The 50,947-nt window shown below is 66.3% G+C and carries 43 protein-coding genes; 23 read left to right on the plus strand and 20 right to left on the minus strand.

Annotated elements, in window-relative coordinates; genetic code table 11:
• From VGV37_RS19845 to VGV37_RS19880, 8 genes are all read left to right on the plus strand, one after another.
• Positions 1–517, plus strand: a 517-nt coding sequence (locus VGV37_RS19845; protein WP_326881482.1) for a DUF4865 family protein, incomplete at its 5' end; no start/stop codon positions are given.
• A 216-nt stretch (positions 518–733) separates the two neighbouring features.
• The gene (locus VGV37_RS19850; protein ID WP_326881483.1) at positions 734–2,215 is read left to right on the plus strand and encodes a hypothetical protein; all 1,482 of its coding nucleotides are present in this window, start codon (positions 734–736) and stop codon (positions 2,213–2,215) included.
• Positions 2,216–2,281: 66 nt separating this feature from the next.
• Positions 2,282–3,817 carry a hypothetical protein gene (locus tag VGV37_RS19855; RefSeq protein WP_326881484.1) on the plus strand — a complete coding sequence of 512 codons (1,536 nt, stop codon included), beginning with the start codon at positions 2,282–2,284 and terminating at the stop codon, positions 3,815–3,817.
• Between the two features lie 53 nt (positions 3,818–3,870).
• Positions 3,871–5,484 (plus strand): hypothetical protein, encoded by a 1,614-nt coding sequence (locus VGV37_RS19860; protein WP_326881485.1) that lies wholly within the window; start codon positions 3,871–3,873, stop codon positions 5,482–5,484.
• 96 nt (positions 5,485–5,580) lie between these two features.
• The gene (locus VGV37_RS19865; RefSeq protein WP_326881486.1) at positions 5,581–7,146 is read left to right on the plus strand and encodes a hypothetical protein; all 1,566 of its coding nucleotides are present in this window, start codon (positions 5,581–5,583) and stop codon (positions 7,144–7,146) included.
• 123 nt (positions 7,147–7,269) lie between these two features.
• A complete protein-coding gene (locus tag VGV37_RS19870) occupies positions 7,270–8,394 on the plus strand; it encodes a hypothetical protein (RefSeq protein ID WP_326881487.1) in 1,125 nt (374 codons plus the stop codon).
• A 37-nt stretch (positions 8,395–8,431) separates the two neighbouring features.
• Positions 8,432–9,652, plus strand: a complete 1,221-nt coding sequence (locus VGV37_RS19875) for a hypothetical protein (protein WP_326881488.1) — start codon at positions 8,432–8,434, stop codon at positions 9,650–9,652.
• A gap of 19 nt (positions 9,653–9,671) precedes the next feature.
• Positions 9,672–10,868: a hypothetical protein gene (locus VGV37_RS19880; RefSeq protein WP_326881489.1), complete on the plus strand. Its 1,197-nt coding sequence runs from the start codon at positions 9,672–9,674 to the stop codon at positions 10,866–10,868.
• Between the two features lie 5 nt (positions 10,869–10,873).
• Here VGV37_RS19880 and VGV37_RS19885 read toward each other — a convergent pair whose 3' ends face one another.
• Positions 10,874–12,331: an L-lactate permease gene (locus VGV37_RS19885; RefSeq protein ID WP_326881490.1), complete on the minus strand. Its 1,458-nt coding sequence runs from the start codon at positions 12,329–12,331 to the stop codon at positions 10,874–10,876.
• Positions 12,332–12,485: 154 nt separating this feature from the next.
• Here VGV37_RS19885 and VGV37_RS19890 point away from each other — a divergent pair, with 154 nt between their 5' ends.
• The 5 genes from VGV37_RS19890 (at position 12,486) to VGV37_RS19910 (ending at position 19,358) form a co-directional block, all read left to right on the plus strand.
• Complete coding sequence (locus VGV37_RS19890) at positions 12,486–13,106, plus strand: glutathione S-transferase family protein (RefSeq protein WP_326881491.1); 621 nt, start codon at positions 12,486–12,488, stop codon at positions 13,104–13,106.
• Positions 13,107–13,211: 105 nt separating this feature from the next.
• Complete coding sequence (locus tag VGV37_RS19895; protein WP_414638045.1) at positions 13,212–15,374, plus strand: RNA degradosome polyphosphate kinase; 2,163 nt, start codon at positions 13,212–13,214, stop codon at positions 15,372–15,374.
• A 7-nt stretch (positions 15,375–15,381) separates the two neighbouring features.
• Positions 15,382–16,935: a Ppx/GppA family phosphatase gene (locus VGV37_RS19900; protein ID WP_326881493.1), complete on the plus strand. Its 1,554-nt coding sequence runs from the start codon at positions 15,382–15,384 to the stop codon at positions 16,933–16,935.
• An 87-nt stretch (positions 16,936–17,022) separates the two neighbouring features.
• A complete protein-coding gene (locus VGV37_RS19905; protein WP_326881494.1) occupies positions 17,023–18,228 on the plus strand; it encodes a YjgN family protein in 1,206 nt (401 codons plus the stop codon).
• Positions 18,229–18,251: 23 nt separating this feature from the next.
• On the plus strand, positions 18,252–19,358 hold the full coding sequence (locus tag VGV37_RS19910; protein WP_326881495.1) for a M48 family metallopeptidase: 1,107 nt from the start codon (positions 18,252–18,254) through the stop codon (positions 19,356–19,358).
• Here VGV37_RS19910 and rnd read toward each other — a convergent pair.
• The 3 genes from rnd to VGV37_RS19925 all read right to left on the minus strand — a co-directional run bounded on the left by rnd (position 19,355) and on the right by VGV37_RS19925 (position 21,408).
• Positions 19,355–20,533, minus strand: a complete 1,179-nt coding sequence (rnd, locus tag VGV37_RS19915; RefSeq protein WP_326881524.1) for a ribonuclease D — start codon at positions 20,531–20,533, stop codon at positions 19,355–19,357. The two genes, VGV37_RS19910 and rnd, sit on opposite strands and share 4 nt — an antisense overlap.
• Before the next feature lie 123 nt (positions 20,534–20,656).
• Positions 20,657–21,133, minus strand: a complete 477-nt coding sequence (gene bfr, locus VGV37_RS19920; RefSeq protein ID WP_326881496.1) for a bacterioferritin — start codon at positions 21,131–21,133, stop codon at positions 20,657–20,659.
• Between the two features lie 83 nt (positions 21,134–21,216).
• Complete coding sequence (locus VGV37_RS19925) at positions 21,217–21,408, minus strand: (2Fe-2S)-binding protein (RefSeq protein WP_326881497.1); 192 nt, start codon at positions 21,406–21,408, stop codon at positions 21,217–21,219.
• A 330-nt stretch (positions 21,409–21,738) separates the two neighbouring features.
• Between VGV37_RS19925 and aspS the strand changes: the two genes are divergently transcribed.
• Entirely contained in the window at positions 21,739–23,532 is a 1,794-nt protein-coding gene (gene aspS, locus VGV37_RS19930; protein WP_326881498.1) for an aspartate--tRNA ligase, read from the plus strand.
• A gap of 139 nt (positions 23,533–23,671) precedes the next feature.
• Positions 23,672–24,475: a cell envelope integrity EipB family protein gene (locus tag VGV37_RS19935; protein ID WP_326881499.1), complete on the plus strand. Its 804-nt coding sequence runs from the start codon at positions 23,672–23,674 to the stop codon at positions 24,473–24,475.
• A gap of 1 nt (position 24,476) precedes the next feature.
• Here the strand turns inward: VGV37_RS19935 and VGV37_RS19940 are convergent, their stop codons facing one another.
• Positions 24,477–25,508, minus strand: a complete 1,032-nt coding sequence (locus VGV37_RS19940) for a YafY family protein (protein ID WP_326881500.1) — start codon at positions 25,506–25,508, stop codon at positions 24,477–24,479.
• A gap of 148 nt (positions 25,509–25,656) precedes the next feature.
• Here VGV37_RS19940 and VGV37_RS19945 point away from each other — a divergent pair, with 148 nt between their 5' ends.
• Both VGV37_RS19945 and VGV37_RS19950 read left to right on the plus strand, forming a co-directional pair.
• A complete protein-coding gene (locus VGV37_RS19945) occupies positions 25,657–26,034 on the plus strand; it encodes a VOC family protein (protein ID WP_326881501.1) in 378 nt (125 codons plus the stop codon).
• A gap of 3 nt (positions 26,035–26,037) precedes the next feature.
• Complete coding sequence (locus VGV37_RS19950) at positions 26,038–26,610, plus strand: putative glycolipid-binding domain-containing protein (RefSeq protein WP_326881502.1); 573 nt, start codon at positions 26,038–26,040, stop codon at positions 26,608–26,610.
• Here the strand turns inward: VGV37_RS19950 and VGV37_RS19955 are convergent.
• The 3 genes from VGV37_RS19955 to VGV37_RS19965 form a co-directional block, all read right to left on the minus strand.
• Positions 26,607–28,298 carry a methyl-accepting chemotaxis protein gene (locus tag VGV37_RS19955; protein WP_326881503.1) on the minus strand — a complete coding sequence of 564 codons (1,692 nt, stop codon included), beginning with the start codon at positions 28,296–28,298 and terminating at the stop codon, positions 26,607–26,609. The genes VGV37_RS19950 and VGV37_RS19955 overlap by 4 nt on opposite strands.
• Positions 28,299–28,418: 120 nt before the next feature.
• Positions 28,419–29,669, minus strand: coding sequence for an Hsp70 family protein (locus VGV37_RS19960; protein WP_326881504.1), 1,251 nt, complete (start codon positions 29,667–29,669; stop codon positions 28,419–28,421).
• Positions 29,670–29,745: 76 nt separating this feature from the next.
• Positions 29,746–30,657, minus strand: a complete 912-nt coding sequence (locus VGV37_RS19965; protein ID WP_326881505.1) for an ROK family protein — start codon at positions 30,655–30,657, stop codon at positions 29,746–29,748.
• A gap of 198 nt (positions 30,658–30,855) precedes the next feature.
• Here VGV37_RS19965 and VGV37_RS19970 point away from each other — a divergent pair, with 198 nt between their 5' ends.
• Genes VGV37_RS19970 through VGV37_RS19980 form a run of 3 tightly spaced genes read left to right on the plus strand, consistent with a single transcriptional unit; the run spans position 30,856 to position 33,374 of the window.
• The gene (locus tag VGV37_RS19970; protein ID WP_326881506.1) at positions 30,856–31,221 is read left to right on the plus strand and encodes a response regulator; all 366 of its coding nucleotides are present in this window, start codon (positions 30,856–30,858) and stop codon (positions 31,219–31,221) included.
• 10 nt (positions 31,222–31,231) lie between these two features.
• Complete coding sequence (locus VGV37_RS19975) at positions 31,232–32,650, plus strand: PleD family two-component system response regulator (protein WP_326881507.1); 1,419 nt, start codon at positions 31,232–31,234, stop codon at positions 32,648–32,650.
• 13 nt (positions 32,651–32,663) lie between these two features.
• On the plus strand, positions 32,664–33,374 hold the full coding sequence (locus VGV37_RS19980) for a hypothetical protein (protein ID WP_326881508.1): 711 nt from the start codon (positions 32,664–32,666) through the stop codon (positions 33,372–33,374).
• A 203-nt stretch (positions 33,375–33,577) separates the two neighbouring features.
• On the opposite strand, the gene rpmG is transcribed toward VGV37_RS19980, so the two are convergent.
• From rpmG to ruvX, 12 genes are all read right to left on the minus strand, one after another.
• The gene (gene rpmG, locus VGV37_RS19985) at positions 33,578–33,745 is read right to left on the minus strand and encodes a 50S ribosomal protein L33 (RefSeq protein ID WP_326881509.1); all 168 of its coding nucleotides are present in this window, start codon (positions 33,743–33,745) and stop codon (positions 33,578–33,580) included.
• Positions 33,746–33,821: 76 nt separating this feature from the next.
• Positions 33,822–35,444 carry a S41 family peptidase gene (locus VGV37_RS19990; RefSeq protein WP_326881510.1) on the minus strand — a complete coding sequence of 541 codons (1,623 nt, stop codon included), beginning with the start codon at positions 35,442–35,444 and terminating at the stop codon, positions 33,822–33,824.
• A 114-nt stretch (positions 35,445–35,558) separates the two neighbouring features.
• Positions 35,559–37,880, minus strand: a complete 2,322-nt coding sequence (gene rnr / locus VGV37_RS19995) for a ribonuclease R (RefSeq protein WP_326881511.1) — start codon at positions 37,878–37,880, stop codon at positions 35,559–35,561.
• On the minus strand, positions 37,880–40,582 hold the full coding sequence (topA, locus tag VGV37_RS20000) for a type I DNA topoisomerase (RefSeq protein WP_326881512.1): 2,703 nt from the start codon (positions 40,580–40,582) through the stop codon (positions 37,880–37,882). Before topA ends, rnr begins: the two co-directional genes overlap by 1 nt.
• 55 nt (positions 40,583–40,637) lie before the next feature.
• Positions 40,638–41,750, minus strand: a complete 1,113-nt coding sequence (gene dprA, locus VGV37_RS20005) for a DNA-processing protein DprA (protein WP_326881513.1) — start codon at positions 41,748–41,750, stop codon at positions 40,638–40,640.
• 69 nt (positions 41,751–41,819) lie between these two features.
• Positions 41,820–42,422 carry a glycerol-3-phosphate 1-O-acyltransferase PlsY gene (plsY, locus tag VGV37_RS20010; RefSeq protein WP_326881514.1) on the minus strand — a complete coding sequence of 201 codons (603 nt, stop codon included), beginning with the start codon at positions 42,420–42,422 and terminating at the stop codon, positions 41,820–41,822.
• 4 nt (positions 42,423–42,426) lie between these two features.
• On the minus strand, positions 42,427–43,719 hold the full coding sequence (locus VGV37_RS20015; protein ID WP_326881515.1) for a dihydroorotase: 1,293 nt from the start codon (positions 43,717–43,719) through the stop codon (positions 42,427–42,429).
• The gene (locus tag VGV37_RS20020) at positions 43,719–44,678 is read right to left on the minus strand and encodes an aspartate carbamoyltransferase catalytic subunit (RefSeq protein ID WP_326881516.1); all 960 of its coding nucleotides are present in this window, start codon (positions 44,676–44,678) and stop codon (positions 43,719–43,721) included. The genes VGV37_RS20015 and VGV37_RS20020 overlap by 1 nt, the downstream gene beginning before the upstream one ends.
• An 85-nt stretch (positions 44,679–44,763) precedes the next feature.
• Positions 44,764–46,461 (minus strand): methyl-accepting chemotaxis protein, encoded by a 1,698-nt coding sequence (locus tag VGV37_RS20025; RefSeq protein ID WP_326881517.1) that lies wholly within the window; start codon positions 46,459–46,461, stop codon positions 44,764–44,766.
• 164 nt (positions 46,462–46,625) lie between these two features.
• A complete protein-coding gene (locus tag VGV37_RS20030; protein WP_326881518.1) occupies positions 46,626–47,081 on the minus strand; it encodes a hypothetical protein in 456 nt (151 codons plus the stop codon).
• A gap of 84 nt (positions 47,082–47,165) precedes the next feature.
• Positions 47,166–47,768 (minus strand): hypothetical protein, encoded by a 603-nt coding sequence (locus VGV37_RS20035; RefSeq protein ID WP_326881519.1) that lies wholly within the window; start codon positions 47,766–47,768, stop codon positions 47,166–47,168.
• Positions 47,765–48,244, minus strand: a complete 480-nt coding sequence (gene ruvX / locus VGV37_RS20040; RefSeq protein ID WP_326881520.1) for a Holliday junction resolvase RuvX — start codon at positions 48,242–48,244, stop codon at positions 47,765–47,767. The genes VGV37_RS20035 and ruvX overlap by 4 nt, the downstream gene beginning before the upstream one ends.
• 130 nt (positions 48,245–48,374) lie before the next feature.
• Between ruvX and gatC the strand changes: the two genes are divergently transcribed.
• The 3 genes from gatC to gatB form a co-directional block, all read left to right on the plus strand.
• A complete protein-coding gene (gene gatC, locus VGV37_RS20045) occupies positions 48,375–48,662 on the plus strand; it encodes an Asp-tRNA(Asn)/Glu-tRNA(Gln) amidotransferase subunit GatC (protein WP_326881521.1) in 288 nt (95 codons plus the stop codon).
• A complete protein-coding gene (gatA, locus tag VGV37_RS20050; RefSeq protein WP_326881522.1) occupies positions 48,662–50,131 on the plus strand; it encodes an Asp-tRNA(Asn)/Glu-tRNA(Gln) amidotransferase subunit GatA in 1,470 nt (489 codons plus the stop codon). The genes gatC and gatA overlap by 1 nt, the downstream gene beginning before the upstream one ends.
• Positions 50,132–50,155: 24 nt before the next feature.
• Positions 50,156–50,947, plus strand: a 792-nt coding sequence (gene gatB / locus VGV37_RS20055; protein WP_414638048.1) for an Asp-tRNA(Asn)/Glu-tRNA(Gln) amidotransferase subunit GatB, incomplete at its 3' end; no start/stop codon positions are given.

Consider the following 50,947-nt stretch of genomic DNA (forward strand, 5'->3'; position numbering starts at 1 on the left):
CGTCGCGGCCAAGGCGCCGCTGCTCGACGATTTCCCGGGGCTGGGCCTCAAGGCCTATCTGCTGCGCGAGCGTGGGGTCGACGGCGCCGAGGTCAACCATTACGCGCCGTTCTACCTCTGGGCGTCGATCGCGGGGATGAACCGTTTCCTGTGGGGCGGCGGCGGATTCGCCAACATCGTCTCATTCATCGGCCGCCGGCCGGTGCTGCATTGGACCGGCGTCGCCTGCGAGCGCGGGCGGGCGGCGGCAACCGCCCCGACCATGGCGACGCGGGTGCTGCAGCCGATGCGCGACGGCGATCCGGCGCCGGCCGTCGAGCAGGCGCTGGACGAAATGCGGCAGCGGGCAGGGCATCCGGACGTCCATACCACGGCCCTGGCGGTCGATCCGCACAGTTGGGCGCTGGTGCATTTCACCCTCTGGCGCGAGCGCGTCGCCGCGGTGCGCGATCCCTGGTACCAGGTGCTGCATCTGTCCACGCCCCATCTGCACGAGATCGCGGGAACCGCTTTCTGAAGGGTTTCTCTTTCTGACCGGGGCGAGACGAGGATCGTTGCTATTTCAGGTTTGTAACATTAGGTTGCAGGGCGTTCACGTCCGGGACCTATCATGCATCTTCCGAAACTGGCTTCACTCTCGTTCGTCGGTCTGCTCCTGGCCGGTCCCGTCTTCGCCGACAGCGTCGTCACCGCGGTCCTGCCGACCAGCCGCTCGGCGGTCCTGGGGCAGGCCGTGACCGTGTTCGCGACGGCGATCAACAGTTCGGGCGCGGCCCTGACCAGTTGCAGCGTGGCGAGCAGCACGGACGATACCTCGGCGACGAGCATCACCTACGCATTGACTGATCCGACGACCAACGTGGTGACCAGCGGCTCGAACCCCGGTTTCAACCTGGCCGTCGGCGCGAGCCAGACCATGGTGCTGACGATCAATGGCAGCACCTCGGAACAGGCGGTCCAGGTTCGTCCGGTCGTGCAATGCTCGAATGGCGGAACCTCGGTGCTGTCGACCTCGATCGACGGGCTCAACACCGTGCTGTATTCGGCGAGCGCCCAGGCCACGCCGGACGTGATCGCGCTGGTGGCCTCGCCCAGCAACGATGGCGTGCTGCGTATCCAGGGCAACGGGGCCAACGCTTTCGCCGTCGCCGTGTCGAACGTCGGCGCCGCCGGTACGATCACCGCGAGCGTGGATACCGGCGACGCGGCACTGCCGCTCACGGCGTCGATCTGCCAGACCGGGACCAGCGGCCAGTGTGTTGGCGCTCCGGGCTCGACCGCAAGCCTGTCGCTCGCGGCCAGCGCCACGGCCACGTTCGGCGTGTTCGTGCAGGCGAACGGCCAGCTGCCGTTCGCGCCGGCCAGCGCCCGGATCTATGTGCGTTTCGCCGACTCCGGGCAGGTGGTGCGCGGCGCGACCAGCGTGGCCGTGACCAATGGCGCGACGCTGAACGCGGCCTTGCCCCAGGGCGGGATCTATCAGCTCAACTTCCCTGCGAGTTCAGTGTCGCAATCGGTGTCGATCCCGGCAAAGCGCACGATGGTCAAGGCAATGGCCGCTGACGCAGCGTCGGCCAATCCGGGCGTCCTGTTTTTGGCAGAGAACGGCGAAATGCGAGGGATCGATAGCTTCGGCAGCGTCGTGAGCGGCAACATCGCGACGGACGGAAATCTCATCCAGACGGGACAAACCTTCTATCTACCGAACCAATCGGCCGAAATTTCGCCGGAGGATTGGTCGGGCGCCATCAGCCAGCGCAACTGGCTGTCGGCCGAACTCGTTAACCCCGCGTTCTCGATCAACTCGTTGGGACCCAGATCCTTTTCCCTATCGGGCGGTTACGATGCAGCCGACTACGAGCGGACCTCCTCGCTCGCCAAAGTTGCCGGCGCTTGGAACATCAGGGACGGGGATGGAACACTCGTCGGCACCGCGAATTTCGCAGCCGATGGGACTTACTCCGGCACCCTCTCAGGCTGCTCTTTCAGTGGTCAAATCAGTCTCATCGATACGCGATACAGTCTCTATCATCTGACGATGCAGCAGGCGAGTTGCCCGGCGGCGGGCTTCAGTGCGCAAGAATTCGCGGGCTTGGCCGCACTCGGCGACGGCCAAGCAACCGATGACACGATGCTTTTCATTGGTTCGTTAGACGGCGATAATTTCGGACCCTCAATTCGCGCATCCACCTTCGTGCCGTTTTCGCGCAACTAGAGCGTGCACGCCGCTTCTTGGCAGAGATCACTTGAACGACGATATTCCGGCATCTCAGGATCTAAGATGAACCTTTCGAAACTGGCTTCGCTTTCGTTCGTCGGCCTTTTCCTGGCCGGTCCCTCGCTTGCAGATGAACTGGTGACCGCCGTCCTGCCGACCAGCCGCTCGGCGGTGCTTGGTCAGGGCGTGACCGTATTCGCGACCGTGATCAACAGCGCGGGCGCGAAATTGACCGGCTGCAGCGTGGCGAGCAGCCAGGACGACACGTCGCAGACCAGCATCGCCTACGCATTGACCGATCCGGCGACCAATGCGGTCACCAGCGGCTCGAACCCTGGGTTCGACTTGGCGAAGGGTGCCAGCCAGACCATGGTGCTGACCATCGTCGGCAATACGTCGGAGACGTTTGCTCAAGTCCAGCCGGTCGTCCAATGCTCGAAGGGCGGAACGACAGTTTCGTCCACGCCGATCGACGGACTCAATACCATCCTGTTTTCGGCGGACACCCAGGCCGGCCCGGACGTGATCGCGCTGGTCGCCACGCCCAGCGGCGATGGCGTGCTGCGCATCCAAGGCAACGGGGCGGCCGCTTTCGCCGTCGCGGTCTCCAACGTCGGCGCCGCCGCCGATACCATCTGGGCGAGAGTCGATACCGGCGGCTCGGCTTTGCCGATGACGGCGTCGATCTGCCAGACCGGGACCGATGGCCAGTGCCTTGCGGCGGCGGGCTCGACGGCGACCTTGTCGCTTGCTGAAAACGCGACAGCCACCTTTGCCGTGTTCGTGCAGGCAAACGGTCAATTGCCGTTCGCACCGGCCAACGCCCGCGTCTATGTCAGCTTCGACGACGTCCTCACGGTGCGCGGCGAGACCAGCGTAGCCGTTACCAATGGCGCGACATTGGATCCAACCTTGCCCAAAGGCGGCATCTATCAAGTCGCATTTCCTGTGGAGCTAACCGACGGATTAGAGAATGAGAATCTGGGTACTCTATTCCTAACGGAAGACGGTGAGTTTCAGGGGGTCGAGGGTCACGGCCGGGTGGTCAGCGGGACTTTGGCGACGGCGAACAGCCTCATTCAGACCGGAACGGCCACATATCATTTGCAAGGATCGAACCTCGTCGCGTCGGAGGCTTGGACGGGTGCGATCAGCCAACGCAGCTGGTTTTCGGCGGATCTCGTCAATTCCTCGACATCGGCCAACCGAGTCGGACCGGGCGCATTTTCCGTGTCCGGCACATACGAGGCCTCGACCTTTGAGCGTGCATCCTCGCTCGTTAATTTCACCGGCGCCTGGAAGACAGGGGATGGATTTGCGACACCGATTGGCAACGTGAATTTCGCCACCGACGGGTCTTTTTCCGGCACGATCTCGGGGTGTGTTGTCGCTGGCAGCACCAGCCTGATCGACACGCGTTACAATCTATATCGGATGACGATGAGCCAGGCGAGCTGCCCCGGAGCCAGTTTGGCCGTGCAAAATTTCACGGGCCTGGCAGCATTCGTCGGCAATCAGACCACCAGCGACACGTTGCTCTTCATCGGCAACGACGCGACGCAAGGCGCGGCTACCTCTGTGCGGTTCTCGCGCGACTAGGGAGCGCCTAGTCTTCCGATCACTCGTCGCCCGCAGCATTTCAGGACCTCAGCATGCATCTTTCGAAACTGGCTTCGCTCTCGCTCGTCGGCCTTTTCCTGGCCGGTCCCTCCTTCGCGGATAGTCTGGTGACCGCCGTGCTGCCGGCCAGCCGCTCGGCGGTGCTGGGTCAGGGCGTGACCGTCTTCGCGACCGTGATCAACAGCGCGGGCGCGAACTTGACCGGCTGCAGCGTGGCGAGCAGCCAGGACGACACGTCGCAGACCAGCATCGCCTATGCGCTGACCGATCCCGCGACCAATGCGGTCACGAGCGGCTTGAACCCCGGGTTCAACCTGACCAACGGTGCCAGTCAGACCATGGTGCTGACGATCAGCGGCAACAGTTCGGAGCAGGCGGTTCAGGTCCGTCCGGTCGTCCAATGCTCGGACGGCGGGACGGCGGTGCTGTCGACCTCGATCGACGGGCTCAACACCATCCTGTTTTCGGCGAGCGCCCAGGCCACCCCCGACGTGATCGCGCTGGTCGCCGCCCCTAGCGGCGACGGCGTGCTGCGCATCCAGGGCAATGGAGCCAACGCGTTCGCCGTCGCGGTCTCCAACGTCGGTGCCGCCGGAACCATCACCGCCAGCGTCGATACCGGCGACGCGACCTTGCCGATCACGGCGTCGATCTGCCAGACCGGGACCGGCGGGCAATGCCTTGGGGCTGCGGGCTCGACCGCGAGCCTTTCACTCGCTGCCAGCGCCACGGCCACCTTCGGCGTGTTCGTGCAGGCGAACGGCCAGCTGCCGTTCGCTCCGGCCAACGCCCGCATCTACGTGCGCTTCGCCGATGCCGGGCAGACGGTGCGCGGCGCGACCAGCGTGGCCGTCACCAACGGCGCGACGTTGGATGCCACCTTGCCCAAGGGAGGGATCTACGAGGTCGAATTCCCCGCATTGTCGACGAGTTCGACCTCGACATCGCAATCCTTGACCCAATCGGCTCCCGTCAAGCGCACCGCTATCCGGGCAAAGGCGATGGCCAAGGCCGCCGCTGCCGGCAATGAGGCCGCTCTGCTCGTGGCGGAAGACGGCGAGGTGCAGGGTTTCGATAGCGTCGGCAACATCGTCAGCGGCACTTTGGCGACCGGTTCCGGCCTCATCCAGACCGGCACGATCGTCTATCAGGCGATCGGCACGACCGATGCTTCGTCCGAAGCCTGGGCAGGCGCGATCGGCCAGCGCAGCTGGCTATCGGCCGAACTGGTCAACCATGCCACGCCGGTCGGCCGTTTCGGGCCGGTGTCCTTTTCCGTGTCGGGAACCTACGATGCCCCGGACTATGAGCGGACGTCGTCGCTTGCCCTGGTCAGCGGGGCCTGGAAGCTTCGCGATGGTGACGGGACCCTCGTCGGCAGTGCGACCTTCAAGACCAACGGAACCTATTCCGGCAGTCTCGAGGGCTGCTCGTTCAGCGGCAGCGTCAGCCTGATCGACACGCGATACAGCCTCTATCATCTGGTCCTGAACCAGGCGAGTTGCCCGGCCGGGGGCCTGATCGCGCAGAGCTTCGCAGGTCTGGCGGTCCTCGGCGACGATCAGGCGACCGACGATTCCTTGATCTTCATCGGTAACGATGCCACCCGGGGCGGCGCCACATTCATGCCGTTCTCGCGCAATTAGCAAGCATTGCTGGACGCGACTTTTCTCCGCCCGAGGTCGGTTTCTCAGAGCGACTGCCCATCGGCCGCAGTACCATTAGAGTTCCAGGACATTATGATGCGTATTTTTGGATTGGCCCTGGTCGGGGCGATACTGGCCGCGACGGCTCACCCGGCGGCTGCCGACGGACTGGTCGCTGCGATATTGCCGACAAGCCGTTCGGCCGTCACCGATCCGGGTTTGACGGGCACGCATGCGGTCACGGTATTCGCCACGGTCATCAATACCTCCGGGAAGGACCTGACCCAATGCAGTATCGATACGAGTAAATTCGTATCCGGCCTTCAGGCCGTAAACTATGCCTACACCCTGACGGATCCGGCGACCAACCTGCCGAAAGGCAACACGGGCGATCGATTCTCGCTGAGGGCCGGGGCCAGCCAGACGATGGTCATCGCGATCAATACCAGCACGGTGATCGCGCCGGTCTCGATTCGCCCTCGTTTCGTGTGCAGCGACCCGTCGACGGCGACGGTCTACGACGCATTGCCGATCGACGGGCTCGATACGATCGTCTATTCGGCCAGCGTCCAGCAGACGCCCGACGTGGTCGCACTGTCGGCGACGACGAGCGGGGACGGCATCGTCCGCATCCAAGGCAATGGCTCAGGCGCCTTCGCGGTGGCGGTCTCCAACGTCGGCAGCGCAGATACCATAACCGCGACCGTCGACAGCGGCCTGCTGCCCTTGCCGCTTCACGCCACGCTCTGCCAGACGAATGCCGGTGGCCAATGCCTGCAGGCGCCCGGCACCGGCGTATCTTTCTCGCTCGCCGCCAATGCGACCGCAAGTTTCGCGGTGTTCGTCCAGGCCACGGGCGAGCTTCCGTTCAGGCCCGACACCGTCAGGGTTTTCGTGCGCTTCGCCGACAGCACGCAGGCGCCGCGCGGCGGCACGAGCGTTGCGGTGACGAATACGCCGACGCGGAATGCGGCATCGCCGGTCGGCGGCATCTTCTCGACGGAGACGCCGTTTTTCGACCCCGTTACCGGGGTCTACAGGGCGAGCGACGGCATCCTGCTGGTGGCGGAAACCGGCGCCTTCCAGGGCTTGAACGATCTGGGCAACACGACGGCCGGCGTGATGAGGATCGGGTCCGATCTTTCGCTGAGCGGTTCCGGCATGGACGATTTCGCAACGACGCAAGGCGACATCAACGCCGGCGGCTACTCGTTCACCTGGCAAGGTGCGCTGAGCCAGGGCGGATCGTTCTACGCGCAGAAGAAGATGGTCAATGGCGGCTCCACGACAGACAGCATGCAATTGTTCGCGGGCTATCAAGCGACCGCCTATCAGCGCACGTCATCGTTCGATCAGATCGTGGGGGCGTGGAATTTCCGGGATGCCGGGGCGCTGATCGGCAACATCAGCGTGAACGAGGACGGGAGTTATACCGGAATCGTGGCGGGCTGCCAAATCACCGGGCAGATCAGCCTGATCGACCAGCGATACGACATGTACCAGATGCAGATGACACTTCCGACCTGCACCGTCGGGGGCATTCAAACTCTGTCCGGCCTCGCCGCGGTGATCGACGATCGATCGCCCAGCGACACGTTGCTGTTCATCGGCAGCAACACGGCTGCGCTGTTCGGGACATTCGAGGGATTTACACGCTATTGAGCCCGGAGAGCGGTTTCTACTTTTTGTAACAATTCGCTGGCTTGCACGACCGGAAATTTTAGGAGAACAATAAGGGCAACTTTTCGGCAATTCGCTTCCCCCTTCGGCCGCGGGAGTGCCCCGATGCGACGTTTCCTGCCTGTTCTGGCGTTGTTCCTGGCGGGCTGGCCGAGAGCCGAGGCCGCCACCCTCAACGAGGATATTGTGGTCACCGGGCAGCGGCCGGTCGTGCCGGGTGCGAATGTCTGGTTCGAAGGCGGCTTCAGCGAATTCCCGGCGCTCGGCCCGCAATTCGCCAAGGGGCTGGTCATCTGGAACCATCCCACTGCGGCCAACGGCCAGGGCGCCGGCGTCTCGACCGCGAAGGCGATCAGCGGCATGGCGGCGCTCGGTTGGGACATCATCCGGCTCCAGCGCAATCCGCGCCTGGCGCCCGCCTGGGAAAACCGGCTGTCCGAGGTCCGCGAGACTTTGACCCAGGAGGTGGCCCAGGCACGGACCCTTGGCTACCAGCGTATCATCCTGGCAGGGCAGGGCTTCGGCGGCGGGCTGGCGCTCGAAGCGGCGAAGACGATCGACAATATCTATGCGGTCATCGCCTTCGCGCCCAACACCGGCGACGGTCTGGCCTCGATCGATCGCACCTGGAGCCAGCTGCGCGAAGCCCATGCGGCGCGGCTCGTCATCCTGTTTCCGGCCGGTGACGAGCAGGTGACGCAGCCGAGGGGCGCCACGGCGCACGACCTGTTGGCCGCGCGCCAGGGACTGTCGTACCTGCTGGTCGACGAGACGAGCGACGTGCATGGGAATACAGGGGCCGAAACCACCGCGTTCGGTCGCTACGCCACGTGCATGGATTATTTCCTGGCGCCCGATGCGGCACCGCACGCTGGCGAGTTCCACTGCGGGGTCGACGAGGTGCCGGCAGCGCTTGCCCGGATGGCGGCCAAACCTCACGGCGGCGAAGCCTGGTTCGGCTACAGCAACCGCGGCCTCGAAACCTATCTCGAACTGCCGGTCGGCGGCGGTCCGGTGCTCTACGGCCAGGGCTATGGCGCCGATGGTCGGGGCAAGCCCGCGGTCAGGAGCTACGAGGCTAGGCCGATGGGCGCGGGCTTCACCTTCGATCTCAACAAGGATCTGACCGTGCGCGGGCTGAAGCAGGAGAACGAACTGCGGCTGACCGTCGACTTGCCCGACGGAACGCGCTCATCCGTGCTGCTGCATCGCCTCTCGGGCAACAGCTGAACTGCGGGAAACCGGCGTCGTCGCGGGAGGTCTGGAAATGCGCTCTTCGTGGTCATGGCTGCTCGCAATGGCGCTGACGGTCTTGGCCGGGTCGGCAGGGGCGCAGACGAACGCGACCCCAACTTCTTCCCGACCCGCGCCGGCGGCCGAAGAAATTACGGTCATCGGCAAGCGCCCGGTGGTGACACCGCAGACGAGCTATTGGGTCGAGGACGCATTCGCGACCTATCCGCTGCTGGGGCCGAACTTCGCCCAGGGACTGATCATCTGGAACCATCCCTTTCCCTGGAACCATGCGGGGCCGGCGGTGCCGCCGATCCGGGCGATGGAGGGGCTGGCGGCGCTCGGTTGGGACATCATCCGGATGCAGCGCAATTCGCGCATCGAATCGGCCTGGGAGTCGGAGACCGTCCGCGTCCATGAACAGTTGGTCGGCCAGATCGAGTCCGCGAAGGCCCAGGGCTACAAGCGCATCGTTCTCGCCGGCCAGGAAGTGGGCGGTGGCATCTCGCTCGAAGCGGGCAAGACGATCGATGGGCTCTATGCGATCATCGCCTTCGCACCCAATACAGGGATCAAGTGGGCCGGGTGGCCCCGCCAAATGATCAATTCGCCGACCGACAGTTGGGGGCAGGTGATCCTGACCCGCACGTGGGATCAACTGGAACATACCCATGCCGGGCGACTGATGGTGCTGTTCCCGGACGCCGACGAGCAGGTGCCGCATCTGCGCGGTCCTACCGCGCGCGACATCCTGACCAAACGCGGCGATCAGCCGTTCCTGCTGGTCGATGAGACGAGCCAGGTGCGTGGCACCGCTGGCGCCGACACGGCGGACTTCGACTCCTATGCCAGTTGCATGGACCTGTTCCTGTCGACGGACCTGACGCCGCGCCCTGGTGAATTCCATTGCGGTGCCGACGAGGTACCGCTCGCGCTCGCCCAGATGGGCATCAAGCCGCATGGCGGGGAAAGCTGGTTCGGCTACAGCACGCGCGGCCAGACGATCTATCTGGAGCTGCCGCCCGGCGGACATGGACCCGTCACCTATGGCTGGGGCGCCGGTGCCAACGGCAAGGCCAAACCCGGCTTCAAGAGCCTCGATGCCAAATTCACCGCCGACGCCTTCACCGCCGACCTCGCGCCGGACCAGGCCATCCGCGGCATCCGTCAGGGCGCGCTGCTGCGCCTGACGGTCGATCTGGAGGACGGCACACGCGCCGCGGTCGTCCTGCACCGGCTGCCGGGCAACAGCTGATCCGCCGTACGAGGCCCCAATGCGCCTGTCCCGGTCATGGTTTTTCTTCTCGGTGGCGGCCGTCGTTGCATCGTCGACCGAGGCGGCCCAGCCCGCGCAGAAATCATCGGTGACCGAAGAGATCACCGTGACCGGCAAGCGGCCAATCACCCCGGAGACGAGCTATTGGGTCGAGGACGCCTTCGAGGACTACCCATTGCTGGGACCGAATTTCGCCCGGGGCCTGGTCATCTGGAACCATCCCGATCCCTGGAATCACGTCGGCCCCAGCGTTCCGCCGATCCGGGCCATGGAGGGCATGGCGGCGCTCGGCTGGGACATCGTGCGCCTGCAACGCAATAGCCGGCTCGGCCAGGGTTGGGAGGACAAGGTCGAGGCTGTCGACGAGTCGCTCGGCGCGCAGGTCAATGCGGCCCGGGCCGAAGGCTACCGGCATGTCGTCCTGGCCGGGCAAGAGGTTTGCGGCGCCTTCGCCCTCGAAGCGGGCAAGGTGATCGACGGTCTCTATGCCATCGTCGCCTTCGCGCCCAATACCGGCGTCAAATGGGGCGCGCGATACAGCTCGCCTTATGTGCCGAACGACCTCAACAACCCGATCATCCTGGCCCATACCTGGGACCAGCTGACCAACACGAAGGCCGAACGGCTCCTCGTGCTGTTCCCGGCCGCCGACGAGCAGGTGACGCAAGCACGCGGACCGATGGCCCGTGAAATCCTCGCCAAACGCAACCTGCCATTCCTGCTGCTCGACGAGACCAGCCAGCTGCGCGGCAACGTCGTCGCCGACACGCCGGACTTCGATGCCTACGCCAGCTGCATGGACCTGTTCCTGTCGCCGGACCTGACGCCGCATCCGGGCGAATTCCATTGCGGTGCCGACGAGGTACCGCTCGCGCTCGCCCAGATGGGCATCAAGCCGCATGGCGGGGAAAGCTGGTTCGGCTATAGCACGCGCGGCCAGACGATCTATCTGGAACTGCCGGCCGGCGGACGCGGGCCCGTCACCTATGGCTGGGGCGTCGGTGCCAACGGCAAGGCCAAGGCCGGGTTCAGGAGCCTCAATGCAAAATTCACCGGCGAGGGCTTCACCGCCGATCTGGCGCCGGATCAGGCGCTCCGCGGCGTGCGCCACGGCGCATTGTTCCGGCTGACCATCGACCTGGAAGACGGGACGCGCGCCGCCGTCGCCCTGCACCGGTTGCCGGGCGACAGCTGAGATGCCTATCGGACCGGCGAGCCCGGCAGGGTCAGCAGCGCCGCTTCGGCCAGCAGGACGACCAGCAGCATGACGGCCACCGGCCAGGCGCGGCGGTAGATCGCGGCATCCGCGCCGGTACCGCCGATCAGGGCCGCCGCCATGGCGACGCGCACCGGCGAGAGCATGCTGAAATTGCTGCCGGCGACGTTCTGCAGCGCGGCGCTCCAGCCGGCAAGGCCATCGCCCAGCGCCGCTTGTACGGCCATCATCATGCCGTTCGAGGCCGAGTTGCTGCCGGTCAGGAAGCCGCCGACCGCGCCGAACAATGGTCCGGTCAGCGGGGCAACAGGGCCGAGGCCGGCGCGCAGGCCTTCGCCGACCAGGCGGGCGGCCCCGGCGGCGGCCAGGACTTGTGCCATGGCGACGAACGCGATGGTCACCAGTGCCGCGCGCCAGCCGCCGGTCCAGGTCTCCCTCAACCGGGCCGGCAACTCGCCCAGGCGCCCGGTCGCAATCATCACGCCCAAGCCGACCAGCAGCAGCCAGAAGCTCGGGTTATAGAATACCGGAAAGCTCGGCTGATCGGCGAAGGGGGCCAGGACGAACGTGGTACGCAGCGCGCCGGTCAGCGGCGGGATGCTGCGCGTCGCGATCAACAGGGCCGCGAGGATGGCGAAGGGCAGGGCACTTGCAGTGGCGCGCCGCAGCATGGCCCAGTCGGGCCGGCGGCTCAGGAAGAAATGCAGCACGAGCAGCGCGCCCGGGGCCACGACGCCGCCCAACTCGGTTGCGACATAGCGGTTGGCGAGCCAGATCGCGCCGGCCAGCAGCGCCGTCCACAGCGCATCCTCGATCTTCTGCACCAAGGGCACCGGCCCCGTCAGCCGGCCGACGAAGACCCAGTAGAGCACCAGATAGCCCGCGAGCAGCGGCATGGTCAGGATGGCGCTGGCCAACCCGAGCGTGGTTTCCGCCTCGCCGGCCAGATGGGCGCCGATGATCGTGCCGACGGCGAGGCCGCCCCACGGCACCAGCATCTGGGAATAGAGCGCCAGCACGGCGGCACCCGGCCCCTTCAGCCCCATGCGCATCAGCGCCGCCATCGCGACGATCGCGCCGACGCCGAAGCCGGTCGCCGATTCGGCGAACGGACCCAGCAGGAAGCACACGGCCCACAGCCGGCCGCGCGACAAGGCCTCGGCAGGGCCGTCGGCCTGGAACAGATGGGCCTCGTGCCGGCGCAATACGCGATAGAAGAACAGGCCGGCCAGGATCACCGCGACGGCCTGCCAGGCGAGCCAGGCGCCTTCGGCGCTTTCGAGGACCGCCCAGGCGGGGAAGTCGACCGAGGGGGCGCACAGCACCCATGCCGCCGCAAGGGCGGCGACCCAGCCGATCAGGCCCGCGACCAGGGTCGAGACGCGGCGGCTGGCGATCAGCAGGATGACGAGGAGCAACGGAGCGAGTGCGACCGAGAGCATTGAGATGCCGCTTTCTTGAATGGGGTCGGGGTTCCTCGTTCGCCGCAATCATGCGATGGAGGAGGTGGCAGGATGGTTCGCGCGACGGTCCGCCACAACCGAGGATGCTTCGTCATCCGTCGAAGGATCACAAATGCCGGGAGTGCAGAGGGCCATGCTGACGATCTGGGGCCGGGCGACGTCGTCCAACGTGCAGAAGGTCCTATGGACGTGCGAGGAACTGTCCCTGGCGTTCGAGCGGATGGAGGCCGGGCGCGAGCATGGCCAGGTCGACCAGGATTGGTATGCCGCCATGAATCCCAATCGGCTGGTGCCGACCCTGCGCGACGGCGAATTGATCCTGTGGGAATCCAACACGATCATGCGGTACCTGGCGAACCGCTACGGCGGCGCGGCGCTCTATCCGGTGGAGCCGGGCCCGCGCGCCCTGGTCGAGCGCTGGATGGATTGGCAGCTCTCGATCTTGGCACCCGCCATCGCGCCGGTATTCTGGGGCCTGATCCGCCCACCGGCGGGCGGCGTCGATCCGGCTCAACTGGCCGGACATGTCGACAGGCTGGCCCGGACCTGGGCCCTGGTGGACCGGGAGTTGGCGCAGCATCCCTATGTCGCCGGCGATCGGCTGAGCCTGGCCGACATCGCCATGGGCAATTCCGTCCGGCGCTGGTACGCCTTTTCGTTCGAACGGCCGGATCTGCCGAACCTCGCGGCCTGGTACGCGCGGCTCGGCGAACGCCCGGGGTTCCGCAAGCATCTGATGGGACCAGTCGTCTGAAGCCTTTGTTGCAAGATCTCGGTCACTGTCATGACACCGACTCTTGCGTGAGGTAGGGTCGACTCCGAGCATTCCCGCGCCCGACGCGGCGATGGGCCTTGAGCGATGGAGACCGACCCCGTGACCACCCGAACCGCAACCGCCCGCCCGCCCAAGATCGCCGCGACCTCCGAGCAGCGCTTCATCAATCGGGAGCTGTCCTGGCTGGCGTTCAACGAACGGGTGCTCGAAGAGGCGGACAACAAGTGCCACCCTCTGTTCGAGCGGCTGCGCTTCCTGTCGATCTCGGCCAACAACCTCGATGAATTCTACATGGTGCGCGTCGCCGGCCTGCGCGGACAGGTCAATGCCGGGATCGAGACGCCGAGCCAGGATGGCCTGCTGCCGGCCCAGCAGCTGGAGGCGGTGCACAAGCGCGTCAACGTGCTGATGCAGTCGCAACAGACCTGCTACACGCGGCTGCGCCAGGAATTGCGCGAGGCTGGCATCGCGGTCGTGGGATCCGACGAGATCACCGAGACGGAGCGCACCTGGCTGCACGAGCGCTTCATGGCCGACGTGTTCCCGCTCTTGACGCCGCTCGCGGTCGATCCGGCCCATCCGTTCCCGTTCATTCCGAACCTGGGCTTCGGCCTGGCGCTGATCCTGCAGCGCCAGGCGGACAAGAAGCGCATGCAGGCCCTGCTGCTGATCCCGTCGTCGGTGCCGCGCTTCCTGCGGCTGCCGGGCGAGGGCGTGCGGATGTTCCCGATCGAGGCGACGGTCGGCCTGTTCCTCGACCGCCTGTTCCCGGGCTTCATCGTCAACGGCCAGGGCGCGTTCCGCATCCTGCGCGACAGCGACATCGAGGTCGAGGAAGAGGCCGAGGATCTGGTCCGACTGTTCGAGACCGCGCTGAAGCGCCGCCGCCGCGGCCATGTCATCCATCTGGGCGTCGAGGCGGCGATGCCGCTCGATCTGGCGCAATTCCTGATGGAGCGGATCGACGCCAAACCCGACGACCTGTTCCGGATGGAGGGCATCCTGGGCCTGGTCGACCTGAAGCAGTTGATCATCGACGAGCGGCCGGACCTGAAGTTCGCGCCCTACAATGCGCGCTTCCCGGAACGGATCCGCGATTTCGGCGGAGACTGCTTCGCGGCGATCCGGGCCAAGGACATCATCGTCCACCATCCCTACGAGAGCTTCGACGTGGTGGTGCAGTTCGTGCGCCAGGCCGCACGCGATCCGGCCGTGGTCGCGATCAAGCAGACGCTCTACCGCACGAGCGACGACAGCCCGATCGTCCGCGCGCTGATCGAGGCGGCCGAGGCCGGCAAGTCCGTGACGGCGCTGGTCGAGCTGAAGGCGCGCTTCGACGAGGAGGCGAACATCCGCTGGGCGCGCGACATGGAGCGGGTCGGCGTGCAGGTCGTCTATGGCTTCGTCGAACTGAAGACCCATGCCAAGGTCTCCATGGTCGTGCGGCGCGAGGGCGGGGGTCTGCGCACCTACTGCCATTTCGGCACCGGCAACTACCATCCCTATACCGCCAAGGTTTACACCGACCTGTCGTTCTTCACCTGCGACCCGGCGCTGGCACGGGATGCCGGGCGCCTGTTCAACTACATCACCGGATATGCGACGCCGGAGAAGCTGGAGAAGGTCGCGATCGCGCCGATCAACCTGCGCCAACGGCTGCTGGGCTCGATCGAGGCCGAGATCGCGCATGCCAAGGCCGGTCGGCCCGGCATGATCTGGTTGAAGGCGAACCAGCTGGTCGATTCGACGACGATCGACGCGCTCTATCGCGCGTCGGCGGCCGGCGTCCAGGTCGACCTGGTGGTGCGTGGGATCTGCTGCCTCCGGCCTGGCGTGCCAGGTTTGAGCGAGAACATCCGGGTGAAGAGCCTGATCGGCCGCTTCCTCGAGCACAGCCGGATCTATGCCTTCGGCAACGGCGAGAAGCTGCCGTCGCCCAAGGCGCTGGTCTTCATCAGTTCGGCCGACTGCATGCAGCGCAATTTCGATCGGCGCGTCGAGACCCTGGTGCCGATCGACAACCCGACGGTGCATCAGCAGGTGCTGAACGAGATCATGCTGGAAAACCTGAAGGATCAGGCACAAAGCTGGACCTTGGGCGCCGATGGCGTCTATACCCGCATCGCCGCGAAGGCGGATGGCGTGAATGCACAGAACTATTTCATGACCAATCCCAGCCTGTCGGGCCGCGGTTCGGCCTTGCGAAAGCCGGCCGGCGCGCCACGTTTGGTGCTCGACAACGTATGAGTTCGGTATGGAAGTCTTGACGCACCCCTTCTCCGCCGTCGCACTTTTGGATGAGCGCCGGCGCACGATGGTCGGCGTCATCGACATCGGCTCGAATTCGTTGCGCCTGGTCATCTATGACCGGATCAGCCGATCGCCGATGGTGCTGTTCAACGAAAAGGTCATGTGCGCGCTGGGGCGCGGGCTCAACAGTTCGGGCCGTCTCAATCCTGACGGCGTCGTGCTCGCCCGCGACAATATCGAACGGTTCGTGGCGCTCGCCCGCGGGCTGGGCGTGGCGCGCCTCGACATCCTGGCGACCGCCGCGGTGCGGGACGCCAGCGACGGTGCCGAATTCGTCGCCGAGATCGAACGGCGGAACACGGTCGAGGTCCAGGTCATCGACGGCGTCGAGGAAGGCCGCCTGTCGGCGGCCGGCGTGCGTGCCGGCATTCCCGATGCCGACGGCATCACCGGCGATCTCGGCGGCGGCTCGGTCGAACTGGCCATGACCGGCGCCGTCGTCTCGCCGCTGGTCTCGAGCCTGCCGATCGGCGCGCTGCGCCTGACCGAGGCCGGCGGGGACGATGCCCGGGCGCGCCAGATCGTCGACCAGGCGGTCGGCGGCATCGACTGGCTTGCCCAGGGGCGCGGGCGCCATTTCTATGCCGTCGGTGGAACCTGGCGCGCGCTGGCCCGCATCCATATGGAGCAGACCGGCTACCCGCTGCACATCATCCAGAATTACTGGGTCGGCCGGCAGGAGATCGAGAATTTCACCGACCTGGTCAGCCGCCAGTCGCGACGGTCGCTGGAAAAGGTCGCCGGCATTTCGCGCAAGCGCCTGGAGACGGTGCCGCTTGCCGCCTACGTGCTGCACCGCCTGGTCAAGACGATCCAGCCGGACCGGGTCGTGTTCAGCGCTTACGGGCTGCGCGAGGGTCATCTGTTCGAGCAATTGCCCCCGACCGAGCAACGGCTGGATCCGCTGCTGGCCGCGGCCGAGGCGATCGCGAGAACTAACCCGCGTTTCGCCACCGGCGGCGACGAGCTGGTGCGTTGGACCGATCCGCTGTTTGCGGAGGAGACGGCTATGCAGAAGCGGCTGCGCCGTGCCGCCGCATTGCTGTCGGACATCGGCTGGAGCGAGCATCCGGACTACCGCGACGAGCAGACCTTCATGCGCTGCCTGCGCATGCCGGTGGCCGGCCTCGACCACCAGGGCCGCGCCTTCCTGGCGGTAGCGCTGCATGCCCGCTACGGCGGCAATCCCGACGCGCAGATCCTGAACCGGATCCGCGGCCTGATCGACGAGCAGACCCTGGCCCGCGCCCGCTCGGTCGGTCTGGGGCTGCGGCTCGCCTACACGCTGTCGGGCGGGGCACCCGGGCTGGTCGGCAGCGCTACGCTGGAGGTCGACGACACGACCCTGGCCCTGACCGTGCCGGAACATACCGCGATCTATACCGGCGAGGCCGTGCAGCGCCGCCTCGATGCGCTCGGCCGCGCCGTCGGCAAGCGCACCCTGGTCCGGACGGAGGATGCGGCGGCACCGCCGCCGAAGAAGCGCGCGCGCGGGTAACCGCAAAGATCGACGTGGACGCACGTATGGCGGGAATGCTATCGAGGTTTCGCGCCGGATGCCGGCGTGGAGCCGGAGCACCTTGCCATGACGCTTGCCGCCGATACGCCTCTCGCCGTTCCCCTGTCCGAGCCTGCCCCGCCGTCCGGTCCCGTCCGTTTCATGGACCGGGGCGGCCTGTTCGGACTGCTGGTCAAGAACGCGGTCCTGACGCTCGTCACTTTCGGCATCTATCGCTTCTGGGCGCGGGCGGCCCTGCGGCGCTACTGGTGGGGCTCGATCGTCGTCGCCGGCGATCCGCTGGAGTATACCGGGACCGGCCTTGAGCTGTTCATCGGTTTCCTGATGTTCCTCGGCATCATGCTGCCGTTCGGGCTGGTCTATGGATTGACCGCGCTGCTGCAGCACGCCAACCCGATCATCGGTGGACTGTTGCGGTTGGTCGAAGGGCTGGGCTTCTTCGTGCTGATCCAGTTCGTCACGTTCCGGGCCCGCCGTTATCGCCTGTCGCGCACGCTGTGGCGCGGTGTGCGGGCGAGCCAGGGCGGATCGAGTTGGGCCTATCTGCGCCTCGTGATCGGCTGGACGCTGCTTTCGGCGATCACTCTGGGGATTGCGTATCCTTGGGCCCGGATCGCCACGACGCGCTATCTGATGGACCGCACGGCACTCGGCGATCTCGAAGCGCGCTTCGAGGGGCGGGGGAGCGATCTCATCCTCGCCTGGATCGTGCCTTACGTCATTTTCGCTGGGTCGATCGTTTTGCTGATTACCCTGAAAATCGATACCACCAAAGAGGCCAAGCCATCTCCCGGCATCTTTCTTGTCGGCCTCGGCTATCTGACGTGGCTGTTCGGCTTGCTTGTCTACTTCCTGATCGAGCTGCGATACACCATCCGGAAGACGCGTTTCGGCGAGGTGCAAATTGGTTCGTTACTGTCTGTGGGCGGCCTGATCGCCCGGATCGTCGGCTTCGGCATCGCCGCATGGCTCGTTCTGGTCGTTGCGATGGTGGCGATCATCGGATTGTTCATGGGATTGGGTGGCGTGCACGCAGGCGCTGGAGCCAGCCAAACGCTGAGCATCATCGCATCGGTGGTCGCCTTCGTCATTGCCTTCGGTCTCTTCAACATCCTGCGGATCTTCTGGATCGACCGGGCGATCGTCCGGCAGATCTGCGACACCATGAGCATGACCAACGTCGATCGTCTGGATCGGATCGGTCAGTCGACGGCGCCGATGCCGAGTGCGGGCGAGGGCATGGCGGATGCATTCGACATCGGCGCTTTCTGACCCGACGGTAGAGGAGCGCCACCGTGCGCGGACGATTGAACGATGGGCGGACCACCGCGGTCCATGACGTCCATCTCACCGTCGATCCGGACGCAGGGCAGCTGCGGTTCGAACCGGCGGCCGATGGAGCGGTAAGGCTGGAGCCTTGGCCTCTGGCCGACGTCCGAGTCGTCGAACGGAACGGGCAGGGCGCCCGCCTGACCGTCGGGGGATGGGAAGGCGCGCGGCTGCAGGTCGGGGTGGAAGCGCGGGATTTCCTGGCGCTCCATTGCCCCAACCTGCACCGCCGACCACGGGCGCGCTGGTCCGGCGGGCGGGTGGCACTCTGGTGCCTGTTGGCCGTCGTCGGTTTGACCGGAACATTGTTCGTCCTGCTGCCGCGGGTCGCGCACCAGGCGGCCCTGGTGCTGCCTGCGTCGCTGGAGCGGCAACTCGGAGCCAGCAGTGAGCGTGGCATGGTCTCGATGCTGACGCTCGGCGGCACGCCGATCCGGCGCTGCGTGGCGCCAACGGGGCAGGCAGCGCTCGATCGACTGGGCGCGCGCCTCGCAACGGCCGGCGGCCTGGCGGAGGCGCCGCGCATCGCGGTCCTGGATAGTTCGATCGTCAACGCCTTCGCGCTGCCCGGGCACCGCGTCCTGCTGTTCTCCGGCCTACTCGACCGGGCCGAAGGACCTTCGGCGATCGCCGGCATCCTGGGGCATGAAATGGGCCATGTCGCCCATCATGATCCGACCGAGGCGCTCGTGCGCAATGCCGGCCTGGGCCTGCTGGTCGGCGTCGCGACCGGCGACCTGTTCGGGGGCTCGACGGCGGGCATCGCGACCTTGCTGCTGACCCGCAATGCCTACTCGCGCGAGGCCGAACGGGCGGCAGATGGCTTCGCCCTCACCACACTGGCGGCAGCCGGCATCGAAAGCCTGCCGCTCGCGCGCTTCTATCGGCGGATCGGGCGCGAGGCAGCGGCGTCAGGGGCGCTCGTGCCCTCGCTGCTCAGCACGCACCCGGATCCCGGCGACCGCCAAGCCCGGGTCGAGCGAGAGGGTCACGACGGCGCCCCGGCGATGGACGATAAGGATTGGCAGGCGCTGCTGCGGATCTGCGACAAACAGGCGCCGGACGAACCTTAATCGGCGGCGGGCGAGGATTCCAGCGCATCAAGGTCGACGACCTTGATGCGCTTGCCCTGGGCGGTCAGCGCCAGCTTGCCGTGCTTCAAAGCCAGCGCGTCACGGCCGAACAGCTCGAACCGCCATCCGCTGAGCGACGGCACGTCGGCACGGTCATCGGCCGCGATCATTTCCAGTTCGGCGCCGTTGGCCACCAGCTTCTGAGCGACGTCGTGATCCTCGCAGCGCAGTTTCAGCAGCACGCGCAGCAGGTCGACGAGCGGACCCAGGCCCGGCGGCAGGTCGGTGCGGGTCGGCAGTTCCGGCGTCAGGTTCTCCGGCGAGGCGAGACCGCGCTCGACGCAGGCGATCATGTCGGTACCGAGCTTGCCCTCAGCGACCGAGCGGCCGAGGCCGCGGATCCGCGCCAGATCGTCGATCGTTGTGGGCGCGTGGGCCGCGATTTCCAGCAACGATTCATCGCGCAGGATGCGGCCGCGCGGAATGTCGCGGCTCTGGGCCGCCAACTCGCGCCAGGCGGCCAGTTCCTTCAGGATCGCCAGGAATTTCTTGTTGCCGCCGCGCGTCTTCAGCCGCTTCCAGGCATCGGCCGGATCGACCCGATAGGTCGCGGGATCGGTCAGGATCGCCATCTCGTCGGCCAGCCATTCCATCCGGCCGGACTTCTCGATCTTGGCCTTCAGCTTCTCGTAGACCGTGCGCAGATAGGTGACGTCGGCCAGTGCATAGACCAGCTGGCGCTCGGTCAACGGCCGATGGGCCCAGTCGGTGAAACGCGAGGATTTGTCGATCTTGGCGCCGGCGAGCTTGGTTGCCAAGGTCTCGTAGCTGACCGCGTCGCCATAGCCGCAGACCATGCCGGCGACCTGGCTGTCGAATAGCGGCGTCGGCACGATTCCGGTCAAGTTGACGAAGATCTCGATGTCCTGGCGGGCGGCATGGAAGACCTTCAACACCTGTTCGTTTGCGAGCAGGTCGAGCAGCGGCTTCAGGTCCAGGCCCGGCGCCAGCGCGTCGATCGCGGCCTCCTCGTCAGGGCCGGCGACCTGGACCAGGCACAATTGCGGCCAGTAGGTCTTGTCGCGCAGGAATTCGGTGTCGACCGTGATGAAGTCGGCGGTGGCTTGCCGAGCGCAAAACGCTTCCAGCTCGCCCGGCGTGGTGATCAGGTTCATGGGATTGCTATACACGGGACGGCGGCCGGCGGGAAGCCGGACGGGGGATCGTACCGGAGATCGTGTTCAAGCCCGGTCGAAAATCCGCTTCCGTCAGCCCCGCCTCGTCAAAAGGCCGGAGTGCTATTGCGCGCTTTCGCTCTGCAGCTGGGCATAGTTCTGGATGCCCATCTGGGCGATCATGCTCTGCTGTTCTTCGATGAAGTCGACGTGCTCTTCCTCTTCCTCGAGGATGTCGCTCAGCAGATCGCGCGTGACGAAATCGCGGACGCTCTCGCAATAGACGATGGCTTCCTTGAGCATGGGGATCGCGCGCTCCTCGACCTTGAGGTCGCAAGCCAGGATTTCTTCGATAGTCTCGCCGATCAGCAGCTTGTCGAGATCCTGCAGGTTGGGCAGGCCGTCCAGGAACAGGATGCGCTCGATCAGCCGATCGGCATGCTTCATCTCGTCGATGGATTCCTTGTATTCATACTTGCCGAGCTTCGCGATGCCCCAATTCTGCAACATACGGGCGTGCAGGAAATACTGGTTGATCGCGGTCAACTCGTTGCGCAGGATCGCGTTCAGATGTTGCAGGACGGTGGGATCGCCGCGCATGGCCGCTCCTTTCCAGGGATGGTTCGCTGGTCGGCAGGCTAGAGCTGCCCGAAGCGGGCGTCAATGACGGGGGGTTGCAGCGCTCAGGCCGGGATCGCGGCCTGAGCGATCGCGTTGGCGGCCTCGTTCAGGATCTCACGGACCGTGGGCACGCACTTGCCGCATTTCGGCTTTACGCCGAGCGCGCAATAGACCGCTGCCGTGGAGCTGCCGGCGGCCGAGCAGACGGCGCGGACTTGGCGGTCGGTGAAGGCATTGCACAGGCAGACATACATGAGCGGTGAGGCCTCGAGGCTTGGCGTCAGCGAACGTCGGCGTCTCTTGTAATCGATAATGATAATGCGTCGCAATGCCGAATTTGCGGATCAGATGGTCTGACCGTAGCGGATCGCGGTTAACCAGGCGTTTGTCGTCGGTCGAATTCATCGAAGGCCCATACCCACGCGGGCCTCGCGGCCAGCGCATGCCTGGCTGCCCATCGCTTGACAAACCGGGGACGGCAGGGTGCTCTACGCCGCTTCGAGGGTCCGGCGGCAACGCCGGCCGCTCCATGCCCATTTTCAAGCTGCTCTCGAGCAGCTGCTGCTATCAGAAGGCCCCGACCCATGCACGCCTACCGGACCCATACCTGCGGTGAGTTGAAGCTGAGCGACGCCGGGAAGACCGTGCGCCTCAGCGGTTGGGTCCACCGCACGCGCGACCATGGCCAGTTGCTGTTCGTCGACCTGCGCGACAATTACGGCGTGACCCAGGTCGTGGTCGACAGCGGCAGCCCGATGTTCACCACGATGGTCGAGCTGAAGCTGGAAAGCGTCGTTACGATCACCGGCGACGTCGTGGCGCGCTCGGCCGAGACGGTCAACGCGGCACTCGTGACCGGCGAAGTCGAGATCAAGGTCACCGAATTCCTGCTGCAGACCGAGGCCGATCCGCTGCCGTTCCCGGTCAACACCGATGTCGACTATCCGGAAGAGACCCGCCTCAAGTATCGCTTCCTCGATCTGCGCCGCGAGGCGATGCATGCGAACATCCTGTTGCGCTCGCGCGTCATCTCGTCGATCCGCCGCCGGATGATCGACCAGGGCTTCACCGAGTTCCAGACGCCGATCCTGACCTCGTCCTCGCCCGAGGGCGCACGCGATTTCCTGGTGCCGAGCCGGGTGCATCCGGGCCAGTTCTACGCGCTGCCGCAAGCGCCGCAGCAGTTCAAGCAGCTGCTGATGGTCGCGGGCTTCGACCGCTATTTCCAGATCGCCCCCTGCTTCCGTGACGAGGACGCGCGCGCCGACCGGTCGCCGGGCGAGTTCTACCAGCTCGATTTCGAGATGTCGTTCGTGACGCAGGAAGACGTGTTCGCGGCGATCGAGCCAGTGCTGGGCGGCGTGTTCCAGGAATTCTCTAACGGCAAGGCCGTGACCGAATGGCCATTCCCGCGCATCGCCTATGCCGATGCGCTGCTGAAATACGGTTCGGACAAGCCGGACCTTCGGAACCCGCTCATCATCACCGACGTGGCGGACGTGTTCCGCGGTTCGGATTTCGCCGTGTTCGCCGGTGCCATCGAAAGGGGCAATGTGGTGCGGGGCATCCGCGCGCCTGGGGCCGCCGACAAGCCACGCAGCTTCTTCGACAAGCTCAACGGCTGGGCGCAGGAGCAGGGCGCCAAGGGGCTGGGCTATGTGACCTTCGCCGACGGCGCCGCCAAGGGCCCGATCGCGAAGTTCCTGGACGAGCCGCGGCTGGCCAGGCTCAAGGAGATCACGGGCGCCATCGACGGCGACAGCGTGTTCTTCGTGTCCGACGCCAAGGGCCCCGCGACCAAGCTCTCCGGCGCCGCCCGCATGAAGATTGGCCAGGAGCTGGGCATCTGCGAGACCGGCATCTTCAAGTTCTGCTGGGTCGTCGATTTCCCGATGTACGAGCTGAACGAGGATACCAACCAGATCGAGTTCAGCCACAACCCGTTCTCGATGCCGCAGGGCGGGCTGGAAGCGCTCCTGAACCAGGACCCGCTGACCATCAACGCCTATCAGTACGACATCGTCTGCAACGGCATCGAGCTGTCGTCGGGTGCCATCCGCAACCATCGCCCTGATATCATGTACAAGGCGTTCGAGATCGCGGGCTATCCGGCGTCCGAGGTCGAGGCCCGCTTCGGCGGCATGCTGAACGCGTTCAAGTTCGGCGCTCCGCCCCACGGCGGCTCGGCACCGGGCATCGACCGCATCGTCATGCTGCTGGCCGACACGCCCAACATCCGCGAGATCATGGCGTTCCCGTTGAACCAGCAGGCCCAGGATCTGTTGATGCAGGCGCCGTCGCCCGTGCCGGCGGCCCGGCTCAAGGAACTGCACATCCAGCTCAACCTGCCGCCCACGAAGGCCGGCAAGGCGAACTGAAAGGCGGCCATCGGCCGCAAGCGGCGAAACGGTTTCGGTTATTGCACCGAAGCCGCCGCTGCTGCCAGTGTAATTGCGTCAAGACACCGCCAGCGGAAAGCGTCGGAACAGCATGAGCAATAGGACGATGCGACGGGTGATGGCGGCTTCCACGGCCGCGGCGCTGTGCGCGGGTGCCGCGTTCGCGGCGCCGGCCCGTCCGGTCGAGGTGCAGCCGCACAAGGCGCTCTACGATATGACGCTGGAAAGCTCCAAGCCGAACAGCGGCGTGGTGGGTGCCACCGGCTCCCTCGCCTATCAATGGGGCGAAAGCTGCGACGGCTGGACCATCGAGCAGCGCTACAAGCTCAACATGCAGTATGAGCAGGATCAGCCGGTCGACATCAACTCGAACTTCGTCACCTGGGAAAGTAAGGACGGTAAGTCCTACCGCTTCAACGAGCGGCGCATGCGCAACGGCCAGCAGGACGAGGACATCAAGGGCGATGCCGGGATGAAGGGCGCCAAAGGTGCCGGCGGCGCGGTGTTCACCCGGCCCAAGGACCAGAATTTCGACCTGCCGCCCGGATCGCTGTTCCCGACTGCCCATACGCTGCTGCTGATCCGCAAGGCGCAGGAGGGCGAGCATTACGTTGCCGCCGACGTGTTCGATGGGTCTTCGGTCGACGGCGCGGTCGACATCAGCGCGGTGGTCGGTCCCAAGCTCGACGCGAAGGCCAATCCGCCGAGTGCCGACGTGAAGTCGCCGCTGATCGATCATCCATCCTGGAACATCCGGATGGCGTTCTTCCCGGAATCGAGCAAGGACGAGAGCCCCGATTACGAACTGAGCATGCGCCTGATGGACAATGGCGTGTCCAGCGAGATGACGATCGACTATGGCGACTACGTCATCAAGGCGAAGCTCAAGGAAATCCAGGCACTGCCGAAGCCGACCTGCTAATTCAGGCGAGCGTCGCCGCCATTTCCAGCAGTTCGAGCCGCAATTTCTCGCGCCATGCGGCGGGGGCCAGCAATTCAGCCTCCGGACCCAGCCAACGGACCAGTTCGAGGGCCGGCGCCGGATCCCCTTCGCCATAACTGACGATCATATGGTCCGGCCCACCGGGCGCATAATCTGCGAAACGATAGTACCAGTCGCGCCGAAGCCGCTGGACCTGGGCCTTCGTCATCCGGATGCGCACCGGATCGGGGCCGTTCCAGCGCGCCATGGCCCGGCCGAGCCAAACCCGGTCGAGCAACGGGCGGACGTCGAATGGCGAGATCGGGCTGCGCAGGGTCGACAGTTCGATCTCCAGCACCCGGTCGGCGCGCCAGAAGCGCTGTGTCTGTTCCGGCGGCCGGTCGCGTCCGTCGAGCTTCAGGCCGATCAGATACCATCGGTCGCGATCCCATAGCAGCCCTTGGGGCTGGGCCTCGACCATGCTGCCCGGGCGATTATAGGGGGTGCGATAGGTGAAGCGAACCCGGGTACCGTCCAGCACCGCCTTCAGGAAGGTCTCGACCGCGCGGGCCTCCGCCGCGTCGGCGGCCGGCGAGCCGTCGTCGGCGCCGGGCCATTCCGGATGGAACGTGTCGATCGCCGTGCGCTCGAACCCGACCAGACGGCGCGTCTCGGCCAACAGCGGCTTCAGGCGCGCGGGCAGGGCGGCCACGAGCTTGCGTTCGGCACTTTCCAACTCGGCCGCGAACGGCGGCACCTTCAGGCCGCGGGCGAGCGCCAAGCTTAGCAGCATCGCCACAGTCTCGGCCCTGCTGAACGTGACCGGCGGCAGGAAATAGCCTTCGAGCAACCGATAGCCGCCCTGGGCGCCGCGCTCGGCATAGACCGGCACGCCGGTCTCGCTCAACATCTCGACGTCGCGATAGATGGTCCGCACCGAAACCTCGAAACGGCGGGCGAGATCGGTTGCCGTGACCATGCTGCCGTCGCTCAGCAACAGCAGGATGGCGAAGGCGCGCTCGATCCGGGTCATCGGCAGGCACTTGACAAGGGTGTGTTCAAAAAGACCTGCATTCAGCGGAAATATCGGATCATACCTGACAACCCGGTGTCAGTTGAAGCTGTTTAGTTTCGATCCCGTTCCCGGAGACGGGACCCGTTCACGAGATCGAGGCTGTTCCATGTTCGACCATATTTCCATCGGCGTGCGCCATATCCAGACATCCCGCCGGTTCTATGACGCGGCCCTCGGCGCGCTCGGTTATCCGATCCGCCAGGGCGACGACACGGAGTTCAGCTATGGCGGCGAGGATTGCGTGTTCGCGATCGCCGCGACCGATCATCCGGTGCCGGCCGATCTGCGGTCGGGTCTGCATTTCTGCTTCAAGGCGCCAAGCCGCTCGGCAGTCGATGCGTTCCACAAGACGGCACTGGCCGGCGGCGGCAAGGATCACGGCGCCCCCGGGCTGCGTCTGAACTATGGCGACAGCTACTACGCAGCATTCGCCATCGATCCTGACGGGTATAGGATCGAGGCCTATTGCAACCGGCCGGAGTGACCGATGCCGCAGGACATCGTCTGGGAATGGCTGGATCGGCCCGGTCTCGAGCATCTGTCGTTCGAGGTCGGGGCCGCAGCGGTCCAGGCGCGCGGACTCGTCATGGTTCAATTGGGACCGGATCCGCTCCGCATCGCCTATGAGGTCGACCTGGCCGGCGATTGGGTCTTTCGACGGGCTCGATTGACGGTCGATCGCGATGGCGCGTCGAAGCCGCTGGAAATCGAGCGGGCCATGGACGGTCGCTGGACCGTGGACGGTTGGGGGCGGCCGGACCTGGCGGCCTGCCTCGACATCGACATCCAGGCGACGCCCTTCACCAACACCCTGCCGATCCGGCGCCTGTCGTTCGAGCCGGACCAGTCGCGCATCATCCAGGTCGCCTACATCCGGATGCCGGAATTGACGGTCGAGCCGGCAATGCAGGATTACCGCCGGCTGGATCCGGCAGAGCCGCCGCGCCGGTTCCGCTATCGCAATGTGGCCAGCGGCTTCACCGCCGACCTTACCGTCGACGAGGCTGGCCTGGTGCTCGACTATCCGGGCATCTGGCGGCGGCGGTCGGTGCGCGGCTAAACCGCCCGCAGGCGTCCGACGAAGGCGCCGACCGAGGCACGCAGAGCATCCGCCTCCCGGCTCAGGGACGCGGCGGCGGCGAGTACCTGGGCAGCAGCGGTCTGGGTCTGGTCGGCGCCGTCGCTGACCCGGTCGATCGTGCCGGTCACGTCGCGCGTGCCACGCGCCGCCTCGGCGGTGTTGCGGCTGATCTCCTGCGTGCTGGCCTGTTGCTGCTCGGCGACGGCGGCGATCGCCGTCGCGACCTCGTGAACTTCGCGGATCGTGCCGCCGATCCGTTCGATCGCGGCGATCGCGTCCTGGGCCACGCCGCGGATCGCCTCGACCTGCCCGGCGATGTCCTCCGTCGCCCGCGCGGTCTGGTTGGCCAGCGACTTCACCTCCGACGCGACCACGGCGAAACCCTTGCCGGCCTCGCCGGCGCGTGCGGCCTCGATCGTCGCATTCAATGCCAACAGGTTGGTCTGGCTGGCGATATCGTTGATCAGCTTGACCACGTCGCCGATCTTGAGCGCGGCGCCGGCGAGGCCGCGCACGGTCTCGTCGGTCCGCGCGGTTTCCCGGACCGCCGTGGCGATGATGTCGGCGGCATGGCTTGTCTGGCGGGCGATCTCCTGGACCGAGGCACTCATTTCCTCGGCCGCGGCGGCGATCGTCTCGACATTGTCCGAAGCCTGCTGCGAGGCCGTGGCGACCATGTTCGCCTGGCGGCTGGTATCGCCGGCATTTCCGGTCATCTGTTCGGCGGTGACGCTCAAGGTCGAGGCGGCCGTGGAGAGCTGATCGAGCGCGCCGCCGACCGAACTGTCGAAATTCAGGATCTCGCTTTCGATCTCATGTCGGCGCCGTTCCTTGGCGGCGCTCTCGCGACCGACCGCCTCGTTGAGGCGGAGCGCTTCGCGCGCATGATCCTGGAAGATGGCGAGTGCTGCTGCGAGCCGGCCGATCTCGTCCCGGCGCGAGACCTCCGGCAGGCGGATGTCGAGGTCGCCGTCGGCCAGTCGCTGGGTCAATGCCGTCAGATTGCGCAGCGGGCGGGTGATCGTGCCGACGACGATCAGCGCCGCGATGCCGAACGCAGCCAACAGGCCCGCCGTTCCGCCCAGGATGAGCCAATATCGCGCGGTGCCCGCCTGAGTGTCGGCGTCGTCGCGGGCGGCTTTGAGATCGGTGCGCAGATCGCCGATCAGTTTGTCCACGGCCGCGATCGCCTCGCGCCGCTTCTTCGCGGCCTCCTGGCTGGATAGCACGAAGGCCTCCTGCGCCTTGCCTGCCAGCGCCAGATCGAAAACCTTGTGACTGATCTCGCGGCGTTCCGTCGCCGCCCGGCGGAAGTCGGCGACCAGGGATGCCTGGGGCGGCGAAGGCTTCAGCCCGTCGAGCCGATCGAGCAGGTCGATGGTTCTGGCGGACGCGTCGTCGTAGAGTTTGATGTTGTTCTTTGCCATCGCGGGGTCGGTCGAGAGGATGACGTTCTTCTCGCTGACTGCAGCGCTGTTGAAGATGCTCTCCGCCTCGAGCGCCACCTCCAGTTCGACGGCCTTTTGGTCGGTCAGTCTTTTCAACTGCTCGGCGAGGCTGCTCAGCGAGTTGCTCGCGAGAACAACGATACCGAGAGTGACCAAGATGACAAGCGCGGCGGGTACCACCAATTTCCGGGAGAGCGACAAATTATCCAACGCGCGCATCGTCTGCCTCCCTGCGCTTTACCCGCCGATCTGTCCAGGCGGGGTCTATCGGCAGCGTGTTCGTGGCATATCGGCGAATATGTTCAATTCATCAGCCTGAATAGTGGCTTAATTATTTACCTATTGATAGCGCAGCATCGCTTCGATCGTCAGCCCGAGACCGACGGAGCCGAACTTGTCTCCCTCGACGATACGGCTGTGCGGCAGTTCGTCCAGGATGGCGCTTCGGACGTTGGGCAGCAACGTGGAGCCGCCGGTCAGGAACACCGCATCGATCCGGGCCGCGGCAAGACCGGCATCGGCAAGGCAGCGCCGGATCATACCGGCGATGCTGCGGCACAACTCGCCGGTCGCCGTCTCGAATTCCGTCCGGACGAAGCCTGCCGTCAATCCGGGCTCGACCCAGCCGAGCGGCAGGTCGAAGGCGGCGGCCTCGCTCAAGCCGATCTTGGCGCGCTCGACCGTCATGGCGAGCCGATGGCCCAGATGATCCTCCAGCACGTGGGCGAGACGGCCGATCAGGTCCGGCCGGGCCGATTCGCGCAGAACCTGACGGATCTCGGCCATCACCTTGGGCGTATAGAGGAAATTGATCTTGGCCCAGGTCGACAGGTCGGTGAAATAGCCGTTGGGCGCCAGCAGGCCGCGCTTCTTCATCGGCGACTGGTAGCCCAGGTGCGGCATGGCGCTCTTCAGCGACAGCAGGCGATCGAAATCGGTGCCGCCGACCCTGACGCCGTCGTTGGCGAGAATGTCGGCCGACCGGTCGTCGGCGCGGCGTCGGTCCGGCCCCAGCCGGACGATCGAGAAGTCCGAGGTGCCGCCGCCGATATCGGCGATGAGCGCCACCTCTTCCGTCTCGACCTGCTGCTCGTAGTCGAGTGCCGCCGCGATCGGCTCGAACTGGAACGAGACATGTTTGAAGCCGATGGCGCGGGCGATGTCGGCCAGCGCCGCTTCGGCGCGCCGGTCGGCCATCTCGTCGCCATCCACGAAATGGACGGGCCGGCCATGGACGACGGAGTCGATCGGATGGCCCGCGGCGGTTTCCGCGCGCGCCTTGATCTCGCCCAGCAACCGTTGCAGCACCGCCCGAAAGCCGATCCGGTGCTTGTCCAGCAACGTGTCCTGGTCGATGAGATCGGTGCCGAGCACGGATTTCAGCGAGCGCATCAGGCGGCCGTCGGTTCCCTTGGCGTAGGCGTCGATCGCCGCGCGGCCGAATTCGGCACCCGCTGCGGCGAAGTCGAAGAAGATGGCGCTGGGCAGCGTCGTCTCGTCGCCTTCGAGCGCCACCAGCCGTGCCGTGTCGCCGTCACCGATGCCGAGCGTGGTGTTCGACGTGCCGAAATCGAGGCCGCAATAGCCCATGATGCCAAATCTCCGACAACGCGAGGGCCGGCGGTTTTAGCGGAACCGGGCCGCGATCACCAGAGGCGAATCGTGCTCAGTCGGGCGGCCAGAGCCAGGCGGCACCGCGCACGCCGCTCGAGTCCCCATGATGCGGCGGCACCAGACGGGTCGTTACGACATCGGAAAAGACGTAGCGTGCCCAGCGAGCCGGCACGGCCTCGTAGAGCATCGTCAGGTTGGACAATCCACCGCCCAGCACGATGACGTCCGGATCGACGAGATTGATCACCCCGGCAAGCCCGCGGGCCAGGCGGTCGACGTAGCGATCGAGCGTGGCGCGGGCCGGAGCATCGCCGGTTTCGGCCCGGGCGGCGATCTCATGGGTCGCCAGATTTTCCCCGGCGGTCGCGCGATGGTCGGCCGCGAGGCCCGGGCCGGACAGGAAGAGCTCGGCGCAGCCGGTGCGCCCGCAGTAGCAGGTCGGGCCGGGCCACTCGCCGGGCGCAGGCCAGGGCAGGGGATTGTGGCCCCATTCCCCCGAGATGCCATGCCGTCCGGTCAGGATCTTTCCGCCGACCACCAGGCCGCCGCCGACGCCGGTGCCCAGGATGACGCCGAAGACGATGGCGGCGCCCGCCGCGGCGCCATCGGTCGCTTCCGACAGGGCAAAGCAGTTCGCGTCGTTCGCGATCCGGACCTCACGCCCGAGCGCCCCGGCAAGCAGGCGGTCGAGCGGCAGGCCGTTGAGACAGACCGAATTCGAGTTGCGCAGCAGCCCGGTCGCCGGCGACGGCGCGCCGGGCGTGCCGACCCCGACGGTGCCGGGGGCGCCGAGTTGCGCCTCGGCTTGGAAGACCAGATCGCGGATCGCCTCGATCGTGGCGACGGCGTCGCCCGATGGAGTCGGGATTCGATGGCGCCACAAGACGGTTCCGTCGGGATCGAGGGCGATCGCCTCGATCTTGGTGCCGCCGAGATCGTTGCCGATGCGGAAGAATGGATTCATCGTGCCAATCCCCTGAATGATAAAAGCCCGAAATATCGTGGAAATTCGTGCGGATGATCGCGATGGGCCGAAAAGGATTACGAAATCTTAAGGACGCTTGGCTAAGCCTATGGGGTGACTGCGGACCTGGATGACGATGCCTTCTCTCGAACAGGTTGTACCGCCAGGGCCAACTGGTTTCGCACTAAGGAATTTCCGATGAGCAAGACGATCCTGATCGTCGAAGACAACGACCTCAATATGAAGCTGTTTCATGATCTGCTGGAGGCGCACGGCTACAACACGCTGCAGACCAAGGACGGCATCGAGGCGTTGAAGCTCGCGCGGCTGCACCACCCGGACCTGATTCTGATGGATATCCAGCTGCCGGAAATCTCGGGGCTGGAGGTCACGAAGTGGATCAAGGAGGACGATGATCTGAAATCGATCCCCATCATCGCCGTCACGGCCTTCGCGATGAAAGGCGACGAGGAGAAAATGCGCGAGGGCGGATGTGAAGCTTATCTGGCCAAACCGATCTCCGTCGCGTATTTCATCAAGACTTTGAAGCAGTTCCTTAATTAGTGAGCGGTGGATGTCCGCCAGAGTTCTCGTCGTCGATGATATCGAGGTCAATGTAAGACTGCTCGAAGCCAAGCTTCTGAGCGAGTATTACGATGTTCTGACCGCGTCGAATGGGCCGCAGGCGCTTGAAATCGCCAGGCGCGAGTCGCCCGACATCGTCCTGCTCGACGTCATGATGCCGGGCATGGATGGGTTGGAGGTGTGCAAGCGCCTCAAGAGCGATCCCGCGACCCGATATATTCCCGTGGTGATGGTGACGGCGCTGAGCGACGTCGCCGACCGGCTGCGCGGCCTCGAGGTCGGCGCCGATGATTTCCTGACCAAGCCGGTCAACGACGTCGCCCTGTTCGCCCGGGTGCGTTCGCTGATCCGCCTGAAGCGCACCCTCGACGAGTGGTTGCTGCGCGAGGAGATCAACGGCCGGCTGGCAGCATTGCCGGGTGACGTCATGACGCCCGAGGTCGAGCATGTGGCGCCCGGCAACATCCTCGTGCTGGAAGACAATCCGCTGGCCGGGACCAAGTTGACCCAGATCCTGAGGCCGCTCGCCAACGAGCTGACCCTGGTCAAGACCAATGCCGAGACCTACCAGCTGTCGGGCCAGGGCAGCTACGACGTCATCATCATCTCGATGGCGCTCGAGCGCGAGGACCCGTTGCGACTGGTCTCGCAGCTACGCGCGGTCGAGCAGACGCGGCAGCTGCCCATCTTGCTGATCCTCGACGATGGCGACTATCCGCGGCTCGCCAAGGGCCTGGACCTGGGCGCCAACGACTACATCATCCGCCCGGTCGACCGAAACGAGCTGATCGCCCGCACCCGCATTCAGATCAAGCGCAAGCGGTTGCAGGACCAACTGCTCGACAATTACAAGCGCGGCCTGACCCTGGCGCTGACCGACGGGCTGACCGGCCTCTACAATCGCCGCTACATGACGGCCCATCTCGATACGCTGTTCGGACGTTCCGGCGGACCGATGAAGGACGTCGCGATCCTGATGTTCGACATCGACCGTTTCAAGCAGGTCAACGACACCTACGGGCATTCGGTCGGCGACGAGGTGCTGGTCGAAGTCGCACGCCGGACGCTCGGCAATGTGCGTGGCTTCGATCTGGTGGCACGCTACGGCGGCGAGGAATTCGTCGTGGTCATGCCGGACAGCGCGCTCAATGCGGCCGGGTCGGTCGGCGACCGGGTGCGCCGGGCGATCGGCGATCGGACGATCGACGTGACGATCGGCCCCCGCTCGCTCGCGGTCACGATCTCGATCGGCGTCGCCATGTCCGGCCCCGAGGCGCTGACGCCTGGTCAATTGCTGCGCAATGCCGACGAGGCGCTCTACGCCGCCAAGCACGCCGGCCGCAACCGCGTGATGGTCTGGCAGCCGGAAGGCATCAGCCCGTTCGTGCCCGACGGCATCCTGCCGTAACGCTCTCCGACCCATGAGCGCTGCCAAAGCGCGCCTCGAACTGTCGGCGGTGCTGGATGGGGACCGGTCGCGCCGGCCGCCCTACAGACGGCTGGTCCGCGAGTTCGGCTCGCTGCTGTTCGATCGCCCGACGTCGCCGGCACCGGAGTCGCTGCCGCACGGGGGCGGTCGCCCGATCCTGGTCATTCCCGGGATCTTCACCGGCGACCGGTTCACCCTCGATCTCAGGCAATTCCTGGAACGCTGCGGTTTTCAGGCATTCGGCTGGGGACTCGGTGTGAATTGGGGGCCGACACCCCATTTGCTCGATGGCGTGGCACGGCGGGTCGACGGTCTGTATCGGAACCATGGCCCGCTGGCGCTGGTCGGCATCAGCCTGGGTGGGCTGTTCGCCCGCGACCTGGCCTACGATCGGCCGGGCCAAGTCAGCCATGTCGTCACCATCGCCAGCCCGTTCCGCTTGCCGACCGCGACCACGCTCGGCGCGCTGATCCGGATCTTCGCGCACTCCTACAGCCCGCGGGTCCAGACCGAGCGCCTGCTGACCCCGCTGCCCGTGCCGTCGACGATGATCCTGACCCGCGACGACGGCATCGTCGCCTGGGACAGTTGCAGGGCCCACGAACCCGACGGCGAAATCTTCGAGGTCGGCGGAGCCCACCTGACGCTCGGCAGCAGTCCGGCGGTGCGGCGGATCACCGTCGAGCGCTTGGCGAAAGCCTGATCGTTCCCAGCCGAAAACGCGCCGCCGCCGGGAAGGGCGGGGGCGTTCTTTTCGTTCCGGAAGATTGGATCATCGGATCGGTCTGACCGATCGCCGCCCGCACCGCGAGGCGGTTGGCCCCATCATGAGAAGGGCCGGCACTCCATCGTTCGACCGACCCGCCGCCCTGGGAGGCATCCGGATCGGCTGCGACGGAGCGAGCCTTACTTGATCTTGGATTCCTTGAAGGCGACATGCTTGCGCACGACCGGATCGTACTTCTTCAGTTCCATCTTCTCGGTCTTCGCACGCGGGTTCTTCTTGGTCACATAGTAGTAGCCCGTGTCAGCGGTGCTGACGAGCTTGATCAGGACGGTTGCAGACTTTGCCATTTCCGGTCTTCCGAACGGGGTTCATCGAAACGCCGCAACCTATCGACATCCGCCGCCAAGTCAAGCGCGGCCAGCGCTACTGCAGGGGTGCGGCGTCGGAATGCCCGGATGATTGCTGCGCGAGCGCGATGGCCGGCGTGGCGAGGGCGGCGGCATAAAGCGATGGATCGCGCAGCAGCCGGCGGGCCAGCTTGAGGTCGAGCGGGTTGTCCTCGGTTTCGGCCGGGCAGGATTTCCTGAGCTTGATCCAGGCCGGATCGCTGAGGTTGGCGCGCGACTGCGCTTCGAGCCCGCGCGGATGCAGGCCGCGCTCGATGATCGCCGCCAGGCGCGCCGCCGGCTCCTCGGCCGTCTCTGACGCGCCGAGCCGGCTGGTGCAGAACACGGGCACCACGCCATGCTCGTGCAACACGTAATGGGACGGGGTGTAGAGCCGCGCCCAGGTCAGCGTCAACTCGCCCTGATTGGGCAGGGTCAACACGCGCTGCACCGTGCCCTTGCCATAGGAACTGGTGCCGACCAGCACGGCGCGGTCGTGATCCTGCAGCGCCGCCGCGACGATCTCGGCCGACGAGGCGGAACCGCCGTTGACCAGCACGACCATCGGCAGGCCGCGGGTCTTGTCGCCGGTCCGCGCCTTGAATTCCTGGGTCGCCGTCGGGTCCCGTCCACGGGTGCTGACGATCTCGCCGCGATCGATGAACAGGCTCGCGACGTCGGTCGCCTGTTCCAGCAACCCGCCCGGATTGCCGCGCAGGTCGAGCACGATGCCTTTCATCTGCCGGCCGAAATCCTTCCGGGCCGCAGCGATGCCGTCGGCCAGGGCCTGGGCGGTGCCGATGTTGAAGCTCGACACATGGAAGACCGCAATGCCGTCCTCCCAATCGGTCGTGACCGTGGGCACCACGATCAATGCCCGCCTCATGGTGGCGGTCACCAGCGCGCCGCGCCCCGGTCGGCGCAGGGTCACGGTCACGGTCGAGTCCGGTTCCCCGCGCAGGCGATCGACGACCTGCCGCTCGCTCAGCGTATCGGCCTGGACGTCGTTGATGGCGACCAGGCGATCGTCGACGCGAATTTCCTTTGCTGCGGGCGTGTCCGTCGCCACCGTCGAGACGCGCGGCTGACCGTCGGAATAGTCGAGCGTGATGCCGATACCGCCGAACCCGTCACGGGAGGCGCGCTGGTCGCGCGCGGCGTCGGCGCCGGCATAGCGGGTGAACCGGTCGAGCTTGGGCACGATGCCGTCGAAGACCTTCTGGTACAGCGCCTCGTTCGACGCGCCGGATAGATCCGGGGAGTGCTGGCGCACGTCGGCGAGCGCGCTCGAGACGATCGCGGCCCAGCCGTCGGCATCGTCCGCGTCCGGTGCCGGCAGGCGCTCGACCGCGTTGTCCTTGTCGAAGAACACGACGGTATGGCCGATCTCGGCCACCGCGAAGGACTGGTCCGCCTGATCGAGTTTCGCGAGCCCGGCCAGTGCCAGCGTCTCGCTCGAGATCGGCACCAGGTAGAATTCCCGGATGTCGCGGAAGGCATCGGCGAACAGCGTCGCGGCGGGATCGTGACCGAACCGGTCGACATGGGCGCCGCGGGTATCCAGCGTCGAGGCGCAGGCACTCATCAGCGACAGAAGCAGGACGGCGCCGCCGAGGCTTCGGCGTCCCACCCTGATGCAGCCGCTCCACTCACTCGCCAAGGCGCTTGTCTCCAGGGAAATCCGCGCGGATCCCCGTCACGGGCGCGTCATCGACCAACCCCGAACGGATCGAGGGTGCCTCGCCCGACGGGTCTTTTCAAGCTGCGATCGCGGTCAGCGGCGGCGGGGCGCGGTGCCGGGTTTCTTGCGGCCCGGCTTGTCGAATTTCCGCTTGGCGCCGACCGGCGGCGAGCGCAGCAGCTTCAGTCCCTTGCGCGAGACCCGATCCTCGTCGCCACCGTCGATCAGCTGGAAAGTGAGGCCGCCGGCCACCGGATCGGCCTCGGCCAGACGCACGTCGACCGTATCACCCAGACGATAGACCCGACCGCTGCGCTGGCCGACCAGGCGATGGGCCGCCTCGTCGTGATGATAGTAATCCGCCGGCAGGGTCGAGATCGGGATCAGCCCGTCGGCACCGCTCTCGGCCAGGGTCACGAACAGCCCGAATCGGGTGACGCCGTTGACCCGGCCCGGAAAGATCGTGCCGACATGCTTTGCCATATAGGCGACCAGGTAGCGGTCGACCGCGCTGCGTTCCGCCGCGGCCGCGCGGCGCTCCAGACGCGACAGGTCGACACCCAGTTCGGCGAAGCCTTCCGGGTCGACGGGCTCCAGCCCGCCATCGCCCAGCCCCAATCCTGCGACCATGGCGCGATGGACCAGCAGGTCGGCATAGCGCCGGATCGGCGAAGTGAAATGGGCATAGCGCTGCAAGGACAGGCCGAAATGGCCCAGATTATCCGGCGCGTACATCGCCTGCGCCTGGCTGCGCAGCACCAGCTCGTTGATCATCGCCGCCTCGGGCCGGCCTTCGGCGGCGCTGAGGATGCGGTTGAAATGCATCGGCTGCACGACCTGGCCCTTGGCCAGCTTCAGCGCGTGGATGTCGAGCCCTTCCAGGAATTCGCGCAGCGCCACCAGCTTTTCCGGATCCGGCGCGTCATGGACCCGATACATGCAAGGCTTGTGGACCTTCTCCAGCGTCTCGGCCGCGGCAACGTTGGCCGCGATCATGAATTCCTCGATCAGCTTGTGACTGTCGAGCCGTTCGCGCCGGTCGATCCGCTCGACCGTGCCGTCCTCGCCCAGCACGACGCGCCGCTCCGGCAGGTCCAGTTCCAGGGTGCCGCGCTTGCGCCGGTCCTTGTCGAGCGCCGCATAGGCGCCGTAAAGCGGCTTGATCACCGGATCTGCCAGCGGTCCGGTCGTGTCGTCCGGTCGCCCGTCCATGGCGGCTTGGACCTGCTCGTAGGTCAGGCGCGCGGCCGAGCGCATCAGCCCGCGCACGGCCTGATGCTTCAGCTTTTTGCCCTCGGCATCAATCCACATGTGGATTGCCATGCAGGCGCGCTCGACTGCCGGTTTCAGCGAACAGAGCTCGTTCGACAGCGCCTCCGGCAGCATCGGCACGACCCGGTCGGGAAAATAGACCGAGTTGCCGCGTTCCTTTGCCGACCGGTCGAGCGGGCTGCCGGGTCGGACATACCAGGACACGTCGGCGATCGCGACCAGCAGGTGCCAGCCGCCTTCGTTCGCGGGATCGGTGTCGGGTGCGGCCCAGACCGCATCGTCGAAATCGCGTGCGTCGGCGCCGTCGATCGTGATCAGCGGAAAATCGCGCAGGTCGGTGCGGGTTCCGAGCGCGACCGGCTTCGCCGCCTCGGCCTCGCGCAGCGCCGCGTCGGGGAATCCCACCGGAATGCCCTGCTGATGGATCGCGATCAGGCTGATCGCCTTGGGATCGCCCATGGCACCCAGGCGTTCGATCACCTGGGCATGGGGCAGGCCCAGGCGCGGAACGGGCAGGGGCTCGGCCAGCACCAGATCGCCGTCGGCGGCGCTCAGCCCCTCGTTCGCGCGGACGCGATAGGTCGTCTTGTTGCGCCGGTCGGTCGGCAGGATGCGCGCCGTACCGTCGGGCTGGGCCTTGAACACACCCAGCACCCGCTCGCCCTGTGGCTCGATCTTGCGGACGATGGCGGCCTGGTAGCTGCCGTCTTCCTGGCGGCGGAACCGGGCGATGGCGCGCTCGCCGACGCCGGGATTCTCCTCGCCGCCGCGCCGGCCGGCGGCCAGGCGGATGGTTGGGACCGGAACCGCCGGATCGCTGCCCAGCAGCCGGACCACCGGCTCGCCCTCGGCATCGATCTCGGTTACTTCGATGACCGCGATTTCCGGCAGGGCACCCACAGGGGCCAGCCGTCGATGATGGCTGCGTTCGACCGGGCCGCTGCGCTCGATCTCCTTCAGCAATCCCTTGAGCGCCACCCGGTCGGCGCTGCCGACCTTGAACGCCTTGGCGATCTCGCGTTTGCCGACCGGGACCGGGCTGGCCGCGATGAAATCGACGACCTGTTGCCGGGTCGGCAGGCTGCCGGGACCTTTGCGGGGAACGCGAACCTTGGGTGGCTTGGCGCCCGGCGGCTTCGCCATCAGGCGCTCGCTACTTTCTTGGCGGCCGGTTTCTTTGCGGCGACTTTCTTGGGCGCCGCCTTCTTCGCCGGAGCCTTCTTGGCGACCGCCGTTGCGGTACCGTCTTCGGCCTTCGCGGCCTTGGCCTTCGGTGCCGCCTTCTTCGGTGCGGCCTTACTGCTGGAGCGGCTCTTGCCGGTCTTGGGCTTGGCTTTCTGCACCGCCAGCAGTTCCAGGGCCTTGTCGAGCGGGAAGGTCTCCGGATCGGCATCGCGAGGCAGCGAGGCATAGACGCCGTCATGGGCGACGTAAGGGCCGTAGCGGCCCTTGAACACCTGCACCGGCGCCTGGTCGACCGGATGCTCGCCCAGGGTCTTGAGCGGCGTCGGCGCGGCCCGGCCGCCCTTGCTCGGTTCGGCCAGCAGGCTGACCGCGCGATTGATGCCGATGGTCAGTACGTCGTCGTCGGGGCTGATCGACTTGAAGGTCTTGCCCAGCTTGATGTACGGCCCGAACTTGCCGATGCCCGCGATGATCATGTCGCCGGTTTCGGGATGGGTGCCGATGTCGCGCGGCAGGGACAAGAGGCCCAGCGCCGGCTCCAGCAGCACGTCCTGGGGCTTCATGCCCTTGGGCAGCGAGACGCGCTTGGGCTTCTCGCCCTCGACAGCAGCCTCGCCCAGTTGGATATAGCTGCCGTAGGGGCCCTTGCGGACGCTGACGGGCAGGTTGGTCACCGGATCGTTGCCCAGCACGCGTGGTCCCATGTCACCGGGCGAGGCCGCCTCGCCGTCGCCCTGGCCCTCGACCGCGAGCGGCCGGGTGAACCGGCATTCCGGATAGTTCGAGCAGCCGATGAACGCGCCGAACTTGCCGAGCTTCAGCGACAGGCGTCCGGCCGCACAGCTGGGGCAGACGCGCGGATCGCGGCCGGAGCCATCCTCGGGGAAAAAATGCGGACCCAGCTCGGTATCGAGCGCGTCCAGCACCTGGGTGATCGTCAGTTCCTTGGTGCCGGCGACCGCGAGGCTGAAATGATCCCAGAACTGGCGCAGCACCTGCTTCCAGTCGGCCCGGCCGCCGGAGATCTCGTCGAGCAGGTTCTCCAGGTCGGCCGTGAAGGAATATTGGACATAGCGCTCGAAGAAATTCTCGAGGAAGGCCGTGACCAATCGGCCGCGATCCTGCGGCGTGAAGCGCTTCTTCTCCAGGACCACGTATTCCCGATCCTGCAGCACCTGGATGATCGAGGAATAGGTCGAAGGCCGGCCGATGCCGAGCTCTTCGAGCTTCTTGACCAAGCTCGCCTCGGTATAGCGCGGCGGCGGCTCGGTGAAATGCTGATCGGGCCGGACGTCGAGCCGGTTCAGCGCCTCGCGCTCGCTCAAGGGCGGCAGGCGGCGGTTCTCGTCGTCGTCCGCGTCGTCGTCGCGGCCTTCCTGGTACAGCTTCAGGAAACCGTCGAAGCGCACGACCGAACCGGTCGCGCGGAAGGTGACCCGGCCCGAAGCGCCGTTGATGTCGGCCGTCACCTGGTCCATCACCGCCGATTCCATCTGGCAGGCGACGGTGCGCTTCCAGATCAGCTCGTAGAGCCGCAGCTGATCGGAATCGAGTACGCTCACGACCTGGGACGGGTGGCGGAACATGTCGGTCGGTCGGATCGCCTCATGCGCCTCCTGGGCGTTCTTGGCGATGGCTTTATATTGGCGAGGGGCGCCGGGGACGTATTGCGGGCCGTAGTCCCGATCGATCAGCCGGCGGGCGGCCGTCACCGCATCGACCGACAGGGCGACGCCGTCGGTTCGCATATAGGTGATCAGGCCCACGGTCTCGCCGCCCAGGTCGATGCCTTCATACAGGCGCTGGGCGATCTGCATGGTGCGGCTGGTCGTGAAGCCCAGCTTGCGCGAGGCTTCCTGCTGCAGGGTCGAGGTCGTGAACGGTGGCTGCGGATGCCGGCGGACCTGGCGATGCTCCAGCTTGGCGACCGCATAGCCCGGCTCCGACGTGACCGCATCGACCGCATTCGTGGCGGCGGCTTCGTTCGCGAGGTCGAACTTGTCGAGCTTCTGGCCATCGAGATGGGTCAGGCGGGCGGAGAAGGTGGCGCCCGGACCGGTCTTGAAGGTGCTTTCGACCGACCAGTATTCGCGGGGGCGGAACACCTCGATCTCGGCTTCGCGCTCGCAGATCAGCCGCAAGGCCACCGATTGCACGCGGCCGGCCGACCGGCTGCCGGGCAGCTTGCGCCACAGCACCGGCGAGAGCGTGAAGCCCACCAGGTAATCCAGTGCGCGGCGCGCCATGTAGGCGTCCACCAGCTCGCCGTTCAGCTCACGGGCGTTCTGGAACGCCTCGAGCACGGCGGTCTTGGTGACTTCGTTGAACACCACGCGCTTGACCGGGATGCCTTTGAGCGCCTTGCGCTCGTCCAGCACCTTGGCCAGATGCCAGGAAATCGCCTCGCCTTCGCGATCCGGATCGGTGGCGAGGAACAGCGCCTTCGCCCCTTTCAGCGCCTGGACGATGTCGCGCACGCGCTTTTCGGCGCGGTCCTCGACCTCCCACGACATGGCGAAATCTTCATCGGGCCTGACCGAGCCGTCCTTGGCAGGCAGATCGCGCACATGCCCATAGCTGGCGAGCACGGTATAGCCGTCGCCAAGGTATTTATTGATGGTCTTCGCCTTGGCTGGCGACTCAACGACGACGACGTTCATGAGACGGCCGGTAACCCTTCTTCAAAACACCCGGGACGGGTCCGAGGCGAAGCGCTCATCGCAGCGAGACGAGGCCGCCGGGATGACGGTCCAAACGCCCTGCCAATTCCAATTCCAGCAGAACTGTCGCGATGATCGAGGGCGACAAGTGGCACTGGCGGACAAGTTCGTCAACCGGAACCGGCGTCGGACCCAACAGACCTGTGATCGAACTCTCCGCCTCATCGAGCTGATTGGCACTCGTTTCCGGCGGCGGACGAGAGGCGGATCGGCGCCGCGGCGGCTCGATCGTGCCTCGCCCACCCAGGCTGAGCAGCGCCGACAGCACGTCGTCGGCGCTCTCGACCAGAGTGGCGCCATGGCGGATCAGGTCGTTGGTGCCGCGGCAGCGCGGGTCGAGCGGCGAGCCCGGCACGGCGAAAACCTCACGGCCCTGCTCGGCGGCGAATCGCGCCGTGATCAGCGAACCGGACCGCAATGCCGCCTCGATCACGACCACCCCTTCCGACATGCCGGAAATCAGCCGGTTGCGGCGCGGGAAATGACGCGCCTGGGGGATGGTGCCGACGGGGCTCTCGGCCACGACGGCGCCCTGCTCGACGATCTCGCCATGCAGTGCCCGGTTTTCCTCGGGATAGACCACGTCGACGCCGCCGCCGACCACGGCGACCGTGCCCTGGGCCAAAGCCCCGCCATGGGCCGCCGCATCGATGCCGCGCGCCAGGCCCGACGTCACGATGAAGCCCGCCCGCGCCAAGTCATACGCCATCTCGCGGGCGAAGCGCTGGCCAGCGGCCGACGCGTTGCGGGCGCCGACCATGGCGATGCTCTTGCGCGCCAGCAGCTTGGGATTGCCCAACACGGTGATGAGCGGTGGCGCATCGTCGAGCGGCGCCAGCCCGGGCGGATAGTCGGGCTCACCCCAGGCAATCAGCTGGGCGCCCAGCTTATGGATCGCCGCCAGCTCGCGCTCGGCCTGCTCGCGCGAGAAGATCATGAAATTGCGCCGGCCGCCGCGCCGTGCCAGTTCCGGCAGGGCGGCGAGCGCGGCGGCAGCCGAACCATGCCGTTGCAAAAGCTGGTGAAACGTCACCGGCCCGACATTCTCCGACCGGATCAGCCGAAGCCAGTCGAGCCGCTCCTGGGGATTGAGCGTGTCGAGCGTCATGGAACAAACCATGACCAGGCGAGGCCGGTTCGTCAACCACCGCCGACGGAGGAAGGGCGCGGGTTGTCCTTACGCCTTCTTCAGATTGATCCGGCTCTCGGTGCCGCTCGCCAGCCGGCGGATGTTCTCGTGGTGGCGGATGAACACCAGCACGGCCAGGAACAGCGCCAGGATCGCGCGCGGCTCGTCGGCCAGGAACCAGGCGACGATCGGGCTGATGCCGATCGCGACCAAGGCGGCCAGCGACGAATATTTCAGCGTGACGGCGACCAGCAGCCAGGCCAGACAGGCGACGACGCCGACCGGCCAGGCGATGGCGAGCAGCACGCCCAAGGTGGTGGCGACACCTTTGCCACCCTTGAACCGGAGCCAGACCGGGAACAGGTGACCCAGCACGGAGGCGCCGGCGGCGATGACCGCGGCGTCGGGTCCGGCAAAATAATCGGCGAGGCCGACCGCGACGGCGCCCTTGCCGCCGTCCAGGATCAGGGTCGCCGCTGCCAGGCCCTTGCGGCCGGTGCGCAGCACGTTGGTTGCCCCGATATTGCCGGAGCCGATCTTGCGGATGTCGCCGGCGCCGGTCAGCTGGGTCAGCACCAGGCCGAACGGGATCGAGCCCAGCAGATAGGCGAGGGCGATGGTGACGATGAGCGTCACCGGATCGAGCGCCATGGCGTCAGGCCCGCTCGACGCTATGGACGTTGCGGCCGGCGACGAAAGTCTTCAGCACGCTGCCCTGGACAGGCAACCCGTCGAACGGCGTGTTGCGCGCTTTCGACTTGAACTGGTCGACCCGGATCCGATGGGGCCGGTCGAGATCGAACAACACGAGGTCGGCGGCGGCACCCAGCGCCAGGCGGCCGATCGGCAGGCGCAGGATGTCGGCCGGCGCCTGGGTCAGGCTGCGCAGCACGCGCAGCAGCGGCACGTCGCCCTTATGGTGCAGGGTCAGCGCCAGCGACAGCAGGGTCTCCAGGCCGATGATGCCGGCGGCGGCCGAGGTGAAGGGCAGGCGTTTGGAATCCTGGTCGTGCGGGCGATGATCGGACGCGATCGCGTCGATCGTGCCGTCGCGCAACCCCTCGACCACCGCGCGCCGGTCGGCCTCGGGCCGCAGTGGCGGCGACAGCTTCGTGAAGGTGCGATATTCCTCGATCGCCGTTTCGTTCAGCATGAAATAGGCCGGTGCCGTGTCGCAGGTCACCGGCAGCCCGCGCGCCTTGGCCTGGCGGATCGCCTCGATCGCGGCGGCGGTCGAAACATGGGCGACGTGATAGCGGGCGCCGGTGATCTCGACCAGGCGCAGGTCGCGCTCGACCATGATCAGTTCGGCGGCCGGCGTGATGCCGGGCAGCCCCAGGCGCGTCGCGATCTCGCCCTCGGTCACGGCACCGCCGGCGGCGAGCTTCGGTTCTTCCGGATGCTGGACGATCAACTGGTCGAAGGTGCGCGCATAGCTCAAGGCCCGGCGCATGACCAGCGCATCGGCGATCGCCTTGACCCCGTCGGTGAAACCCACGGCGCCGGCCTTGGCCAGCAGGCCCATCTCGGTCAGTTCCTTGCCGGCGACGCCGCGGGTGGCGGCGCCATAGGCATAGATATTGACCAAGCCCAGCTTGCGCGCACGGCGCGAGACGAACTCGACGGTCGAGACCTCGTCCAGCACCGGTTCCGTGCCGGGCAATGCCACGAGCGACGTGATGCCGCCGGCGACCGCCGCACGGCTGGTCGTCTCGATATCCTCGAGATATTCGTGGCCCGGTTCCGACAGGTGGACGCGCATGTCGACCAGGCCGGGCGCCAGGCAATGGCCGGCACAATCGACGACGACCGTATCCCGGGCGGCTGCCGGTGCGGCGTCGCCGCCGATCGCCCGGATGACGCCGTCGACGGCGAGCAGGTCACCCGATTGGTCCAGATGGGTCCAGGGATCCAGCAGGCGGGCATTCTTGAACAGGGTGGAGGGCATCAGGCGTGATTCCGCTTGGCATCGGTGCGCATCAGAAGATCGAGGCAGGCCATGCGCACGGCGACGCCCATTTCGACCTGACCCAGGATCAGGCTGCGATCGATGTCGTCGGCGACGGCGCTGTCGATCTCGACGCCGCGGTTGATCGGACCCGGATGCATGATGAGCGCGTCGGGCTTGGCCTTGGCGAGCTTCGCCTGGTCGAGCCCGTAGAAATGGAAATATTCGCGCAGCGACGGCAGGAAGTTGCCGTTCATCCGTTCCATCTGCAGGCGCAGCATCATGATGATGTCGACGTCGGCCAGGCCGCGCGCCATGTCGTGGAACACCTCGACGCCCAGTCGCTCGATCTGGGCTGGCAGCAGGGTGCGCGGGGCCACGACGCGGACGCGGGCGCCCATGATGTTGAGGAGCGCGATGTTGGAGCGCGCGACCCGGCTGTGCAGGATGTCGCCGCAGATCGCGACGGTCAGGCCCTTGAGGCTGCCCTTGCGCCGGCGGATGGTCAGCGCGTCGAGCAGCGCCTGGGTCGGGTGCTCGTGGGCGCCGTCGCCGGCGTTGATCACGGCGCAATTCATTTTGTCGGCCAGCAGGTGGACGGCACCGCTCTCGTGGTGGCGCACGACAAGCGCGTCCAGATGCATGGCGTTCAAGGTCATCGCCGTGTCGATCAGCGTCTCGCCCTTTTTGATCGAGGTGCCGTCGACCGACATGTTGATCACGTCGGCGCCCAGCCGCTTGCCGGCCAGTTCGAAGCTGGTGCGCGTACGCGTCGAGTTCTCGAAGAACAGGTTGATGATGGTGCGCCCGCGCAGCACCGTTCGCTTCTTGTCGTCCGCGCGGTTCTGCTCGACGTAGCCTTCTGCCAGATCGAGGAGGGCGCTGATGTCGTCGGCCTTGAGGCCGTCGATTCCGAGCAGATGTCGGTGCGGGAAGAGCGGGGAGGGGGTCTTATCCATAAGGAAAAAGGTATAAGCCCCCGCCCGCAGGGTGACAACTACGCTGCTGTGCGCAGCACCATGGGGTCGCCGCCCGCCGCCCCGCTCACGCTGCCGAGCGCAACCGGGCGACGAACCGTTCGACCGAACCGGCGAGTTCGGCGGTGCGGCTGCCCATTTCGCGCGCGATGGCCAGGACGGTTTCCGCCGCCTTGCCGGTGTGCCCGGCTGTATCCTTCACCTCGACGATGTTGCGCGCGACCAGGTCCGTTCCATGCGCCGCCTGCTGGATGTTGCGCACGATGTCGGCCGTGGTCGCGTTCTGCTGCTCGACTGCGGCCGCGATCGAGTTCGCGACCTCGCTCACTTCGCCGACGACGCTCTTGATCTCGCCGATCGCCGCCACGGTGCCGCCGACGGCGCCCTGGATGGTCTGGATCTGGCTCGAAATCCGCTCCGTCGCCTGAGCGGTCTGGTTCGCCAGGCTCTTGACCTCGGACGCCACGACGGCAAAGCCCTTGCCGGCCTCGCCCGCTCGCGCCGCCTCGATCGTGGCGTTGAGCGCCAGGAGATTGGTCTGGCTGGCGATATCGGAGATCAGCTTGACGATCTCGCCGATCTCGCGCGCGCCGGTGTCGAGGCTGTGCACCATCCCGTCGGAACGGGCGGTCGCGTCCAGCGCTTTGGCGGCGATGCCCTGGGCGAGCGAGGCCTGACGCGAGATCTCGCGGATCGAAGCCGCCATCTCCTCGGCTGCCGCGGCTACGGTCTGCACGTTGTCGGATGCCGTGAGCGTGCCGTCGGCCACCGCTTCGGCCCGGCTGAGCGCCTGTCGGGCGGTCTCGCTCATCCGTTCGGAAGCTTCTTCCGCCGTCTTCGCTCCCCGCGAGACGTCACGCACGATGCCGTCGACCTCGGCCAGGAAGGCCTGGGCGAGTTCCTGCATCGACGCTCGCCGCTCGGCTTCGGCCATCTGCTGGTCGCGCGCATGGGTATCGCGCAGCCGCTGGTTCTCGATCGCGTTTTCGCGGAACACGCCGACGGCCGTCGCCATGGCCCCGACCTCGTCGCGCCGGCTGGTGTCGCCGTCTGTGGCGCTGAGGTCGCCTTCGGCCAGGCGGCGCATCTCGCCCTGCAGCTTCGCCAGCGGACGGGCGACGTTGAACGCAATCATCGCCGCCGCGGCCGCCGCGACCAGGATGACCGCGCCGAACAGGCCGACATAGGACCAGACGACTCCGGAGAACTGGGCCTCCATCCCGTCGAGATAGACACCGGTGCCGAACAGCAGGTTCATCGGCTTGTATTGAACGGCGTAGGACAGCTTCTCGCTTTCCGCGGCCTGTCCCGGCTTCGGAAATTTATAGCGCAGGACGACGCTGCCGTTGTTCTTGAGTGCGCCGTCACGCAACTCGCGCAGGATCATCATGCCGTTGGCCGCCTTCACATCGAGGCGGTTCGTGCCGATCATCTTGGGATCGGGCGTGGCGATGGTCAGCCCCTCCATCGTGTAGACGAAGATGTAGCCTTCACCCTTGTCGTAGCTCATCGGCAGGATGCGCTCGCGTAGCGCATCGATCGCCTGCTCCCTGGTCAGCTTGCCGGCCTGGACCTGCTTGTCGAGCGAGTCGGCCGTGCCGACCGCGGTATCGACGATGGCTTTCAGGGCAAGGATCCGGTCCTCGATCAGGGCCTCATGGGCCAGCCGCGCCGCCGCGAATCCGGCGATAGCGAGGCCGAGCACCAGAATGCCCAGCAGCACGCCCAGCTTGGTGCCGATCTTCAGATTGTTGAGCCACGTCATTTTCCGGCCTCTCCCTTCGGGCGCGACGATATTCTTCGACCAGCACTGGCGCCCGGTCGAAGAATAGTCCGTGGGGAGTTAAGGTGACGTGAAGGGTTCTATTTCCGATAGTTTCGAACTATTTGAATCCGAAATCAATTCTCGTTCAATAAAGCCCATTCATCTCAGGTTGTAATGTTCAGGGATCTCTTGTTCAGCGGGTCGGCCGACTGCAGGGACTGGACATTGGCCGTAAAGCTGTTCGCGGCCGCCGTGAGGGCCGCGTTCTGCTGCCCCGGATTGGCGGCCGGACGCGCGACGAACCCCTGGGAATCCGCCGAAGGCGAGTCGGGCTTATAGGAAATGTCGTAGGCGCCGGAATGGGGCACCGAAGGTGCTGCGCCGCTGTCGCCGATCGAAGGGGCGGTCTGCAGGGCCTGGAAGACCTGGCTGGCTGCGTTCGAAGGCTGGGTGCCGGTGACCGGGGGTGCCGCCACGGCCGAAGAGCCGAAAACCGCGCTGGAGGGCGTCGACGCATTGATCTGGTTGGCGATCGAATCCGTGACCGCCGCGATTTGCACGTCGGCTGCGGCGATGGCGGAGGTCGCGTAATTGTTGGCACTCGATACGGCGTCGACCATGAGATCCGAGCCCGATGAAGGTTAGCAGCCTAAGCGGCGATGATACACGGCTTCGGGCGCCAAGGGGTTAACGCCGACGCGTCGCTATTGAATAAGCGGGATCTTGAAGACCTGCTGGCCGATATGGCCGATCTCGTGGGACAGCGCCGGGTCGCACCAGATGCGGAATCCGGCCTCGCGGGCACGGTCGCAGAAGATATAGTCCTCGCCCAGGATGTCGCCAGTCTCCTCGTTGGACTCGAAGCGGAAGTACGGGCGCGGCAGCTTGTCGAACACGCTCATCCTGATCAGCAGGCAGCCGGTCGGGATGCGGGCCATCTCGATCAGGCCCGACGGCATCTGGGCCACCTCGCCCGGCAGCACCGTGCCGAGCGTGGGGTAGGGCGGCACGCGCTTCGAATAGGTGGCGCCGACGATGTCCTGCCGATGCATCAGCAGGCGCCACAGCGTCGAATCCGGGAACATCATGTCGCTGTCGAGGAACAGCATGTAGTGCGCGCCGAATTCCTGGGCGAGCCGGACGCCGTTGTTGCGCGCGATGGCGACGATCGACGATTTGTTGTTGATGACGTTGATCTGCAGGCCCTGGGTCGCGACGCACATCCGGGCCAGCGACATGGCGAAATCGGCATGGACCATGTCGGCGGACGGCACGGCGACCGCGATGCGGACCTGCGGGTCGGTCATGGCATGGCCGCGGCCATGTAGGCCAGCCGGTCCAGCACCCCTTGCAGGATGTAGGCGGCGGCAGCCTTGTCGACGATTTCGGCCCGACGCTTGCGCGACAGGTCGGCCTCGATCATGCCGCGCGTGACCGCGGCGGTCGACAGGCGCTCGTCCCAGAACAGGATGGCCGGGTCGTCGATCCGCATCAGGTTGCGCGCAAAGGCGCGGGTCGCCTGGCAGCGCGGACCCTCCGTGCCGTCCATGTTGATGGGCAGGCCCAGCACGAGCGCGCCGATTCGATGCTCGCGCCGCAGGGCGGCGAGCGTCGCCGCATCGTCTTTCAGCTTGCCGCGTACCAGCGTCTTCAGCGGCGAGGCCACCATCAGCAGGGTATCGCTGAGGGCAAGGCCGATCGTCTTGGTGCCGAGATCGATGCCCAGGAGCCGTTCGCCCGGAGCGAGGCAGGCCTTGAGTTCCGTAGGGTTGCAGATCGGCATGATGGGATGCTAGCTTCGCGGCTTCCGTCGAGATCAGGCAGTTTCCTGGACCGCGCGAGGGTTTCCGAACGCGCATCCTGGGGCAGACTTTCCGGCGGAGGCGTTCCCGGAAGACCCCGAGGTTTATCTCATGTCGTTGGACAAGGCCACCGTGGCGCGCATCGCCACCCTGGCGCGCATCAAGGTTCCCGAAGCCGATCGCGAAGCGCTCGGCCAAGAGCTCAATCAGATCCTGCATTGGGTCGAGCAATTGGACCAGGTCGATACGGCCGGGGTCGAACCCATGACGAGCGTCGCCGCCATGACCCTGCCGTTGCGTCCCGACAAGGTGACGGACGGCGCGCGGGCCGACGACATCCTGAAGAACGCGCCTGGCGCCATGCACGGTTTCTTCACCGTGCCGAAGGTTGTCGAGTAATGAGCGAATTCACCGATCTGACGCTTGCGACCGCCCGTGACGGGCTGGCCGCCAGGAAGTTCTCGGCCGTCGAGTTGACCCAGGCCCATGTCGCCGCGATCGAGGCCGCACGCGACCTGAACGCTTTCATCACCGAGACGCCGGATAAGGCGCTCGATATGGCGAAGGCGAGCGACGAGCGGCTGGCGCGCGGCGAAGGCGGCGTGCTGGAAGGCCTGCCGATCGCGATCAAGGACCTGTTCTGCACCAAGGACGTGCTGACCACGGCCGGCTCGCACATCCTCGACGGCTTCAAGCCGCCGTACGAATCGACTATCACCCAGAAGCTGTGGGACGCTGGCGCCACCTGCCTCGGCAAGCTCAATCTGGACGAGTTCGCCATGGGCTCGTCGAACATGACGAGCTACTACGGCCCGGTGATCAATCCCTGGAGTGAGGCCGGCGGCAATCGCCAGCTTGTGCCCGGCGGCTCCTCCGGCGGGTCGGCCGCCTCGGTCGCGGCCCGGCTGGCGCTGGCGGCGACCGGCACGGACACCGGCGGCTCGATCCGCCAGCCGGCGAGCTTCTGCGGCATCGTCGGCCTGAAGCCGACCTATGGCCGCTGCTCGCGCTGGGGCGTGGTCGCCTTCGCCTCCTCGCTCGACCAGGCCGGGCCGATGACCCGCACGGTCGAGGATGCGGCGATCATGCTCGGCGTCATGGCCGGCCACGATGCCAAGGACTCGACCTCGGCCCCGATGGCCGTCCCGGATTTCCGGGCTGCGCTCACCGGCGACATCCGCGGCCTGCGCGTCGGCATTCCGAAGGAATATCGCGTCGACGGCATGCCGGCCGAGATCGAGGCGCTGTGGCAGCAGGGCATCGACTGGCTGAAGGATGCGGGTGCCGCGCCGGTCGAGATCAGCCTGCCGATGACCAAGCATGCGTTGCCGACCTATTACATCATCGCGCCGGCCGAGGCCTCGGCCAACCTGTCGCGCTATGACGGCGTGCGCTTCGGCCTGCGCGTGCCAGGCGCCTCGCTCGACGAGATGTACGAGAACACCCGCGCCGCCGGGTTCGGCGCCGAGGTCAAGCGGCGCGTGCTGATCGGCACCTACGTGCTATCGGCCGGCTATTACGATGCCTATTACCTGAAGGCTCAGCGCCTGCGCACGCTCATCGCCCGCGATTTCGACCAGGCGTTCGAGAAATGCGACGTGATCCTGACCCCGACCGCGCCGTCCGCCGCCTTCGCGATCGGCGAAAAGATGGACGATCCGCTGGCCATGTATCTGAACGACGTCTTCACCGTGCCGGTCAATCTGGCGGGCCTGCCCGGCATCTCGGTGCCGGCCGGCCTGTCGGCCGACGGCTTGCCGTTGGGATTGCAGATCATCGGGCGCGCGTTCGACGAAGAGACCATGATCCGCGCCGCGGGCGTGCTGGAAAGTGCCGCCGCCTTCACCGCCAAGCCGGGGAGGGCCTGAGCCATGTTTACCTCCAACGTTGCGATGCGCGAGGAAACGCTGATCGACGGCCGGACCGGCAAGTGGGAGATCATCATCGGTCTCGAGGTCCACGCCCAGGTCACGTCCGAATCGAAGCTGTTTTCAGGAGCGGCGACCGCGTTCGGCGCCGATCCCAACAGCCAGGTCTCGCCGGTCGATGCGGGATTTCCGGGCATGCTGCCGGTGATCAACGCGGTCGCGGTCGAAAAGGCGGTCAAGACCGGCCTGGGCCTGGACGCCCAGATCAACCGGGTCTCGGTGTTCGACCGGAAGAACTATTTCTACGCCGATCTGCCGAGCGGCTATCAGATCTCGCAGTACCAGCAGCCGATCGTGGGCAAGGGCCGCCTGGTGCTCGACATGCCCGACGGCTCGAGCCGCGAGGTGGGCGTCACGCGCCTGCATCTGGAACAGGATGCGGGCAAGAGCCTGCATGATCAGCATCCGTCGATGACCTTCGTCGATCTCAATCGCGCCGGCGTGGCGCTGATGGAGATCGTGTCGGAGCCGGACATGCGCACGGCCGAGGAGGCCGGGGCGTACCTGAAGAAGCTGCGCTCGATCCTGCGCTATCTCGGCACGTGCGACGGCAACATGGAAGAAGGCTCCATGCGCTGCGACTGCAACGTGTCGGTGCGCCGGCCGGGCGAGGAACTCGGCACGCGCAACGAGATCAAGAACGTCAACTCGATCCGTTTCGTCATGCAGGCGATCGAGTATGAGGCGCGGCGCCAGATCGAGGTGCTGGAGGACGGCGGTACCATCCGCCAGGAAACCCGCCTGTTCGACAGCGGC

This window comes from Aliidongia sp., from assembly GCF_035943795.1.
Lineage (GTDB): Bacteria > Pseudomonadota > Alphaproteobacteria > ATCC43930 > CGMCC-115725 > Aliidongia.

What these genes read in the sequence shown, in the direction of transcription:
- VGV37_RS19855 (WP_326881484.1), top strand. Translation starts at nt 2,282, where the DNA reads ATGAACCTTTCGAAACTGGCTTCGCTTTCGTTCGTCGGCCTTTTCCTG.
- VGV37_RS19860 (WP_326881485.1), top strand. Translation starts at nt 3,871, where the DNA reads ATGCATCTTTCGAAACTGGCTTCGCTCTCGCTCGTCGGCCTTTTCCTG.
- VGV37_RS19865 (WP_326881486.1), top strand. Translation starts at nt 5,581, where the DNA reads ATGCGTATTTTTGGATTGGCCCTGGTCGGGGCGATACTGGCCGCGACG.
- VGV37_RS19870 (WP_326881487.1), top strand. Translation starts at nt 7,270, where the DNA reads ATGCGACGTTTCCTGCCTGTTCTGGCGTTGTTCCTGGCGGGCTGGCCG.
- VGV37_RS19875 (WP_326881488.1), top strand. Translation starts at nt 8,432, where the DNA reads ATGCGCTCTTCGTGGTCATGGCTGCTCGCAATGGCGCTGACGGTCTTG.
- VGV37_RS19880 (WP_326881489.1), top strand. Translation starts at nt 9,672, where the DNA reads ATGCGCCTGTCCCGGTCATGGTTTTTCTTCTCGGTGGCGGCCGTCGTT.
- VGV37_RS19885 (WP_326881490.1), bottom strand. Translation starts at nt 12,331, where the DNA reads ATGCTCTCGGTCGCACTCGCTCCGTTGCTCCTCGTCATCCTGCTGATC.
- VGV37_RS19890 (WP_326881491.1), top strand. Translation starts at nt 12,486, where the DNA reads ATGCTGACGATCTGGGGCCGGGCGACGTCGTCCAACGTGCAGAAGGTC.
- VGV37_RS19895 (WP_414638045.1), top strand. Translation starts at nt 13,212, where the DNA reads ATGGAGACCGACCCCGTGACCACCCGAACCGCAACCGCCCGCCCGCCC.
- VGV37_RS19900 (WP_326881493.1), top strand. Translation starts at nt 15,382, where the DNA reads ATGGAAGTCTTGACGCACCCCTTCTCCGCCGTCGCACTTTTGGATGAG.
- VGV37_RS19905 (WP_326881494.1), top strand. Translation starts at nt 17,023, where the DNA reads ATGACGCTTGCCGCCGATACGCCTCTCGCCGTTCCCCTGTCCGAGCCT.
- rnd (WP_326881524.1), bottom strand. Translation starts at nt 20,533, where the DNA reads ATGAACCTGATCACCACGCCGGGCGAGCTGGAAGCGTTTTGCGCTCGG.
- bfr (WP_326881496.1), bottom strand. Translation starts at nt 21,133, where the DNA reads ATGCGCGGCGATCCCACCGTCCTGCAACATCTGAACGCGATCCTGCGC.
- VGV37_RS19925 (WP_326881497.1), bottom strand. Translation starts at nt 21,408, where the DNA reads ATGTATGTCTGCCTGTGCAATGCCTTCACCGACCGCCAAGTCCGCGCC.
- aspS (WP_326881498.1), top strand. Translation starts at nt 21,739, where the DNA reads ATGCACGCCTACCGGACCCATACCTGCGGTGAGTTGAAGCTGAGCGAC.
- VGV37_RS19935 (WP_326881499.1), top strand. Translation starts at nt 23,672, where the DNA reads ATGGCGGCTTCCACGGCCGCGGCGCTGTGCGCGGGTGCCGCGTTCGCG.
- VGV37_RS19940 (WP_326881500.1), bottom strand. Translation starts at nt 25,508, where the DNA reads ATGACCCGGATCGAGCGCGCCTTCGCCATCCTGCTGTTGCTGAGCGAC.
- VGV37_RS19945 (WP_326881501.1), top strand. Translation starts at nt 25,657, where the DNA reads ATGTTCGACCATATTTCCATCGGCGTGCGCCATATCCAGACATCCCGC.
- VGV37_RS19950 (WP_326881502.1), top strand. Translation starts at nt 26,038, where the DNA reads ATGCCGCAGGACATCGTCTGGGAATGGCTGGATCGGCCCGGTCTCGAG.
- VGV37_RS19955 (WP_326881503.1), bottom strand. Translation starts at nt 28,298, where the DNA reads ATGCGCGCGTTGGATAATTTGTCGCTCTCCCGGAAATTGGTGGTACCC.
- VGV37_RS19960 (WP_326881504.1), bottom strand. Translation starts at nt 29,669, where the DNA reads ATGGGCTATTGCGGCCTCGATTTCGGCACGTCGAACACCACGCTCGGC.
- VGV37_RS19965 (WP_326881505.1), bottom strand. Translation starts at nt 30,657, where the DNA reads ATGAATCCATTCTTCCGCATCGGCAACGATCTCGGCGGCACCAAGATC.
- VGV37_RS19970 (WP_326881506.1), top strand. Translation starts at nt 30,856, where the DNA reads ATGAGCAAGACGATCCTGATCGTCGAAGACAACGACCTCAATATGAAG.
- VGV37_RS19975 (WP_326881507.1), top strand. Translation starts at nt 31,232, where the DNA reads ATGTCCGCCAGAGTTCTCGTCGTCGATGATATCGAGGTCAATGTAAGA.
- VGV37_RS19980 (WP_326881508.1), top strand. Translation starts at nt 32,664, where the DNA reads ATGAGCGCTGCCAAAGCGCGCCTCGAACTGTCGGCGGTGCTGGATGGG.
- rpmG (WP_326881509.1), bottom strand. Translation starts at nt 33,745, where the DNA reads ATGGCAAAGTCTGCAACCGTCCTGATCAAGCTCGTCAGCACCGCTGAC.
- rnr (WP_326881511.1), bottom strand. Translation starts at nt 37,880, where the DNA reads ATGGCGAAGCCGCCGGGCGCCAAGCCACCCAAGGTTCGCGTTCCCCGC.
- topA (WP_326881512.1), bottom strand. Translation starts at nt 40,582, where the DNA reads ATGAACGTCGTCGTCGTTGAGTCGCCAGCCAAGGCGAAGACCATCAAT.
- dprA (WP_326881513.1), bottom strand. Translation starts at nt 41,750, where the DNA reads ATGACGCTCGACACGCTCAATCCCCAGGAGCGGCTCGACTGGCTTCGG.
- plsY (WP_326881514.1), bottom strand. Translation starts at nt 42,422, where the DNA reads ATGGCGCTCGATCCGGTGACGCTCATCGTCACCATCGCCCTCGCCTAT.
- VGV37_RS20015 (WP_326881515.1), bottom strand. Translation starts at nt 43,719, where the DNA reads ATGCCCTCCACCCTGTTCAAGAATGCCCGCCTGCTGGATCCCTGGACC.
- VGV37_RS20020 (WP_326881516.1), bottom strand. Translation starts at nt 44,678, where the DNA reads ATGGATAAGACCCCCTCCCCGCTCTTCCCGCACCGACATCTGCTCGGA.
- VGV37_RS20025 (WP_326881517.1), bottom strand. Translation starts at nt 46,461, where the DNA reads ATGACGTGGCTCAACAATCTGAAGATCGGCACCAAGCTGGGCGTGCTG.
- VGV37_RS20030 (WP_326881518.1), bottom strand. Translation starts at nt 47,081, where the DNA reads ATGGTCGACGCCGTATCGAGTGCCAACAATTACGCGACCTCCGCCATC.
- VGV37_RS20035 (WP_326881519.1), bottom strand. Translation starts at nt 47,768, where the DNA reads ATGACCGACCCGCAGGTCCGCATCGCGGTCGCCGTGCCGTCCGCCGAC.
- ruvX (WP_326881520.1), bottom strand. Translation starts at nt 48,244, where the DNA reads ATGCCGATCTGCAACCCTACGGAACTCAAGGCCTGCCTCGCTCCGGGC.
- gatC (WP_326881521.1), top strand. Translation starts at nt 48,375, where the DNA reads ATGTCGTTGGACAAGGCCACCGTGGCGCGCATCGCCACCCTGGCGCGC.
- gatA (WP_326881522.1), top strand. Translation starts at nt 48,662, where the DNA reads ATGAGCGAATTCACCGATCTGACGCTTGCGACCGCCCGTGACGGGCTG.